Consider the following 54,918-nt stretch of genomic DNA (forward strand, 5'->3'; position numbering starts at 1 on the left):
CGCCGACCTGTGCGCAGGCGCGCGGCCGCTCCGTCTCCCGCGCGGCGCGACGATCTCGGGCGGCTCCGCCATCCCGGCCTCGCCGCGGGTCAGCAGCAGATAGGACACCTCCACCCCCGCGGCGGTCCAGGCGGCCACGGCGGCGGAGGCGCCGTACTCCATGTCGTCGGGATGCGCGACGACGCAGAGCACGCGGCGCAGGCCGTCCTCGGGCAGCGGAGGAAGGGCGGTGGGAGCATCCATGACGACACCCTAGGTGTTGCGGGTCATGACGTTGTGGACGCTGGCCGGGGATGAGGGAACGGGCCCCGTGACCGGCACGATGGGTGGTGTCTAAGCAACCATCTCGCAGGAGGGGACCCGTTCCGTGACCCACCGTAATGCCCCGCTGACGACGCTTGGAAGGCAGCGAGCCGTCGACCAGGTGATCGGGAGAGGCCGTCCGATCGCGCACGTCGCCGCGGAGTTCCACATCTCCCGTTCGACCCTGTCGAAGTGGGTCGGCCGCTACCGGGAGCATGGCGAGGTCGGTCTGCAGGACCGCTCCAGCGCACCGGCGAAGCGACCCACCCGGCTCCCGGTCTGGGTGCTCGAGCTGATCGAGTCCTGGCGACGGGAGAAGAAGTGGTCCGCCCGTCGGATCGCCCGCGAACTCACCGACGGCCACGGCTTCGCATCGCGCGTGCGGACGGTGACTCGTTGGCTGGACCGGCTCGGGTTGAACCGGGTCCGGGACATCACCCCGGACGGAGAGAACCTCCGCCGACCTGGGAAGATCCATGCCCGCTATCCCGGGCACATGGTCCACATGGACGTGAAGAAGATCGGCAAGCTCCGCGACGGCGGCGGGTGGTGGGCGCATGGGCGAGGTTCCGTGCAGGACAAGAAGAAGCACTCCCAGCGGATCGGTTACACCTACCTCCACTCGATCATCGACGGGTTCTCCCGCCTGGCCTACACCGAAGCACTCGAGGACGAGAAAGCCGCGACGACCATCGCGTTCTTCCACCGAGCCCGGGCGTTCTTCACCGCGCACGGCATCACGCGGATCTCCCGTCTGATCACCGACAACGGCAGCAACTACACCGCCAAGGCATTCCGACGGTCAACCAGGGCGTTCATCGGCCGGCACCAGCGCACCAGGATCTACACGCCCCGGCACAACGGGAAGGTCGAGCGCTACCAGCGGCTCATGACCGACGAATGCCTCTACGCCCGCGCCTACGACTCAGAGAACGAGCGGCGAGACGCGATCAGGATCTGGGTCCACCACTACGACTACCATCGCCCGCACACCGCCTGCAGCGATCAGCCCCCAGCCTCACGACTCCATACCGGCGTCGATAACGTCATGGCCAACTACACCTAGGCGCGCACGAGCTCCCGGTCGAGGGAGGCGCCGAGCCCGGCCTCGAGGTCGCGGACCAGGCGGTTCACGGCCGCGCGCCCGGCACGGTTCGCCCCGATGGTGGAGGCGCCCGGTCCGTGGCCGACGAGGTGGATGCGGGGATCGGCGGCAACGGCGGTGCCGTCCATCGCGATCCCGCCGAGCGGGCCGGTGAGGCCCAGCGGTCGCAGATGGCGCGGCTCGTGCCGGAACCCGGTGGCCCAGAGGATCGCGTCCACCGGGGTGCGCGTCCCGTCGGCCTCGATCACGCCGTCCGGCACGATCCGGGTGAACATCGGCCGACGGTCCAGGATCCCGCGGTGTGCGGCGCGGCGCGCCGCCGGGGTCCACAGCGACCCGGTGTGGGAGACGACAGCCGCCGACGGGGCGCCCCTCCCGCACCGCGTCCCACACCCCGGCGACGGCCTCGCGTCCGGTCTCCTCGGTGAACTCGTCCTCGCGGAAGATCGGCTCGCGACGCGTGTACCAGCGGGTTTCGCCCACCTCGGCGATCTCCTGGAGGTGGCCGAGCGCGCTGATCCCACCGCCGACCACCGCGACCCGCTGACCGGCGAACTCGTCGGCGGCGACGTACTCGGCGGTGTGCAGCCGCCGGCCGCGGAACCCCGCCGCCCCGGGAACCGCGGGCACGAAGGGCCGGGTCCAGGTGCCGGTCGCGTTCAGCACCGCACGGGTGCGCAAAGACGGGCGCGCCCGTCCGTCGGCCCCGACCGCGCGGACCAGGAGGGGCCCCTGCCGCTCCCCCGCACCTGCCGGATCGTCCTCGACGCGGGTGACGCGCACGGGCCGACGGATCTCGAGCCCCGTCCGCGCCTCGAACTCGGCGAAGTAGGCGGGCACCGCGATGTTCGCGGGGACGTCGCCGCTGATCTTCGGGGCCGGGGCGTCGGGCGACTCGCGGATCCCGTTGACGGTGGCCATGGTGAGGCTGTCCCAGCGGTGGCGCCATGCCCCGCCGGGGCCGTCCTCGGCGTCGAGCACGACGACGTCATCCATGCCGCGTCGGCGCAGGTGGTAGGCGGCGGAGAGGCCTGCCTGCCCGGCCCCGATCACGACGGCGTCGAGAAGGTCCATGTCCGGCGCAACCCGGCCGCGGCCTGCGGTGTTCCCGGAGGCGAGCAGGCTCACGCCGTGACGGCGCGCGTCTCGGGCAGGACGGCGCGGGCGGCCTCGAGCCCGCGGGAGAGGTCCGCCCAGAGGTCCTCGAGGTCCTCGAGGCCGACGCTGAGGCGCACGGTCCCCTCGCTCACCCCGCAGGCCTCCCGCTGGGCGGGGGTGAGATGGGAGTGGGTGGTGCTCGCCGGGTGGCAGACCAGCGACCGGGCATCGCCCAGATTCACGGCGAGGGACCACAGCTCCAGCGCGTCGCAGAAGGCCGCCGCCGCGTCCTCGCCGCCGTGCAGGTCGATCGAGAACACGCCCGAGGTGCCGCGGGGGAAGTCCCGAGCGACGAGATGCCGGTCGGGCCGGCCGGGGAGCGAGGGATGGTGCACCTCGGCCACCTCGCCGGCGGCGGCGAGACGTCCGGCGAGCGCGGTCGCATCGGTGCTGATCTTCCGCAGACGCAGGTCGAGCGTCTCGATGCCGACGAGGATCTGCTGGGCGCTGGTCGCAGGCAGGGTCGCCCCGAGATCGGTGACGAACTTGGCGCGGGCGTAGGCGAGCGACCCCGAGCCGCCGCGCGCGTACTCGTCGGCGAAGGTGACGCCGAAGCGGCGGTTGCGGGTGGTCAGGCGCTCCCACCGCTCGGGACATCGCCGCGGGTCGAAGCGTCCGGTGTCCACGATCAGGCCCGCGATCGTGGTGCCGTGGCCGCACAGGTACTTCGTGGCGGAGTGGACGACGACGTCGGCGCCGTGGTCGCCGGGACGGTAGAGAGCGGGGCTGGCGAGGGTCGAGTCGACGATCACCGGGACGTCATGGGCGTGCGCGATGGAGGTGAGGGCGTCCAGGTCCAGCGGCTGCGCTCCCGGGTTCGCGATCGACTCGACGATCGCGGCGCGGGTGCGCGGGGTGAACGCCGCCTCCCACGCCTCGAGGTCCCAGGGGTCCGCCACGGTGGTGGTCACGCCGAGATCGGCGAGGGTGTCGTCGAGCGGCTCGGTGGTGCCGCCGTACAGGCGCGAGGAGGCGACGACGTGCCCGCCGGGGGCTGCGAGGGCGCACAGCGCGATCGTCGTCGCGGCCTGTCCGGAGGCGACGGCGATCGCCCCGATCCCGCCCTCGAGCGCCGTGATCCGCCGCTCGAGGACCTCGGTGGTGGGGTTCCCGGAGCGGGAGTAGGCGAAGCCGTCGGCGCGTCGCTCGAACAGGGCGCGCAGGGACGAGTGGTTGGTCTGCGCATAGGCGCTCGAGGCGTAGATCGGTGGGGTCAGGGCGCGGTGCGTGTCTGCCCGCGTCCAACCCGCGTGGATGCCTGCGGTGCTCATGGCGCCTCCCTGCCGTGGTCGATGTCCGTCCTGCGCGGTCCATCGTGCGGCGGCGCGGGCGGGCGCGGCGAGAAACGTGACGAAGTGTGGCGCGGAGTCAGCCGCGCCGACTCAATCTCCGCTCACCTGACTGAGCTCCTACCACTCGTTCCTCGCAGTACGTCGCTCAGACCCCGTCCCTCTGACTGAGCTCCTACCGCTCGTTCCTCGCAGTACGTCGCTCAGACTCCGTCCCTCCTGACTGAGCTCCTACCGCTCGTTCCTCGCAGTACGTCGCTCAGACTCCGTCCCTCCTGACTGAGCTCCTACCGCTCGTTCCTCGCAGTACGTCGCTCAGTCGATAGCCCCGATGGGCTCGCGCTTCTCGGCCTGGAACTGGTCCTCGATGCGTCCCAGCGCCCAGTAGGCGGAGATCGAGATCTGCTCGCGGGCGATGCCGGCGTCCTTGACCAGGAGACGACGCAGTCGCTTCGTGATGCCGCGCTCGACGTGGCAGAAGACGTCCAGGCCCTCGTGGTCCGAGAGGTCCAGCGCCGCGACCTCGTCGAGCAGCTGCTCGCGCGCACCGAGCACCCAGCGCAGCTCGACGCCCTCGGGGTGCTGGAGCTCGAGGCGGTCGTCCTCGTGGTCCAGGTGGATCAGAGCGAGACCGCGGGCGTCCGGATCCATCGCCTCGAGGCCGGCGGCGATCGCGGGCGCTGGCGCGTGGTCGCCGATGAGCAGGTGGCTCGTCGCGTCGGCCGCGGGCGACCAGCCGCCGCCGGCGCCGTTCATGGCGATGAGGTCGCCGGGCTGGGCCTCGTCGGCCCAGCGGGCGGCGACGCCGTGGTCGTCCTCGCCGGAATCGCCGTGCAGGACCACGTCGATCTCGATCTGTCGCGCCGCATCGTCCCAGCGGCGCACGGTGTAGGTGCGGCGGGTCGGGAGCGACTCGGGGCTCTCCGCGCGCAGGGCGTCGAGGTCGTACGGGGTCGCAGACCGGAGCCGGGGGCGGGAAGGAGGAGCTTCACGTAGGCGTCGGTCTGGACGTTGCGGTGCAGGGTGGTGAAGCCCTCGCCGCCGAGGGTGAGGCGCGAGAGGCGCGGGGAGATGCGGGTCTTGCCCAGCACCTCGAGCACGGCCTGGGGGCGCGGCGCCCTGGGACGGCGCGCGGCGGGCGCCTCGGCGGACGGGGACTGGGCGGTGGTGGTCTGCATGCCCTCCACATTACGCTACTTCCGTATTACGTAAATCCGTGCCGGGCTCCCGTCGGCGCCTCGAGACGTGCGCCCTGCCCTGTCGCAGCGCGGCCCACTAGGCTGGCGCGCATGAGCACCTCGCCCGCCGCAGAGACGGACGTCGTCGTCGTGGGCTCCGGCCCTAACGGTCTCGCGGCCGCGGTCACCTTGGCCCGGGCCGGGCTCACGGTCCACGTCCTCGAGTCGCAGGAGACGATCGGGGGCGGGGCGCGGACCCTCGACCTGGGCCTCGCGCCCGGCATCGTCCACGACCTCTGCTCCGCGGTGCACCCCCTCGCGCTCGCCAGCCCCTTCTTCGCGGAGTTCGACCTCGCCGCGCGCGGCGTGCGCGCGATCGCCCCCGAGGCCTCCTACGCGCGACCTCTCGACGACGCCCCCGCCGCGATCGCCTGGCGGGATGTGGAGCGGACCGCCGACGGCCTCGGCGCCGACGGGCCGGCCTGGCGCGCGGCCGCTGGGCACGCTCTCCCGCGACCAGGACCTCGTCGTCGAGCTCGCCCTCGGCGACAAGCGCTCGGTGCCCTCCGCGCCGCTGACCGCGCGGACCCTGCGCGCCGCCCCGCTGTTCGGTGCGGCGCTCGCCCTCCAGGGGACCCCGGCCTGGGACCTCCCCTTCCGCACCGAGCGCGCCCGCGCCCTGCTCACCGGGGTGGCGGCGCACGCGATCGGACAGCTTCCCTCCCTCGCGCTCGGCGCCACCGCCTCGCTGCTGGGCACCATCGCGCACGGGGTGGGCTGGCCGATCCCCGTCGGCGGCTCCCAGGCGATCGTCGACGCGCTGGTGGCGGACCTGCGCGCCCACGGCGGGACCGTGACCGCCGGACACCATGTGCAGACCTGGCGGGACGTGCCCCCGGCCCGCGCCGTGTCGCTGGACATCCCCGCGCCCGCCGCCGCGGACGTCCTCGCCAACCGGCTCCCCCGCCCCCTCGAGGCGATGCTGCGGAAGGTGCCCCACGGGGACGGCGCCGCCAAGGTCGACTTCGTGCTGTCCGGGCCGGTGCCGTGGCACGACCCCGACGTCGGCCGTGCCGGGACCCAGCATCTCGGCGGCACCCGCGCCGAGATGGCCCGCACCGAGGCGGAGGTCGCCTCCGGGCGCTTCCCCGACCGTCCTCTCACCCTGGTCAGCGACCCGTCCGTCGTCGATCCCGCACGGATCCGTGGCGGGCTGCGACCGCTGTGGACCTATGCGCATGCACCGGCCGGGGACCGCACCGACCCGACCGAGCGCGTCACCGCGCAGATCGAGCGCTTCGCCCCCGGCTTCCGCGACCTCGTCGTCGCCTCCCGCGCCGTGCCCGCGGCGGAGATGATCCACCACAACCCCGCCCTCGTCGGCGGTGACATCTCCCAGGGCAGGGTGACGATGGCGCGGATGATCGCGCGACCCACCCCGCTTCCGGACCCCTACCGCCTGGGCCGCACGGGCTGGTACCTGTGCTCCTCGGCGACGCCTCCGGGGCCGGGCGTGCACGGGATGGCGGGGTCGCGCACGCGCCTCCCGCGTCTCGCGGACGGAGTTCGGTATCAGGGAGTCGCCGAGCCTCGCCCCCACCCCCGGGCGAGCACAGGAGCCATCAGTCTGAGGGATCGGATCCCGCATTCTGCTCAGCGGGATGGGATGGACTGCTCACATCGCCCGGTCGCCGCGTTGCACCGTGAACGGGTGAGGCGCAGGATGGCTCACCGTGAATTCTCCGACCCCTCCAGATCCCTCCGTCCAGCCCCCTGAGCGGACGCCCGGCGACGCCGCCGGGATCACCGTGGACCCCGCCGACACGCCTGAGGCGCACAACCCCAGCGGCCGCACCTTCATGGGCCAGCCCGGCCCGCTCGCGAACCTGTTCAGCGTCGAGCTGTGGGAGCGCTTCAGCTTCTACGGAATGCAGGGCATCCTCGCGATCTACATGTACTTCGCCGCGACCGACGGCGGTCTCGGCATCGACGAGGGCACCGCCCTCGGCATCGTCGGCGCCTACGGCGGCTCCGTCTACCTCTTCTCGATCCTCGGCGCGCTGGTCTCCGACCGCCTGCTCGGCCCGGAGAGGACCCTCTTCGGCTCCGCCGTGATGATCATGTTCGGCCATATCGCCCTGGCACTGGTCCCGGGCGTGGTCGGCCTCGGCCTCGGCCTGTTGCTGGTGGGCGTGGGCTCGGGCGGTCTGAAGTCCACCGCCGCCACGCTGGTCGGCGCGCTGTACACGCGCGACGACCCGCGCCGCGACGCCGGCTTCTCGATCTACTACATGGGCATCAACATCGGCGGCCTCCTCGGTCCGCTGGTGACGGGCATCGCCCAGCAGCAGTGGGGCTTCCACCTCGGCTTCGGCCTCGCCGCGGTCGGCATGGCGATCGGCCTTCTGCAGTACGTGCTGACCCGCAAGGGACTTCCTGCGAGCGTGCACACCGTCCCGGATCCGCGCCCCGCGCGCAGCGACCCCTGTGGGCCCTGATCGCCGTCGGCACCGTGGTCCTCGTGGCAGTGCTCGCCACGACCGGCGTGCTGAACGCCCAGAATCTCGCGACCGTCGTCGCGGCCCTCGCCGTCGTCGGCGCCGTCGTGATCTTCGCGATCCTGCTCGCCTCGAAGAAGCTCGACTCCGACGAGCGCTCCCGCGTGGTCTCCTTCATCCCGCTGTTCATCGGCACGGCCGCGTTCTTCGCGCTGTTCCAGCAAGCAGTTCACGGTCATCACCCTGTACTCGGACACCCGCCTGGACCGCGAGATCCTCGGCTGGGAGATGCCGATCTCGTGGGTGCAGTCCTTCAACCCGTTCTTCATCATCGTGCTCGCCCCGGTGATGGCGGCGCTGTGGACGAAGCTCGGCACCCGTCAGCCGATCACCCCGCGCAAGTTCGGTGTGGGCATCATCCTGATGGGCTCGGCCTTCCTGCTGTTCCTGCCGATGGCCGCCGTCGTCTCGGTGCCGGTGCTGTGGATCGCCATGATCATGCTGGTGGCGACCGTCGGCGAGCTGTGGCTCTCCCCCGTCGGCCTCTCGCTGGCCACGAAGCTCGCGCCGCGGTCGTACCCGGTGATGATGATGGCGCTGTACAACCTCTCCGTGGCGCTCGGCACCGCGCTCTCCGGCGCGCTCGCGGGCTTCTACTCCGCGGAGAACGAGGTGGGCTACTTCGGCGTGCTCGGCGCCGTGACCATCGCGATCGGCGTGCTCATGTCGCTGGTCGCGAAGCCCGTCGGTCGGGCCATGCGCGGGGTGCGCTGACCGACCCCGCCCTCGCGCGTAGCTCCGGGAGCCGCTCCACCTCTGGGTGGGGCGGCTCCTGTGCTGTCGGGGACGGTCCGCCCGGTCCTCAGCTGTCGAGGACCGGCGGAGGGCGTGCACCGGAGACGGCCAGGGAGTCGCCGACGAACGGCGGGAACCGGTCGACGAGGTCACGTGCCCTGGATCCTCCGGGCACCGCCCGACATCAGGGCCGGTCGGTCCGGTCCGCCTCCCCGTCGCGGCGCGGCGAGGCCGACGAGCGCGAGCATCAATGCCGGGCCGCCGCGGAACACGCCGTCCTCATGGGTGAGCACCCCGCAGTCGGCGAGGTCGCCGAGGTCGTGCATGACGTGCAGCGACCGCGCGAGGGCGCGGGGCTCGTGCTCCGGGGGCGGAAGCTCCGGCCCGGGCGGGAGGCGCGACCCTTCGTCCCCGCAGGCCACCAGGAGCGCCGCGATGGTGTCGGGCATGCCGCGGAACCCGCCGTCCTCGGCGCCGCGGGCCTGACGGCCCAGCGGCGCGGCGGTGATCAGGGCGTGCCCGAACTCGACGAAGCCCTCGGCGTCCTCCGGCAGCGCCGCCGGGACCGGGCCGACGGCGGCGCGGACCCGGCCGTCCGCGAGTTCGAGCCACCCGCCGTCCAGCGGCGTGGTCCACACCCCGGCCAGCTCCGGCCGGTCCCAGAGGCGCGGGCGCCGCCGTCGAGGCCGAGGTGCTCGAGCGGCTCCGCGGTGGTCTCCTCCCCGGTGCGCCGGTCGCGGTCGCGCGCCGTCCCTCGCCGATCACCTCCAGGACGCCCACGGCCCGCCGCACCAGGGGGCAGTCGAGATAGGGGCCGACGCCCTCCTGCTCGGCGAGCTCGCCGAGCGGCTCGCCGTCGTCCTCGAGCGCCGGCAGGAACCAGGGCCAGTCCCGCTCCTCCGCCTCGTCGCGGCGGCGCGCGCACGCTCGAGCAGCGGGTCGAAGGGCGTCGAGGGTCGCGCGAGCCGGCCGGTGCCGGAGACGGCCAGGCGCTCCGCGTCGGGCAGGGAGTGGAACCAGTGCAGGTAGTCCGCGAGCGCCTCCTCGTCCTCGAGGTCCACCCCGAGCGAGAGCCCGTGGCCCAGCACGTTGGTGGAGAAGGAGCGGCGGGTGGGATCGTCGGCGGCCTCGAGCGCGGCGAACTCGAGCTCGTGCAGCAGAGCCGGCGCCTCGGCCTCGCGCATCGAGCCGGGCGCCCATCGGCCGGTCTCGACGAGGAAGTCGACCAGGCGGCGCAAGACCGGCACCATGTCCATCAGGCCGCTCGCGCGGCTGGACGACGGTGCGGGGCACCACCTCGGTCAGCGACTCCCGGGTGAGTGCGGCGGTCCACAGCCCCACCTCCGGGCTCCCCAGCCGCTCGGCCTTCAGCCGCGAGCAGGGTCTCGAGGGTGCGCACCTCGTCGAGGGCGGGGGCGTCCTCGTCGGTCCGCAGGCGCCAGGCCCCGTACTCGGACAGCACGCGGTCCCGCTCCTCCCGTCCCTGCTCCTGCTGCGCCATTCCCCCAGCATGCCGTCCCACCGCCGGGGATTCCAGCGCTCACAGGCCGCCGCGCCGGAGCGACCCGCGTCCAGCGCCTTCTGCGTACAGGCGCGGCACGCGCTGTTCCTGCGCTGTGCAGGCGATCGTCACCCTCCCGTCGCGGGGGCTCGCGAGAATCCGATGGACCCGCCCGGCCCGGCGGGGGACGATGCATGTGCTCGGTCCGCGAGCTCCTCCTGTGCTCCCGGGCCGTCGCACTTCGACGACGACGGGAAGGAGGTGGCGCGATGCCCCAGGTCAGGGTCTACAACCTCGGCTACGACCCGAAGACCGGGATCGGCGAGTCGCTCCACACCACCACGGTGCGCCACGCTTTCGGGATGATCCGCCGCGAGGTCGCCAATCCCGTCGAGCTCACGATGGTCGACCAGCGGATCGTGCCCCTAGCCCTCGAGCTCACCCGCGAGCTGAGCGGCGCCTGGGTCGAGGGGGCGGGGCGCCGCTCCGTCGGCTTCAGCTATCGCGCGGTCCACCAGCGGGACCACTGGACCTGCGCGTACTGCGGCCGCGGCGTCTCGCGCGCGCCGGCGTGCGAGGCGCCGCTGGCCACCGTGGACCACATCCTGCCCGTCTCCCGCGGGGGTCGCTCCTCCTGGACGAACCTCGTCTCGGCGTGCAAGGGGTGCAACAACCGCAAGGCGGACCGCACCCCCGCGGAGGCCGGGATGCCGCTGCGCTTCGCGCCCTACGATCCGGCCGTCTCCTACCGGGTGGGAGGACACGTCGAGGACCTCCCGGTCTTTGCTCGGCGCCTGATCAGGGCGTGGCACGGGCCGACGTGACCAGGAACCCACCAGCCGCGACCTGCTGGTATCTCATCTATGAGTTACTGTCGGCGCATGACTGAGACCACGGAGTTCCTCCCCGGATCGGCGCTCTGGTGCGCGACGCGCGCCAGCAGTCCGGTCTCACGCAGGCCCAGCTCGCCACGACCCTCGGCACCAGCCAGAGCGCGATCAACCGCATCGAGAAGGGCCAGCAGAACCTCACCCTGGAGATGATCTCCCGGATCGGCAGGGCACTGGACTCGGAGATCGTGGGCATGGGCACCTCGGGCCCGAGCCATCTGCGCGTGCACGGCGAGACCACGCTCTCCGGCGCGATCGACGTCAAGAGCTCCAAGAACGCCGGCGTCGCGCCGCTGTGCGCCTCGCTGCTGAACACCGGCACCACTGTGCGCGCAAGGTCGCGCGCATCGAGGAGGTCAACCGACTGCTCGAGGTGCTGACCTCCATCGGCGTGAAGGCCACCTGGCTGAACGAGCTGGGCGACCTCGAGCCGCGCGTCCCCGCGACCCTCGACCTCAGCTCGATCGACGAGGGCGCCGCGCGCCGCACCCGCTCGATCATCATGTTCCTGGGCCCGCTGCTGCACCGCGCGGGGAAGTTCCAGCTCCCCTACGCCGGGGGCTGCGACCTCGGCACCCGCACCGTCGAGCCGCACATGACGGCGTCGCGCCACTTCGGCCTGGACGTCGTCGCGACCGACCACAACTACCAGGCGACCACCGCCGTCGGCACCGGCCCGACCCGCCCGATCGTGCTCACCGAGCGCGGCGACACCGTCACGGAGAACGCCCTGCTGGCCGCCGCCCTGTACGAGGGCGAGACGATCATCCGCAACGCGAGCCCGAACTACATGGTCCAGGACCTGTGCTTCTTCCTCGAGAAGCTCGGCGTGCGGATCCAGGGCATCGGCACCACCACCCTGGTCGTCCACGGCACCTCCTCGATCTCTACCGACGTCGACTACGCCCCGAGCGAGGACCCGATCGAGGCGATGAGCCTGATCTCCGCCGCGATCGTCACCCTCTCCTCGATCACCGTGCGCCGCGTGCCGATCGAGTTCATGGAGATCGAGCTCGCCCTGCTGGAGGAGATGGGCCTGCGCTACGACCGCTCCGAGGAGTACCTGGCGGAGAACGGCAAGACCCGCCTGGTGGACATCACCACCCATCCCAGCGACCTGCGCGCCCCGGCGGACAAGATCCACCCCATGCCCTTCCCGGGCCTGAACATCGACAACCTGCCCTTCTTCGCCGTGATCGGGGCGACCGCGCAGGGGCAGACGCCGCTGCACGACTGGGTGTACGAGAACCGCGCGATCTACCTCACCGAGCTCACCAAGCTCGGCGCGAACGTGAAGCTCATGGACCCGCATCGCGTCCTCCTCGAGGGACCCACCCGCTGGTCCGGCGCGGAGCTGGTGTGCCCGCCCGCGCGCGTCCGGCGGTCGTGATCCTGCTGGCGATGCTCGCCGCGAAGGGCACCTCCGTCGCGCGCAACGTCTACGTCATCAACCGCGGCTACGAGGACCTCGCCGAGCGCCTGAACAAGCTCGGCGCGCGCATCGAGACCTTCCGCGACATCTGAGCGGTCCCTCCCGCACCGCCGACTGCCCGGTGGGTCGCGCGGGAGCCCGGTCCCGCCCTGGATAGGATCGAGGGATGACCAGCGAGGAGAAGCGCGCCCGGCCCGTCATCGGCCGGGCCGGCTCGTACGAGAAGGGCGTCGCCCGCCGGCAGGAGATCCTCGAGCGGGCCGCCGAGGTGTTCCGCGAGCGGGGGGCCGACGGCACCTCGCTGCGCCGGATCGCGACGGCGATCGGGGTGTCCCACGCGGCGCCGCTGCACTACTTCGACTCCCGCGAACAGCCGCTGGTGGCGGTCTACGAGCACGCCGAGGCGAAGCGCGACACCTCGGGCGATGCCGCGGAGTCGGCGATGGACGTGCTGGTCAAGGCCGCGATGATCAACATCGGCGTGCCCGGCATGGTCGAGCTGTACACGACCCTGGTCGCCTCGGCGCTGGCCGCCGACGGCACGCCCTCGAACGAGTTCTTCACCGACCGCTTCGAGCGCATCCGCACGGAGCTGACCGAGCGCCTGGCCGCAGAGCAGGCCGCCGGAACGGTCCGCGACGACGTCGAGCCCGCCGACATGGCGGCCCTCCTCGTCGCGGCCTCCGACGGCCTGCAGATCCAGTGGTCGCTCGAGCCCTCGGTCGAGCTCGAGCGCACCCTGGCGACCTTCTCCGTGTCGCTGGCTCGCCCGGCTACGTCCTGAGGTCGCCGCGCAGATCGGGGACGTCGGAGAGCAGACGCCGGGTGTACTCGGCCTGCGGCGCGAAGATGACCTCCTCCGTCGACCCGCGCTCGACGACCCTGCCCCGCTCCATCACCGCGACCCGGTCCGCCAGATAGCAGGCCTGGCCGATGTCATGCGTGATGAACAGGACCGTCAGGCCCAGCTCGCTGCGCAGGTCGTGCGGCACGTTCAGCACGTTCACCCGCGGCGTCGCGTCCAGCATGCTGGTCGCCTCGTCGGCCAGCAAGCACCTTGGGCCGCATCATCAGCGCCCGCGCGATCATGATGCGCTGGCGCTGGCCGCCGGACATCTGGTGCGGGAACTTGTGGAGCACGTCGCGGGGGAGCATGTCCACGTAGCCCAGGCACTCCTCGATCAGCGCATCCGCCTCGTCGGAGGGGATCCTCGCGAGCGCGAGGCGCCGCCGCGAGAGGGAGCCGACGGTGAAGAACTGGTTGAAGGAGGCGAAGGGGTCCTGGAAGACCGCCTGCACCTCCGACCAGTAGTCCCGCGACCCCTTCCCGGACAGGGAGGTGACGTCCTGGCCGCGGAACGCGATGGTGCCCGAGGTGACGGGCATCAGACGCAGCGAGCATGCGGGCGAGGGTCGACTTGCCCGAGCCCGACTCCCCCACCACGGCGAGCACGCTCGCCTCGGGGAACTCGAGGCTGACGTCGTCGACCGCGACCACGGTGCCGCCGGCGACCGAGAACTCCTTGGTCACGTTCGTGCAGGACAGCAGCACCTCGCGCTCCGTGCGGGCGCGGGTGATCATCTCGGGGGTCTCGATCATCGGGCCCCCACCTCCTTCTCGGGCGCAGGGGCAAGCAGGAGCGGCGGGGCCGGCGGCGCCCGCGTCGAGACCGGCGCGTCGTCGGCCCCGCTCCCAGGTCTCCCGGCTGGGATCCAGCACCGAGGACAGCGGCGTCCTGGTGTAGTCGTGCTCCGGCCGCTCGACGAGCCGACGGGTGGGTCCGGTCTCGACGATCCGCCCGCCGCTCATGATGGCGAGCCGGTCCGAGACCTGCGAGAGCACCGGCAGGTCGTGCGTCACGAAGACGACGCCCGACATGATCCGCTGCTCCACCATCGCCAGCAAGCATCTCCACCAGCATCCGCTGGCTGGAGACGTCGAGCGCTGAGGTGGGCTCGTCCGCGATCAGCGCCGGGGGTTCTGCGGCGTGGAGATCACCGTGATCATGCGGCGCTTCATCCCGCCGGAGAGCTGGTGCGCGTAGGAGTCCAGCACCCGCACCGGCATCTCGAGCATCTTCAGGCGGTCCCGGGCGAGGTCGAGCGCCTCGTCCCGGCTCACCCGCGGGTCGTGGGCGCGCATCACGTCATGCACGAGGTCGCGGATCCGCAGGGTGGGGCTGATGGAGTTCATCGCCCCCTGCGGCGGCATCGACACGGTCCGCCCCCGGTAGGGGCGGTGCCGCTTGAGGTCCGCGACCGAGAGGGTGGAGAGGTCGATGCTCTCCCCGTCGATCTCGAGCGTGCCGGACAGGACGTACAGCGGCGGGGTCGCGATCATCGCCAGGGCGTTGCCCAGCGTCGTCTTCCCGCGACCGGACTCCCCGGCCAGTCCCAGGATCTCCCCCTCGCCGAGCTCGAGCGACACCCCGTCCACGGCGGTGAAGTCCTTCTCCCCACCGCCGTAGACGCAGCGGATGTCGTGCGCCCGGGCGAGGATCGCCCGGTCCGCGCGGGCGGGGGCGGCGTCGTCGTGGCTCATGCGAGCTCCTTCCCTCGTGGTGCGCCGGTGGGGTCCTGCACGGTGCGGGCCGTCTGCGCGGCGAGCAGGCGCGCCTCCTCGGCGCGCCGGGCCGCGGCCTGCTTCATCTGCTTGCGCTTGCCGCGACGCAGGCGCGGGTTGAACACCTCGTCGAGGCTGGACTGCAGGAGCAGGAAGCCGAACGAGACCAGGGTCAGCACGATCGTCGGAGGGAGGAAGGCCCACCAGGCGCCGCCGCCCACGGCCTGGAACGCAAGCGCCCAGTGCGGCTGGATGCCCAGCGAGTTCGCCCCCGACGGGCCGAGGCCCAGCATCGACAGGGAGGACTCGGCGAGGATCGCGCCGGCGACCTGCAGGACGAACGCCATCACCGCGTACGACAGGATGTACGGCAAAGACGTCCAGCAGGAGGATGCCGGGCAGTCGTGCCCCGGAGAGCCGGGCCACGTCGATGTGCTCCCTCGTCGCGACCGACGAGGCCTGGGCGCGGACGGCGCGGGCGGTCCAGGGCCACGAGGTGATGCCGATGACCACCGCGAGCGACCAGATCTTGCTCTGGGGCAGCGAGATCGAGATGAGGATCAGCACGATGATCGACGGGATCGCGAGGACCACGTTGGTGGCGCCCATGAGCGGCTCCTCGAACCAGCCGCCGATGTAGCCGGCGACGAGGCCGACGATCACCCCGATGACGGTGGCGACGATCCCCGCGACCAGGCCGATGATCAGCGAGGTGCGGGTGCCGGCCATGAGCACCGCGAGCACGTCGTGGCCGAAGTTGTCCGATCCGAGCGGGAGGCCCGCGCCGGGCGGGTCGTACAGCGAGGCCACCTTCTCCCCGGGCCCGGTGGGATAGACGTAGCCGGCCAGGCCCAGCAGGATCACACCGACGACGAGGACCAGCGCGATCCAGAAACGTCCCGAGAAGTTCAGGGAGCGTAGCGGGTTGCCGCGCGGGGCGGCTTTCTCGTCGGCGACGGGGGCGTTGGGTGTGCTCATGTCACTTCTCCCCTGCGCTCGCCGCGCGGATGCGCGGGTCGATGATGCCGTAGGCGATCTCCACCAGGAAGTTCGCCACGAGCACCGCGACGGTGATGATCAGCGTGACCGCCTGGATGACCGGGTAGTCGTTCTGCGTGATCGCGTTGAACAGCAGGGTCCCGACCCCCGGATAGCTGAAGACCAGCTCGGTGATCAACGCGCCCCCCACGAGGGTGCCGATCGCGAGCGCGAGCCCGGTGATCTGAGGGAGCATCGCGTTGCGGAAGATGTACTGGGTGATCCTGTTGTCGCGGATGCCCATGGCGCGGGCGTAGTTGACGTAGTCGCCGCCCAGCTCGTAGATCGCCATGGAGCGCATGCCCACCGCCTGCCCGCCGATGAACACGACCACCAGCGAGAGGAAGGGCGACCAGTAGTAGCTCACCGCGTCCCAGAGGAACGCGACGGAGAACTCCGGGGTGAGCCCCAGCGAATAGGCGCCGCCGACGGGGAAGATCCCCGCCACCACCGCGAAGCCGTACAGCAAAGAGGATGGACAGGCAGTAGTACGGCATCGCGGAGAGGAACAGGGCGCTGGTGAAGACGCGCGCGGTCCCAGTTCCCGCCGCGGAACGCCGCGATCGCGCCGACCAGGTTTCCAGCGATCCATCCGATCAGCACCGCGGGGGCAGCTGCACCGCGATCGACCAGGGCAGGGCCTGGCCGATCAGGTCGTTGACCGAGGCCGGGTAGTTGGCGAAGGACGTGCCGAGGTCACCGGTGAACACCTTGCCGAGGTAGGTCAGGAACTGCCGCCACAGCGGCGCGTCCAGACCGAACTCGGCGACGAAGCCTTCGTAGATCGCCTTCGCTTGCTCGCCGGTGACGGAGCCTCCGCGGGCGAGGTTCGAGACGATGACGTCGACGGGATTGCCCGGGACGAGCCGGGGCGACGAGGAAGTTGAGGCTCACTGTCGCCACCAGCGCGACCAGGTACCAGCCCGACTTGCGGGCGATGTATCGGCCGAGGGTCACGGGAGGCTCAGCCGCCGATCTTCTTCAGCTGGAAGATCCATTCGTTGCCGGCGCCGCGGAACATCGGCGGGGCGTAGTCGTTGTCCTCGGCGGGCCAGTTCGACCAGTTGCTCGCGTTGAACTCGAAGAACTCGTCGGGGCGGTACATCAGGGGGAAGGCGGGCACCTCGGCGCGGTAGATGTCGTCCAGCGCCGTGAGCGCCTCGAGCTTGGTCGCGTCGTCGGAGGCGGCGGCCGCCGCCTCGAGCAGGTCGTTCACCTCGCCGTTCTCCCAGCGCCCGAAGTTGCGGTAGGCCGTCTGCCCCAGCGGCGCCATCTCGACGTTGCTCATCACGTCGCTGAAGCGCCGCCACGGGGTGGAGGGTCCGGTGCCGGCGACGTACCAGCAGGCCATGTCGAAGTCGCCGTTCTGGATGGCGGTCTGGGTCTGCGCCTGCTGGGGGAAGTTCGTGCTGGCGTCCACACCGATGGCCTGGAGGTTCTTGGCGACGACCTCGAGGGCGGCGTTCCAGTCGGTCCAGCCCTGCGGGGTGATGAGCTTCCAGGGGCCGAGCTTCTGGCCGTCCTTGGTGTAGAAGCCGTCGGCGCCCTTGGCGTAGCCCGCCTCCTGGAGCAGGGACTCGGCCTTCGCGGCGTCGAAGGTCCAACCGTCGGCGGCGGCCTTGTCCCGGTCCAGCCACTGGTCCTCGGCGCCGTCGGGGATGATCAGCGAGGCGAGCACCTGGGAGGAGTAGCCGCTCATGGCGGTCTCCGCGATCGAGGCGTAGTCCACCGCATGCACGAGGGCCCGGCGCACGGTGGGATCGTCGAGGCCCGGCTTCGTGGTGTTGATCAGCAAGCATCGGCATCGAGCCCGGGGAGAAGTACGGCTTCTCGCGCAGGTAGGTGCCCACCGGCTTCCCGCTCTCCCACATCTTCCAGATCTGGGGGACGAACTGCTCGCATCACGTCGAGCTCGCCGTTCTGGAACTTCAGGTTGCCGTCCTCGTTGGACTTGAAGATCGGGTGGATGATCTTCGTCATCGCGGGCAGACCGCCGTAGAAGTCCTTGCCCCAGTACTCCTCGTGGCGGGCGAGGATGATCTGGGTCTGGTCCGCGAGCTCGAGGGTGAACGGCCCGGTGCCCATGGCCTCGGTGGTCTCCCAGCCGGCGATCTTGTTCCCGGTCTCCTGCGCGGCCTTCTCGAACACCGCCTTGGGGACGATGAACTGGGTGGCCAGGGAGTTCAGCACGGCGCCGACGTTCTTGCGCTCCTTGTTCACCGCGATCGAGATCGTCCGCCGTCGGCCGTCATCTCGTCGACCTCGGTCCAGAAGGCGGCGACGCCCAGAGAGGGGTCGATCTTGCCGAGCTCGAAGGTGTACAGCACGTCCTCGGCCGTGAACTCGCTGCCGTCGTGCCAGGTGATGCCCTCCTGGAGGGTCAGCGTGATCGACTCGCTGCCGGTGATCTCGTGCGAGGCGGCCAGTCCCGGCAGCGAGCTCGCCGGTGACGATGTGGAAGCGCAGCGGCGTCTCGTAGATGTACTGGGCGACGTTCGAGGACGCCGGCCAGGCCGGAGCGCCGGCGAAGGTGTTGAAGTTGGTGGGCGGGCTCCACTGGAAGCCGGCGATGAACAGCTGGTCGGCGCCGTCGCCGGCGCGGCCGGAGCCGGCCTGCCCTCCGTTGCCGACGCCGACGAGCTCCTCGCCCCCTCCCCCTCCTCCGCCGCCGGTCGCGCCGCCGCAGGCGGCCAGGGCCGCCGCGCCGCCGAGCACGCCGGTGCCGGCGAGGAATCGGCGGCGCGAGGCGCCGGGACGAGGGAAATCTGCAGACTCGGACATGGAAGACCTGCCTCTCGGGAATCGCTCCGCCGTTGGAGCGCCGGATCGCCGTCGATCCGTGCAGGAATTGAACCGCGCCCGACCCGAAAACCTCCACTGGTAGGCGTCACGGTCCTATAACGATCGTGACCTCGGTCACTGTTTGCTACGGTCGTACGCGCGCGACCTTCTCCCGAAACCGGTCCTCAGAGGCGCGCCGACATCTGTGCCCGGGCCATGATCTGTCGCGCCGCGACGTCCGCCCCCGCGAGCAGCGGCGAGGGCACCCCGGGGCCGCCCCGATCGCGGAGCCCGGCTGGGTGGACTGCGCGGGGATGCCGAGCACCACGACCGCGGGATCGACCTCACCGTCGGCGGAGACCAGGTTGTGCCCGCCCTCAGCCTCCTCGGCGACCTCCGCGCCGGTCGCCTCCATCGAGTGGGTCTCCACCCCGTCCACGGTGTGGATCCGGGCGCGGCCGGAGCCGAGCAGGGCACGCAGCAGCGGATCGTCCGTGTCCGGGACCTTCCCCTTGGACATCCGTGTCTCGAGCGGCACCTCGGAGGAGACCTCCCGACCGGTCACGGCGGAGGAGGCGCGGAAGAGCCCCGCGTCCTCGTCGGCCTCGACCGCGGTACCGGGTCCGAGGAGCTCGACCACCCCTGCCTCCAGCGGCCGCCAGCACCAGGCGCGCCCGCCCCGCCGGCGGGCCCGAGGCGAGGGCGAGCGAGTCGCCGTCGAACCATCCCAGCACGTCACGGGCCAGCGAGACGCCCGTGAAGGCGCCGCGGGCGGTGAGGAGACCGACCTGACGCCGCGCGCGCCCCCATCGCCCCGTTGACCGCGGCACGGGGGTGGCGCCAGGGATCGGACATGGAGCCGAGCTCGTCGCGGACCAGGCGGCGCACCAGGCGGGCCCAGCCGTCCGGGCCGACCTCCTCGCCGCGGGTGGGCCGATGCGGCTCCTCGAGGGCCCAGGCCCACTCCTCCTCACCGATCGAGGCCTCGAGCACCGCGTCGATCTCCTCGACGGTCGAGGCGGCCTCGAGCCCGGCGAGCCAGTCGCCGCCGACGGCCTGCGGGCGCGGCTCGCCCAGCGCCTCGAGGTAGACGCGGGCGAACTCGCGGCCGAGCACCGGCCACACCTCGTCGGCGAAGTCGATGCCGCCGCGGGCGGCGAGGGCTGCGAACCACTCCGGGCTCGCCCAGCGCGGCACGAAGGGGCGCACGGAGCGCCCGCCCTCGGGCTTGGAGCGGTAAGGGACGCCGCGCCGCGAGCCGACCAGCAGGCGCGGCTCTCGGCCGCTGGGCAGATAGCGCAGACGGCCGTGCGGATCGCCCTCGACGGCCTCGAACGCGCCGCCCCACTCCTCGGCCAGCCGCCCGAGGACGTCGAAGAGGTTCGCGCCGAGCCCGCGCACCAGCACGTCCTGCCCCGCGGGGAGGCCCGTGAAGTCCCGCTCCGCCGGCATGCCGGGCTCGACGTAGCGCAGGCCGTGACGTGCGGCGAAGCCCGCCAGCTCCTCCACCTCGCGGCTCCGCCGCCCCTGCACCATCCCTTGGGCGAGGACGACGGCGGGCGCGCTCAGCCGGCGACCGTCCTCGAGCACGACGGTGCGGCCGCGCGCCCGTGCCCTCGAGGGCGACGGCGCGGCCGAGGACCTCGGTGAGCTCGACGGCGCCCGTCCCCGCGGCGGCCTCGAGCTGGTCGCGGTAGTAGACGCCCTGCAGGCGCCGGGTGGGGAAGGTCGCGCCGGTCAGCGCCGACGCCTCCTCCACCACCCACTCCCCCGCCGGGTGCGTGCCCTCGGCCCGGACCCGCCGCGCCCAGTCCACGAGGTCGGGCCCGGGGGCGGGCGGGCCGCTCATGCGGGTCGAGTCGTCGGGATGGACGGTCGTGGCGTCGGCCTGGGTGTTGTTGAGGTACGCCGCCGGCTGGTCGAGGCGCCAGGTCGCGCCGGGTCCGATCGCGAGGGCGTCGAGGAGCGCGACGCGCGGCGGCGCGGCCCCTTCGGCGCGGACGCGCGCGACCAGGCGCGAGACGGTGGCGACGCCGCGGGGTCCGCCCCCGACGATCACCGCGTCGAAGTGCTCCGGGCTCATCGGGGCACGGCGGCGACGGCGTCGGCGCGGATCCTGCCGTGCTCGTCGAGCTCGGCGAGGCACGCGCCGGTGCGGGTGAACCCGGCCGCGTCGACCCGGGGGCGCTCGCGGGTGTGCTCGCGCACTGCGGGCCGGAGCACGTCCGCCGCCACCTCGCCCGTCGGGGCCAGGATCGCGTCGAGGAGGTCGTGGGCGGTGCGGGGCGCGGTCTCCGGAGGCATATGGAGAGCTTAAGGGTGCCCAAAGGGTCAGTTCTCGCCGTCGGGTTGTGCATCGGCTCACCCCGCCGGGTCGCTCAGCCCGCGAGCCACTGCGGCTCCACGAGCGCGGGCGCCCCGAAGAGCAGCGAGCCGGTTGCACTCCTCCTCGAGCGCCCGCTCGACGACCATCCGGCCGAGCTTCTCGAAGTCGAGGTCGACCGCGGAGCCCTGCGGAAACTCCTCGGGCTTGGCGATCGCGACGAAGGGAGCCCGGACTCGATCACGGGCGCGAGGCGCTCGTCGATGCGGTCCGGCTCCATCAGGATCAGGCCCTCGCGCACCCCGCTGCTCGTCACGCGGCGGATCCCGTCCATGACCTGCGACGAGACGCTCTCGTGCTCTCGCCCACCTGCCGTCTTCGGAAGACCCCCGGTGACGGTCCGCGTCGGGCCCCGCGGTGCTAGCGTGCCGGGGTGACCGCTTCGGAACCCCGCTCCCCTGCCTCGCCCACCGCCTCCTCCCCGGAGGATCCCGGCGCACGGATCGGGTTCGATCGCGAGAAGTACATCGAGCCGCAGTCCCGCCACATCCAGCGGCGCCGCGAGGAGATCGGCGGGAAGCTCTACCTCGAGATGGGTGGGAAGCTCTTCGACGACCACCACGCCTCACGGGTCCGCCCGGCTTCACGCCGGACAACAAGATCGCGATGCTCGAGCGGTCGCGGGACGAGCTCGAGATCCTCGTGTGCCTGAACGCGAAGGACCTCGAGCGCCAGAAGGTCCGCGCGGATCTGGGCATCACCTACGAGGACGACGTGCGCGGCTGATCGACGTCTTCCGCGAGCGGGGCTTCCTGGTCGAGAACGTGGTCCTCACCCAGCTCGAGGAGAAGAACCACATCGCCCATGCCTTCATCGAGCGCCTGCGCCGCCTGGGCCTCACCGTCGCACGCCACGGGGTGATCCCCGGCTATCCGCAGGACACGGCGCGGATCGTCTCGGAGCAGGGCTTCGGCGCGAACGAGTACACGATCACCAGCCGCGACCTCATCGTGGTCACCGCGCCCGGACCGGGCTCGGGCAAGCTCGCCACCTGCCTCTCGCAGATCTACCACGACCACCAGCGCGGCATCCCCTCGGGCTACGCGAAGTTCGAGACCTTCCCGATCTGGGACCTGCCGCTCGAGCACCCCGTGAACCTCGCCTACGAGTCGGCGACGGCGGATCTCGACGACCTGAACCTCATCGACCCCTTCCATCTCGCCGCCTACGGCACCCAGGTCACGAGCTACAACCGGGACGTCGAGGTCTTCCCGCTGCTGCGCACCCTGCTCGAGAAGCTCACGGGCTCCTCCCCCTACGCCTCCCCCACCGACATGGGCGTGAACCTCGCCGGGTCCTGCATCACGGGCGACGAGGTCTGCCGGGAGGCGGCGCGCCAGGAGATCATCCGCCGCTACTACAAGGCGCTGATGCACGAGCGGATCCAGGACGAGGACGACGTCGTCTCGCAGCGGATCGGGATGGTGATGTCGAAGGCGGGTCGCTCGCCGAGCGACCGCTCGGTCGTCGAGCCGGCGCTCGCGGTCGAGGCGCGCACCGGCGAGCCGGGTGCAGCGATCGAGCTGGCCGACGGCACGATCGTTTCCGGCAAGACCTCTGCCCTGCTCGGTCGCTCGGCGGCGATGCCGCTGAGCGCCCTGAAGCATCTGGCGGGGCTGGACGATGCGGTGCAGCTGCTCTCCCCTCCTCGATCGAGCCGATCCAGACCCTGAAGACCGAGCACCTCGGCTCGCGCAATCCCCGCCTGCACACCGATGAGGTGCTGATCGCCCTGTCGGTCTCCGCCTCGAGCGACGAGAACGCCCGGCAGGCCATCGACCAGCGCGCGGCCTGGCCGGCCGCGACGTGCACACGACGACGATCCTCGGGACGGTGGACGAGGACATCTTCCGCAACCTCGGCATCTCGGTGACCTCCGAGCCGCGCTTCCTGCGCAAGGCGCTCTACCACAAGCGCTGAGCGCCTTGCCGCCCCCTCTCGCCCCTTGCGCCGCATCGGGCGAATCGGTCCAATGGTGATCGGCCCCACTCGGACAGTCGTCCATCACGAGGGTGGGCACGGGGCGGGGCCGTGCACATCGATTCGAGGGGGATCACCATGCACGCCGTCCGTCGCACACTCGCCGCCGCCGCGGCGGCACCGCTGCTGGTCGCGGGCCTCGCCGCCTGCGGGAGCTCCGAGGAGCCGGCCGCCAGCGAGCAAGCCCCGACCGTCGAGGAGCAGAGCCAGGCCGAGGAGCCGGAGGATTCCGAGGCCCCCGAGGGTTCCGAGAGCCCCGAGGACCAGGGGTCCGACGGGCCCGAGCACTCGGAGGGCGAGGAGTCCGGGGACTCCGACGACGCCGGGGAGACGGAGGCGACCGGCTCCGGCACCACCTCCGTCGAGCACCTCTGGATCGACGACTCCTGGACGATCGAGGAGACCGACGACATCTGCGGCGAGATGGACCTCTCCCCCGCCAACTACTCCGACCAGGAGGGCTTCTTCAGCGCGCGGCCCGACGGCCGCGAGCGCCCTGGCCTGCCAGGTCGAGGCCGAGAACCTCGTCTACTGCATCACGAACGCCCCGGGCCGCAACGCGATCAGCTTCGCCTCGGACAAGGCCGCGGAGGATGCCGGGACGATGCCCGCGAACGAGGACGCCCTGCCTCTCCAGGTGACGCCGCCCGGAGGCGTGACCTGCCAGCCGATCTCCCACGATCACGACCAGCACTTCGAGGACATGTTCAGCTGGTACTCCTGCGACGACGGCTCCGAGCCGCTGACCGACGAGGACATCACCAACACCTTCGCCGTCGAGGGAGAGACCTGGACGGTGCAGCGGTCCGTCGACAAGGGCGCTCCCGAGGAGGTCGTCGCCGCGACGGTCACCTTCGCCGGGACCTGACCGTTCACCGCCGGCTCCGGGGAGGGTCTGCTGGCGTCCGCGCGTGCCCAGCCCGCCTATTCGGCGAGACTCTCCGGGCTGGTCACCGAGCTCGGCGTGACGGTCGTGATCGTCGATCCGCCGCTGAACCTCTCCACGTCGGAGGTGCCGGTGCTGAGCCTCTCCGGCAGCGAGGACGGACTGTCCACGCCGGAGAAGATCGCCGAGCACCGCGACGCCCTGCCGGGCAGAGCCGAGATGGTCGAGATCGCCGGGGCGAGCCATGCGAGCTTCGGGGACTACGGGCCGCAGAGCGGCGACGGCACGGCGACCATCGACGACGCCGAGATGGACGCCGCGGTCGAGGACGCCGTCGCGGAGCTCCTCGGCTCGATGCCCTGACCTCGGCGCACGCGCTCTCCGGTCAGGGCGCTCGATCAGAGCCTGGACCGGGGCGTGGTCGGAGGGGTAGGCACCGGACGCGTCGCGCCACACGTTGATCGCCGCCTTGGTGGTGACCAGGTCGTCGGTGGTGAGCACCCAGTCGATGCGGTCGCCGTCCTCGACCGGGTCCTCGTAGCCGGGGAAGGTCCCCCACGCCGGGGTGACGCGCCGCGCTGCGGAGTCCCAGGTGTCGACCGTCGGCCCGTCGGTGACCAGCGTCGTGTAGGCGCCGGAGTCGTGGGCATGGGAGTTGAAGTCGCCGGTGACGATGGTGGAGAGCCCGTCGAGCTCGCCGCCCTGGAAGAGATCGATCATCGCGTCGGCGCCGCGGATCCGAGCCGGCTCGCTCCGATGGTCGAAGTGGGTGTTGATCATCGCGAACTCGGCGCCGGAGGCGAGATCGCGCATCCGCGCCCAGACCACGATGCGGGTGACGGTGTTGCCCCAGGTGGCCGAGCCGATCACCTCGGGGGTGTCGGAGAGCCAGAACTGGTCCCACTGCGCAGACCTCGAGGCGGGTGCTGTCGTAGAAGATCGCGGAGTACTCGCCGGCGCGCCGCCCTCGCGGCCGTAGCCGATGCTGCGGTGGCGCGGCAGGGCGGACTCGATCGCGGTCAGCCGCCCGTACAGCGCCTCCTGGATGCCGAGCAGGGTGGGCTTCTCCCGCTCGAGCGGCTCGATCAGCGGCGGCCGACGGGTCGGCCAGTGGTCGGGGTCGCCCTCGACGGTGCCGCCGCCCGAGGAGCGGTCGTAGCGGATGTTGAAGCTCATCACGTGGAGCTCGTCGCGCTTTGCGCGGCCGATCAGCGCTCGGGAGGGGTTCTGCGCGGGTGCGGCGCCCGCCGGGGCGGCGGCCGCGGCGAGGGCGGCGCCCCCGGCGGCGCCGAGGCCGGTGAGGACGGTGCGACGGGCGGGGGCGACGGCCATGGGGCTCTCCTGGGCTCGGGGTCGGGACCGCGACCGACCGTAACGCCGAACTCAGAGGTGACCAGGGGGTTCGCCCGCTTCAGGGCAGAGCTTCACCGAGTCGATGCCCGACGGCCATGGTCGTCCTGGCACCGGCGCCGTGCGGCGGATGCGCGACGGGGCGCCCGCCGTGCGGCGGACGCCCCGTCATGGGTGTGCGGGCGGGTGCCCGCGGCCTCAGCCGTCGAGGTTCTCGACGGCGTAGTCGGCCTCCTCCTGGGTGAACTGGTCCCCGTACTCGGAGGAGAGCTGGTCGCGGATCGCCTCGGGCGACATGTCCATCGTGTCGCGGTAGGACTTGGCGGACTCCAGGGCGTTCTGGTTCCAGTCCGCGACGATGGTGTCGATCGCGTACTGGGCCTGCTCCTCGGTGAACTGCTCGCCGTACTCGGAGGTGAGCTGGTCGTAGATGCCCTGCTTGGACATGTGCGGCGTCTCGGAGTAGCTCTCCGCCGACTTCAGGGCGTTGTCGTTCCAGTCGGCCTCGAGGTTGTCGACCGCATACTGCGCCGCCTCCTCGGAGAACTGGTCGCCGTACTCGGAGGTGAGCTGGTCGAAGATGCCCTGCTGGGACATGTGCGGCGTCTCGGAGTAGGACTCCGCGCTGTTCAGCGCCGAGGTGTACTCCGCGGGGACGTCCCCCTCCGCAGGAGCCTCCTCGTCGGCGGGCACCTCCTCGTCGGTCGCCGCCTCCTCGGGCGCGGCCTCCTCGGCGGGCGACTCCTCCTCGACCGCGGCAGGAGCGGCCTCGGTGGTGGTCGAGGAGTCCTCGCCGTCGCCGGAGCTCGTCGCGACGATCGCGCTGCGACCGGCGATCGCGAGCGCGATGATCGCGAGGCGACCGCGGCCGCCGGCGATGAACCACTTGCCGCGCTTCTTCTTCTGCGGGGCCGGGGCGGGGGCGCCGGCGGGCATCCCGAAATGGGGCGCGGAGGAGGGATCGGGAGCGCCGGGCTCCGGGGACGGGGGGAGGGTGCTGTTCACAGCGGGTGTCCTCTCTGGACAGGATTCGGAGGCCCCCGGACGCGGGGGCGCCGAGGGGTACTGCTGGGAAGAGAGGCCTGCTGCGGTGTGCGGATGCTCCGTGACCGAGTGCGTCGATCGACCGCGCGGGGCCTGCACTGTGAACCTTGCACCACCGGTGGGACAGACGAAGTCCTGTACACCTGCAATGGAAGGCAGATCACAGGGTAACCACGATCCCCCAGGTCACAGAGAGGTCACGGCGCTTCGGTCACTTCGGCGACCCGGTCAGTCCGGGGCCGGGCCGTCCCACAGAGAACCGTAGCGCTCGGCGAGCAGCGGCCAGACCTGCCGGACGACGTCGGCCGTCGAGATGATGCCGTCCGCGCCCGCGCCGTCGAGCACGAGCTCGTGCGGGATCACTCGTCCAGCCTCATCGGCGCGGCCCTCGGGATCCCGCGACCGCACGGCGAGCGACCCGTCGGTCCTCCAGCGACCCTCGTCCTCGTCCTCGTGTCCGGAGAAGGCCCGTTCGTACAGCGGCGCGGATCCGCGTCGGCGCCGGTGCCGTCGACCGGCAGGAAGCGGAAGCCCCAGGTCCGGCCGCGGGTCGCCCAGAGCAGGATCATCGCCTGCTCCGACGCAAGACACCCTCGCGCTCGGCGCGCTCGAGATCGATCTTGAAGCCCGTGAGGATCGCGGCGAGGCTCTGCTTCTTCTCGAGCGCCCGGTCGTGGACGCCCCGGAGCTTCTCCCCCGCGAGCGAGGCGGCGTCCTGGACCATGTCCTTGCTGAGCAGCGGCACCACGGTCGCGAGCGCCGTGGAGATCAGACCGAGCCGTCCGGGCAGGCGGTGGCGGGCGCCGAACATCGCCAGCGCCATCGCCCCGGTGCCGATGGTGCCGGCGTTCTCGGCGAGCTCCCGGGCCACCTTCGCGGGGATCTCCTGCCGCCTGGCCCAGGTGACATGCCGCTCGAACGGCGCGATCGCGGCGAGCGGAAGGATCACGTCCACCCCGATCCTCTCGCGCACGGCGATGCGTCCCGGCGTGAACCGTGCCGAGGACAGCAGCAGCAGCGCGTCCTCCCCCACGGCGAGCGCCTCGTCGCCGACCACCATCGACTCGATCGCCTCGCGCGCCTGGCCGAGCTCGTCGGCGGCCTTCTCGAGCACGAGCGCCTTGAAGCGGTCCACGTCCATCTCCGGCAAGCAGGTCCGCCTTGGACAGGGCGAGCACCCAGATGCGGGGGAAGCGCACCAGTTCCTTCCCGCCGACGAGGATCTCGTCCCGCGCCCGCACCAGGCCCGTGCGCAGGGTGTGGAAGAGCGCCTTGAGGTAGCGCTCCTCCTCACCGCCCGCGTCCTTCAGCTTCTGCCCGTCGACCATCAGCGGCGCGACGTCGGAGACGAGCAGGGCGCGGAAGGCCTCGACGCGCCGTCGCTCCTCCTCCGGTCCGCTGACGGAGCGCTCGAACCACTCCCCGGGGTAGTCGTGCCACACCAGCCGCACGGCGTCGACGGGCATCGCCTTGCGCTCGGCGGCGCTGGGGGTCGCGCGCAGCGAGAGGGTGAAGCGATAGGGCTCGGCGCGGAAGCGGTTCCCGGCGGGGACCTCGGCGGAGTTCTCCATCCGGAAGTAGTTCTTCAGCGACCGGTCGCCCTGGGTGGTGTCGTCGGCGACGAGGTCGTAGAGTCGCCTACCGGTCCCGGGCCCGCGTCCGGTGGCGTCCTGGGCCGCGCCGTAGAAGGAGGACAGCGGCACCGTCTTACCGTCGCCGCTCTCCCCGAACACGGCGATGTCTTGCTCGAGCTTCCTGTCGCGGGGCGCGGGTCGTCGCGGGGTGCGCCGGATCGTCTTCTCGCGAGCCGCCATGCCCCGAGACTAGGGCACCGCCCTGCGAGTCGGCCCCTGCATGGACCGAGGTCGGTCGACGTCGATAGCCTGGTCCCACCAGCAAGGACGCCCACGCCGCACCGAGGAGCACCATGCCGCGCACCCTTCCCGAGCGACCGGACTTCGCCAGCGCGGCCGAGCAGGAGGTATGGGAGCACCTGACCGAGCAGCCGCCCGCCGAGGCGGTGCTGATCGCCGGGCGCGCGCGTCACCGCCCGCGGCGAGGAGGTCGAGGCGGATCTGCTGGTGCTCTGGCCGGGCGTCGGGATCGCGGTGATCGAGGTGAAGGGCGGGCGGATCTCCCTGGAGGACGGGACCTGGCGGCAGGCGGACCGCTCCGGCTCGCGGGAGCTCGTCCGTTCCCCGATCGATCAGGCCCAGCGCGCGAAGCACCACCTGCTGGAATACCTCAACGGCGTCTCCTCCCGTCCGGTCGGTCGTGCCGTGCACCTGGCGGTGCCGCCCTACACGCAGCCTGCCCGCGGACTGGGACCCGCCCGAGGCGCCGCGCACCCTCACGCTGGATGCGACCGACCTGTCCCGCCTCGCGGACCGGATCGTGCACGCCCTGAACTCGCAGACCCGGGACGCCTATGCCCCGCTGGACTCCGCGCAGTGCGAGCACGGCGTGAAGATGCCGCGCCGCACCCACCGCGCGATCGAGAACCACCAGCCGCTCGCGAAGGAGATCGCCGACGAGGGCAACCAGCTCACCCGCGAGCAGGAGCGCGCGATCGCCCTCTTTGCGCTTCCAGCACCGCGCGCAGATCATCGGCGGGGCCGGCTCCGGCAAGACGCACCTGGCGATGATCAAGGCCCGCACGCTCGCCCGGGACGGCTTCCGCACTGCGCTGCTGTGCTACTCCCGCGGCCTCGCCAGGCACTTCCAGCTCCTCTCCGCGACCTGGCCGGAGCAGGAGCGTCCCGCCTATGTGGGGCTCTTCCACGACCTGCCGGTGGGCTGGGGCGCTGAGACCGAGCAGGAGTTCGGCGGCTCCCCGGTCGAGTACTACGAGGAGCACCTCCCGGCCCGTCTCGCGCACCTCGCGGGCGAGACCGACGAGGAAGAGCTCTTCGACGCGATCGTCGTCGACGAGGCACAGGACTTCGCCGACGCCTGGTGGGAGGCGCTGCGCAGCCCTGCCTGCGCGACCCCGCGGAGGGTGTCCTGTTCGTGTTCGCCGACGAGCACCAGAGCGTCTTCGACCGCGAGGGTCGCGCCCCGATCACGCTGAACCCCTTCCCGCTGGACGACAACCTGCGCAAGCACCCGCACGATCGCGCACGCCTTCGCGCCGCTCACCCCGGTGGAGCAGACCCCGCGGTCGCCGGCCGGCGCGCCCGTGCGCTATCTCGCCTCCTCCGCCGAGGACGCGGTCGCGACCGCCGACGACACGGTCGAGAAGCTGATGGACGAGGGCTGGGAGCCGGGGCAGATCGCCCTGCTGACCACCGGCGACCGCCACCCCGAGCAGAGGACGCAGATCGAGCACGAGGGGTACGACGGCTACTGGGACGGGTTCTTCTCCGCGACCGATGTGTTCTACGGGCATGTGCTGGGCTTCAAGGGGCTCGAGCGGCCCGTCGTGGTGCTCGCGGTCAACGGCTTCGGCGCCGCGGAGCGGGCACGCCAGGCGCTCTACGTGGGCCTGTCCCGGGCCCGCTCGCTGCTGGTGGTGGTCGGGGACGGCGGGGAGATCTGGGACGCGGGCGGGCCCGTAGTGTGGGAGCGGATCAGCGGGAGCCGGTGAGCCGGCGCACCACCACCAGCGTGATCACGGTCGCGAGCGTCGGCAAGACGATCCCCAGCAAGACGAAGGCGGCCGCGCTCCCTGTCCGCTCCTGCATCCAGGCGAAGTTCATGCCGAAGAAACCGGTCGCGAGCGTGAGCGGCATGAAGATCGTCGCGACCAGGGTGAGCCGCTCGTTGACGACGGCGCCCTGTTCTGCCAGCAGATCGCCGAGCACCGTGTGAAGGCGTGCGGCGGCGGAGCTGTTCGCCTTGAACTCGACCGCGGCCCGACGCGCCGGTGGCGCGGCTCCTTCGGGAGCTCCTGGGAGAGTCGCTCCTCGGGGAGGCACAGCCGGTGCATCGCGGCCTGGGCCGCCTGGATGCGGAAGAGATCCGACCGCCTCCTGCCCAGCAGGCGCCGGCGCGCCGCGGCGGCGTAGCCGTCGGCGCGGTCCTCGAACTGCTCGCTCTCGTCCTCGAACCCGTCCAGCACCTCCTCGCCGCGGCGCGCGACGGCCAGCAAGCATCCCGACGACGGCCTCGCGGACGCCGTCGGCGGCCGTCGCCTCCGCGCGCACCGCCTCCAGCGCCTCCGGCGCCCCCATGACGAGCACCCCTGCGGCGGCGGCGTGGATCCGCACGGCCAGGTGCTGTGCACCGTAGTCCGGCAGGAGCAAGACGAGCTCGATCCGCCCTCCCGTCAGGTGCGCGAAGGGCCGACGGGCGAGCTCGTCGGTGCGCGGACCCTGGATGTCCCAGCTCCGGACGGCCGCCTCGACGACCGGGTCCTGGAGGTCACGGGCGAACGCGCACCCGGGCGCGTCGCCGAGCGCCTCGAGACCTTCGACGGAATCGACGACCTGCATGCGGGGTCCTCCTCGGGCTCAGAGCGAGACGATCAGCGGCGTCGCCCCGACGACGAGTCCGGAGGCGATCAGCGCGATCGTGGTGCACCCGAGGATGCCACGCATCGTCAGCCCGGCGATCGCCGGCCGCGGGAGCGTCCGGAAGAGCGGGATCATGGTGATCCGCTGGCCGCCGTCGGAGGGGACGCGGACCATCGCAGGCGCGCGAGCCGCCCGGAGTGTTCGTTTCCCCTGGCCCCGCCCGGCCCGTCGGGCGCGGCTCCTTCGCCAAGACCCTCGTCGGCACCGGCGTGGAGATGTTCGACTGGACGATCTACTCGACCCTCGCCTCCTTCTTCGCCACGTCCTTCTTCGGCGCGGATCTCCGACACCCGGCGGCGCCGCGCCTCGCTGCTCAGGCGGCACCGTCCCGGCCCTGCAGGCGTGGATCGGCGGGACCTGGGGGCCACAGTACTTCGCCCTCTACGTCACCGCCGCGGCGGTCGTCTCCATCGTGGTGGTGCTGGCCACGGTCCCGGAGACCCGGGCCAAGGACCTGCACGCGGAGACGACCACCGCGGACCTCGCGCGCTGAGGGGCGCTCAGTACCAGCTGTCCTTCTCGAGCGTGTAGCGGATGTCGGCGAGGTCCGCCTCCGCCACCTGCACGCGGTCACGGGTGATGGACTTCAGCGCCAGCTCTCGACGGGCGATCCGCCAGCCGTCCTCGCCGCGTACCAGGTCGTCGACGTAGATCCCGGTGCCGCGGATGAGCAGGAAGGTGCCCTCCTCCTCGGTGGTCTGCAGGGTCGTCCACAGCGCCTCGGTGACGGCGTGCGCGCTGTCGCCGTCGATCCGGTGACGGGTCTTGCCCACGAGGTCTTCGCCCGCCCAGGCGGGTCACGTCGTTGCGGGAGAGCGACTCGACGAGGGAGCGGGGGTCGAGCACCTTCTCGCGGTCGATCAGCACGATCTCGGCATCGGGCGTGAAGGCCTCGGGCAGGATCGACCAGTCGCGCTGGTCCAGCGCGTGGGAGTAGGCGTTGATCGCGTCGTCGATGCCGGCGCGGTCCAGCAGGTCCTGCACGGTGGTGGCGGTCATGAGGGATCCTCTCGGTGCAGCGGGTCAGGGGCGGGAGCCGGGATGGGGCCGACGCTCAGCCCCACTTGATGGTCGAGCCGGCGTCGATCGGCAGGTGAACGCCGGTGATGAAGCGGGCCTCGTCGGAGACGAGGAAGAGCACCGCGTTGGCGACGTCGATCGGGTCGATCCACGGCACGTCCAGCGGCTTGCCCTTCGAGAAGCCCTCGACGACGTCCGCGGGCCGCGGGTCCTCGAGGTCGGGACGGAACTTCCGCATGAAGTCCCGGTTCAGCACCAGCTCGGTGCCCACGGCGGTGGGGTGGGTGGTGTTGACCCGGCCGCCGAAGGGGCCGAGCTCGTGGGCCCAGGTCTCGGCGAGGCCGACGAGCGCCGTCTTGGCCGCGGTGTAGGCCGAGGAGTTCGCGCCGCCGCGGATCCCGGCGGTGGAGGAGGCGAGCACCACGGCCGAACCGTTCGGGTTCTGCTTCAGCACCGGGAAGACGGCGCGGGCGGTGTTCATCACGCCCGTCAGGTTCACGTCCAGGACGGTGCGCCAGGTGGAGTCCGGGAGGTCCTCGACCGGCGGCTCCTGGAGCAGCGACCCCGGCGTTGGCGAAGACGATGTCGATCCGCCCGAACTCCTCGACCCCGCGTGCCACGGCGGCGTCCAGCGAGGACCGGTCGGTGACGTCGGCGACGACCGGCAGGAGGGCGGAGGGGTCCGGCAGGGAGGCGCGGAGCGCCTCGAGGGTCTCCTGCTGGCGTTCGAGGTCGGCAGCGATCACGCGGGCCCCTTCCTCGATCAGTCGCTGCGCGGTCGCGGAGCCGATGCCGCCCGCGGCGCCGGTCACCAGGGCGATCCGGTCCTGGACGCGCCCGGCGGGGAGGCTCGGGGTGGTGGTGCTCTCGGTGCTGGTCACGGCTGTCCTCTCGCGCGGTGGATCGGTGCGGCGGGCTCCGTGCCGCTCCCCTGTTCTACAGCATCGGCCCGGGAGCGATCCGGCACGGTTCACACGACGACGCACAGGCCAGGAGCGCACCAGGCGTACTCTTCCTCTGCCTCGTCCCCTGCGCCCCCGCCGATGCGCCGCTCCCCTCCTGGAGGACATGCATGCCCGACGCCACGCGTCCCAGCCCCGCCCGCGACCCCCGCCTGGACCGTCCCTGGCCCGCGCTGTGGTCGATCGTGCTGGGCTTCTTCATGATCCTGGTCGACACCACGATCGTCACGGTCGCGGTCCCGCGGATGCAGGAGGACCTGGGGGCGGAGCTGACCGGCCTGCTGTGGGTGACCAGCGCCTATCTGCTCGCCTACGCGGTGCCGCCGCTGATCACGGGGCGGCTCGGGGACCGGCTGGGGCTGAAGTCGGTCTATCTCGTCGGGCTCCTCGTGTTCACCGCGTCGAGCCTGTGGTGCGGGCTCGCGGGGAGCGTGGAGATGCTGATCGTGGCGCGCGTGGTGCAGGGCCTCGGTGCGGGGACGATGACCCCGCAGACCATGTCGATGATCACCCGCATGTTCTCGCCGCGGCGGCGAGGTCAGGCGATGGCCGTGTGGGGCGCGACGGCAGGGGTCGCGAGCCTCGTCGGCCCCGTCCTCGGCGGGTCGCTGGTGGACGGGCCGGGCTGGGAGTGGATCTTCTTCGTCAACGTGCCCGTCGGGGTGCTCGCGATCGCGCTGGTGCTCCGCAACGTGCCGCGCTTCCCGCGCCGCTCGCACTCCTTCGACTGGCTCGGCGTGGCGCTCTCGGCGACGGGCCTGTTCCTGCTGGTGTTCGGGATCCAGGAGGGCGACAGCTACGACTGGGGCACGATCACGGACTCCCTGGTGATCGGCCCCGTGGACACGGGCGTGCCCGTGACGGTGCCCGGGATGATCCTCGCCGGGGTGCTGGTGCTGGCGGTGTTCGTCCTCTGGCAGGCGGTGATGCGGCGCGAACCGCTGGTGCCGCTGTCGCTCTTCCGCGACCGCAACTTCTCGGTCGCGAACGTGGCGATCGCGATGATGGGCGCGACCGTGCTCAGCTTCGCGATCCCCACCACGCTGTTCTTCCAGCAGGTGCTCGGCATGTCGCCGACGCAGGCGGCGCTGATGACGGCACCCTCCGCGGTGCTCTCGCTGGTCCTCGCGCCGCTGGTCGGCCGCTGGATGACGAGCCACGACCCGCGACCGCTGGCGCTGATCGGCTTCGCCTCGCTGGCGGGCGGGTCGCTGTGGCTCTCCCTGCTGATGGACCCGGACGCCTCCGTGCTGGTCCTTCTGTCGCCGTTCGTGCTGATCGGGATCGGGAACGCCTGCATCTGGGGGCCGCTGTCCCTGACCGCGACCCGCAATCTCCCGCCCTCGCAGGCCGGCGCCGGATCCGGCGTCTACAACGAGATGAGGCAGGTCGGCTCGGTGCTCGGCTCGGCCGGCATCGCGACGCTCATGGCCGACCGGATCGCGGCCCGCCTCGGTGAGGCGACCAGGGGCCAGGGCGGCGCGCCTGCGGGCGCGGAGTCCGGAGCAGGCTCCCTGCCCCCGTTCCTGCACGCCCCGTACGCCGCGGCGATGGCCGACGCCATGTGGCTTCCCGTCGGCCTCGCCGCGGTCGGCCTCCTCGCCGCGCTCGCCATCGGCCGACCGATCGACACCGGGGTGTGGGCGAAGGACGAGTGAGAGCTCAGCGGTGGCCGTCCGGCGGCCAGGCGCCCGGGATCTGGGCGACCGCGTCCTCGCGCCGCCCCGTGACGGGGATGGGCCGCAGTCCTTCGTGCGGGGCGAACCCCGGCGGGATCGCCCCGAAGCGGCCGATCGCGTGGAGGATCTCCTCGGCGATCTTCGTCGCGCTCCGGTGGGAGAACAGGAACAGCGACTTGCGCACCGGGCCGCGGTGACGCGGCTGTCGGGGCGCCTCGATGTCGGCTCCCCACGGCCCGTTGAACACGACGGCGTGCACCCCGAGCGCGCCGGGGAACGTCTTGTACTGGAAGAAGAAGAACGGCATGCCGAGCTCGCGGGCGGTCTTGGCCCCGTCGGTGACCACAGCGACCGTGCGGGGGTCGATCTCACGGCCCCCGATCACGTAGGTGGGGCTGAACGGGAGTCCGGGAACGAGCCTGCCCAGGAGGATCCCGCGCTCGCACACGACCAGTCGCGCGTCGATGGTGAACAGATAGATGCCGAGCATGAGCAGCGCCATGAAGAAGGTGAACCCGATGGTCAGGGCGGGACTCTCCCCGGACTGAGCACCAGCATCAGCCAGATCAGGACCACGATGCCCGCCAGGAAGAGGGGCAGCAGCGGACCGGCGCCGACCCGCCGGGACCGCGGCGGCTTCCCGACGAGCTCCCGGTGGCGCCGGGCGATGAATCGTGCTCGCAGCGGGATCATCCCGTCCTCCCCTTCCAGGGTCCGTGTCACCGCCGGCTAACCGCGGAGGCGTCCCGGAGCGATGGGGAGCACTCCCCACCGCCGTCCACAGCCGGGCCCTCCCGCTCGCGGCCCGTCGACCCCGCGGCCTAGAGTGGCGGGCATGAGCACCCCTCCTCCCGCCGACACCGTCTCCGCGCTGCGAGAAGGGGATGCCGGACGGACGGAGGAGGCGCTCGCGATACTCTCGCGGGTCTTCGGCTACGACTCCTTCCGGGGCGAGCAGGCCGCGATCATCGACCAGGTCGCCGGCGGCGGGGACGCAGTGGTGCTGATGCCCACCGGCGGCGGCAAGTCGCTGTGCTACCAGATCCCGGCCCTGCTGCGGGAGGGCACCGGAATCGTCGTCTCGCCGCTGATCGCGCTGATGGCGGACCAGGTCGCGGCGCTCGAGGCGGTCGGCATCCGCGCCGCGTACCTCAACTCCACCCTCGAGATGCACGAGGCGCAGGCCGTCGAGCAGCGAGCCGCTCGCCGGAGAGTTGGACCTGCTGTACATGGCGCCGGAGCGCCTGGTCCTCCCCCGCACCGTCCAGTCGCTGCGGCGCGCGCGCTCGCGCTGTTCGCGATCGACGAGGCGCACTGCGTCTCCCAGTGGGGCCACGACTTCCGCCCCGATTACCTGGGCCTGTCGATGCTCGCCGACGCCTTCCCCGGCGTGCCCCGCATCGCGCTGACCGCGACCGCGACCGAGGCGACCCACCGCGAGCTCACCGAGCGCCTGCAGATGCAAAGCAGGCCCGACACTTCGTCTCGAGCTTCGACCGACCCAACATCCAGTACCGCATCGAGCCGAAGGCCTCCCCGCGCGAGCAGCTCGCTGCGCCTGATCACCGCCGAGCACGAAGGCGACTCCGGGATCGTCTACTGCCTCTCCCGCAAGTCGGTGGAGACCACCGCGCAGTGGCTCGCCGACCGCGGCATCCCCGCGCTCCCGTATCACGCGGGCCTGCCGCCGGAGGTGCGCCAGGACCACCAGGAGCGGTTCCTGCGCGCCGACGGGCTGATCATGGTCGCGACGATCGCCTTCGGCATGGGGATCGACAAGCCCGACGTGCGCTTCGTGGCCCATCTCGACCTGCCCAAGTCCATCGAGGGCTACTACCAGGAGACGGGCCGCGCGGGCCGCGACGGCCTGCCCTCGACCGCGTGGATGGCCTACGGCCTCGGCGACGTGGTCAGCCAGCGGAAGTTCATCGAGGGCGGCGAGGGCTCCGAGCAGTTCAAGCGCAACGCCCGCTCGCACCTCGACGCGATGCTCGCCCTGTGCGAGACGGTCGACTGCCGGCGCGTGCAGCTCGCTGCGCTACTTCGGCCAGGACTCCTCCCCGTGCGGGAACTGCGACACCTGCTTGAACCCTCCGCAGACCTGGGACGCGACGGTCGCGGCGCAGAAGCTCCTCTCCGCCGTGATCCGCCTGGACAGGGAGCGCGGCCAGCGCTTCGGCTCCGGCCAGGTGGTGGACGTGCCGCTGGGCCGCGAGTCCGAGCGCTCCCTGGGCTCCCGCCACCACGAGCTGAGCGTGTGGGGCATCGGCGAGGAGCTCTCGGAGAAGGAGTGGCGCACCGCGATCCGGCGCCTGCTCGCACGGGGGATCCTCGAGGCGGAGGGCGACTACGGCGTGCTCGTCCCCGGCCCGCAGGCCGGCCCCGTGCTCCGCTCCCAGGAGACCGTGCGGCTCGCCGTCGACCGCGCCCCGCGGCGCGGTGCGCGCGGCGGCGGCCGACGCGCCGGCGGCGCCTCCCGCGCCGCCGAGACCCTCGAACCCGCCCAGCGGGAGCGCTTCGAGGCGCGCGCGCCTGGCGCACCTCGGTCGCGAAGGAGAAGCAGATCCCGCCCTACATGGTCTTCTCCGACGCGACCCTGGTCGGGATCGTGGAGACGGCGCCGCAGTCCGTCCAGCGGCTCGGCGCGGTCAGCGGGGTGGGCGCGAAGAAGCTCGCCGAGTACGGGGAGGACGTGCTCGAGGCGCTCTCGGGCGCCGACGCCGGCTGAGCACCTCCCCGACTACCCTGTGGACACACGTCCACGAACGACTCCGGGGAAACCACCATGACCGCACCGACGCCGCCCCAGGGCCCTGCCCAGGGAGGGCCGCAGGGCCCTCAGCACTTCACCCCGCCGCCGGCGGAGCCGGTCTCGCAGTCCTCCGCCCGCAAGAACCTGGTCATCGCCGGCGTGCTCGCCGGGGGCGGTCGCCTGCTGGTGATCCTGGTCGTGATCGCGCTGATCATCTACTTCGCAGTGCGCGGCGGCGACTCCGGGGGCGGCGGCGGGGAGACCGGCGCGGCGGACCTCCCCCGGAGGAGCAGGCCACAGCGCTGGTGGCGGACTACTTCGACGCCCTGGCCGCAGGAGACGCGGCGACCGCCCTGGAGCTGAACCCGGTGAACGAGGACATGGGCGCCGCGCCGGCGCCCGTCGAGGCGTACACGGCCGCCCTCGAGGCCGCGCCGATCACCGGGGTCGAGCTCGGCACCCCGGTCATCGACGACGGCGGCCTCGCCGAGGGCGAGGTGCCGGTGACCTTCACGGTGGGTGACGAGACCGTCTCCGACACGTATCGCGTGCACGACTACGACGACGACGGCGTGATGGAGCTGACCGGCGGCCACACGATGACCCAGGTCCCGGACGGCCTCGACGGCCTGGGACTGACGGTCAACGGCGCCGAGGTGACCGCGGGCGAGCCCATCGCCCTGATGCCCGGCGGCTACGAGGTCGCCCTCGGGGCCGAGCACTTCGCGCTGACCTCGACCGATCCGCTGCTCGTCGGGGAGCTGGCCAGTTCCCTCGAGTGGCCGGAGGCGACGCTCACCGAGGAGGGGCTGACGGCCTTCCGCGGCGCGGTCGACGACGCGGTGCAGGCCTGCCTGGAGCAGACCACCCTCGAGGCCGGTCGCGGGATGACCCCGGTGCCGACGACGAGCGATGACGGCTGGACCATGGTGGAGAACACCGTGGAGCGCTCCATCTCCGAGGACACGCGCGCACGATCGACACCATGGAGGCGACTCCCTCCTCCGACGAGCCGACCTACGTCGAGGGCACCTCGGTCGGCTCGGTCACGACCACGATCGAGTGCACCAAGGACGGCCAGAAGGGCCGGTGCGAGATGTGGCTGGGCGGCGGCATGGGCATCCCGAACGTGGACATGGCCGATCCGGAGTCGCCCGTCACCTGGAGCTGAAGGTCAGCTCACCCCGCCCGGGAACTCGGCCGGCTCGCCCGGCTGGGTGCCGGCGGTGAGATCGATGCCGTAGCCCGAGGCGTGGCGGCGGCTCGGTCCCGGCGTAGAGCCCCTCGACGCTCTCGTCGAGGCGGAACACGCGGGCGCCGCGCAGGCGGTGGTCCTCGGCGCCGCCGAGGCCGTAGGTGCCGAAGCCGGTGCCCGGCGCGTAGCCGAGCTGGATGCCGTAGTAGTCGGCGACATAGGTGTTGATGTGGTCGTGGCCGACGAACAGGCCCTTCACGTCTCCGCGCTGCAGCATCGCGGCGAACATGCCGGAGTTGAACGGGCCGGGGCACTCGTCCTCGTTGCGCTCCCCGACGATCGAGTGCTTCTGGACCGCGCGGGCGTGATCGGCCTCGGTGCGGGCGTCGACGCTCGCGAACCACGCGAAGCGGTGCTCCCACAGGGCGATGTGCTGGAAGACCAGCCCCGGGACGAGGCCGCGATTGCGCCGCTCGAGCGCGGCGGAGGTGGAGAGATACCACTGCACCTGGTCGGGGCGCGGCCAGTCCCAGTCGGGGTAGCCCTCGAAATCCTGCCCGGCGATCTGCTCGGGGGCATAGCGGCCGGAGTCCAGCGACCACAGCGCGAAGGCCTCGCCCCTGTCGCGGCGGGGCCGGATCGTGAGGACCCGGTTGCCGGTGCCGGTGACGGCGGCGCCGGGGGTGTTGAGGTTGTGGGGGTACTGGCGCACGAAGTCGATGTACGCGCTCTCGTCGAGCCCCGTGACGGGGGTGGAGTCCTCGTCGTGGTTGCCGAATGTCAGCGCCCACGGGATGCCGCGGTCCTCCATCGGCCGCACCACGTTGTTGATCGCCTGCTTCGCCTCGAGGGCGCTGGTGGGCGAGCCGTTGATGACGTCGCCGTTGATGAGGGCGAAGTCCGGTCGCACGTCGTCGAGCACCGCCTCCTGCGGCTGGATCGTGCGGCGGTCGGTGCGGGGGCCGTCCTGGGTGTCGTTGAACTGGACGACGGTGAAGGTGCCGTCCTCGCGGAAGCGGAGCCGGTTGCGCACGATGCCGTCCTTCCCTGCGGGCGCCGAGGGCGCGGCGCTCGCGGCGCCGGCCGCGCCGGCGGTGGCGAGTCCGGCCATCGCCGCGGCGGTGGAGGTGCGCAGCAGGCCGCGCCGGGACGGGGACAGGGAGGAGGGGGTCATGGGGTGCCTTGTCTCGGGGAGGGATGAGGGCTCTCCTACCGAACCCCTCCGGCATGACGTCCTTCCCCCGGCTCCGGGACGCGGGCCTGAACGTCGGGTGAACTTGCCCGGCCCTCCTCCTCAGCCCTCCGCGCGCCCGCTCCCCCACTCCTGCGCGTACGCCTCGCGCCGCCGCGCCTGCTCGGCCGGGTCGGGAACGGGCAGGGAGGCGATGAGGCGGCGTGTGTACGGGTGCTGGGGCCGCTGCAAGCACGTCCGGTCCGTGCCCCTCCTCGACGAGCTCACCGCGGTAGAGCACCCCGATGCGGTGGGCGAGGGAGTCGACCACGGCGAGGTCGTGGCTGATGAACAGCGCCGCGAAGCCGAGCCGCCGCTGCGGCTCGCGGAACAGCGCCAGCACCGTCGCCTGCACGGAGACGTCCAGGGCGCTGGTCGGCTCGTCGGCGACGAGCGGCTCGGGGCCGAGGACGAGCGCGCGGGCGAGGGAGACCCGCTGGCGCCGCCCGCCGGAGAGCTCGTGGGGGTAGCGCCGTGCGTAGACGCCCGGCGGCTCGACCGCCTCGAGCGGCTCGCGCACGCGCCGGCCACGCTCGGCGGCGTCGAGCTCGCTGCTCATGGACGACGAGCGGCTCGGCGATGCACTGCTCGATCGTCAGGTGCGGGTTGAAGGAGGTGGCCGGGTCCTGGAAGACGAAGCCGATCCGCCGCCGCAGCGGGGTGAAGCTCCGCTCCCGCATCCCGCGCATCTCGTGCCCGAGCACGGCGAGGCTCCCGCCGGTGGTGCGCTCGAGCCCCGCGAAGGCGCGGCCGATGGTGGTCTTTCCGGAGCCGGACTCCCCCACCAGGCCGTACACCTCGCCGCGGCGGATGGTCAGGTCCACCCCCTTGACGGCGCGGAAGGGGGCGCGGCCCAGCCGGCCCGGATACTCGACGATCAGGTCGCGGGCGACGACGAGCGGCTCCGCCTCCTCGAGCGCCTCGCTGCGCGGCGGGCTCGAGGGCGTTCCAGGCGGAGTCCCGGCCCAGGTGGGGCACGGCGGCGAGCGGCTTCTGCGTGTACTCCTCGCGGGGGTCCGCGAAGAGCTCCGTCGCCGTGGCCCGCTCGACGATGCGGCCGTGATGCATGACCGCGACGGAGTCGGCGAGGTCCGCGACCACGCCCATGTTGTGCGTGATCAGGATGATCGAGGTGCCGAAATGGTCGCGCACATCGCGCAGCGAGGTCGAGGATCTCGGCCTGGACGGTGACGTCGAGGGCGGTGGTGGGCTCGTCGGCGACGATCAGCTCGGCGCCGAGCGCGAGCGCCATCGCGATCATGATGCGCCGCTTCTGCCCGCCGGAGAACTCGTGCGGGTAGCGGTCGATGCGCTCGGCCGCGTCGGGGATCCCCACCGACTCGAGCGCCCGGACGGCCTCGGCCCGGATCTCCCTGCGGGAGATCCGCCCGCGATGGGCGCGCGGCCCTCCCCGATCTGCCACCAGATCGGGAAGACGGGGTTCAGGGCGCTGGAGGGCTCCTGGAAGATCATCGAGACGTCCTCGCCGCGCAGGCGGCGCATCTGCGCGGCGGTCAGGCGCACGACGTCGGTGCCGGAGACCAGCACGGTCCCGGTGGCCTCCGCCGTCTCCGGCAGCAGCCCCAGCACCGAGCGGGCGGTGACGGACTTGCCGGAGCCGGACTCGCCGACGACCGCGAGGATCTCTCCGGGAGCGACCTCGAGGCTGACCCCGTCCACGGCGTGGACCTCGCCGCCGTCGGTCGCGAAGCGGATGTCGAGGTCCCGGATCTCGAGACGTGCTGGGGCCTGGCTCATGCGGCCACCGTCCTCTCGCTGCGTCGGCGTCGGCGCCGGGTGCGCGCCGCGGGTCGTTGAGGTCGTTCACGGATTCGCCCACAAGCGTCACCCCGAGCACGGCCAGCACGATCGCGAGGCCCGGGAACAGCCCCGTCCACCAGATGCCGCTGGTCGCGTCGGACATGGCGCGGTTGAGGTCGTAGCCCCATTCGGAGGCGCTGGTCGGCTCGATGCCGAAGCCGAGGAAGCCCAGCGCCGCGAGGGTCAGGATCGACTCGGAGGCGTTCAGGGTGAAGATCAGCGGGAGGGTGCGGGTGGCGTTGCGCAGCGAGGTGGGTGCCCATGATGCGGCGGTGCCCGGTGCCCACCACCTTCGCGGCCTCGACGAAGGGCTCGGCCTTCAGCCGCACCACCTCGGCGCGGATCACGCGAAAGTACTGCGGCACGAACACCACCGTGATCGACAGCGCGGCGGCGAGGATGCCGCCCCAGGCGTCGGACTGCCCGCCGGAGATCACGATCGACATCACGATCGCGAGCAAGAGGGAGGGGAAGGCGTAGATCGCATCGGCCAGCATCACCAGCACCCGGTCCAGCCAGCCGCCCATGTAGCCGGAGAGCAGTCCGAGCGCGACGCCGAGGAACAGGGAGGCCGCGACCGCGCAGACCATCACGGCGACCGCGGTGCGGGTCCCCCAGATCACGCGGGAGAGCACGTCGAAGCCGGTGACGGTGGTGCCCAGCGGGTGGGCGGCCGACGGGGGCCGCTGGGTGCCGAAGGCCTCTCCGTCCGCGGCGGTGTCGGCGAAGCCGTAGGGGGCCAGCGGCGGGGCGAGCGGCGCGGTCAGCAGCAAGCAGGCCCACCAGCACCACGCCGGCCACCAGCATCCCGCGCCGCAGGCCGACGCCGCGGCGCAGGTGGCTGACCACGGGCAGGCGCAGGTACCAGGGCGCTCGGGCGGTCGCGGCGACGACCGCGGTCTCGGCGGCGAGGTCGGTGCCGGCGGCGTCGCCCTCGTCGACGGGCTCGGGGTTCGACAGCGTCATCTCAGTACCTCACCCTCGGGTCGATCAGCGCGGCGATCACGTCGACGACGAAGTTCGAGATCGCGACGATCACGGCGAGCATCATCACGATGCCCTGCACGGCGACGTAGTCGCGGGCCTTCATGTACTCGGCGAGCATGTATCCCAGGCCGTTCCATTCGAAGGTGGTCTCGGTGAGCACGGCCCCGCCGAGCATCATCGCGATCTGCATGCCCATCACGGTGATGATCGGGATCAGCGCCGGGCGCAGGGCGTGGCGGGTGGTCAGGCGCGACTCGGCCACGCCGCGGGAGCGGGCGGACTCGATGTACTGCATCTCGAGTGTTCCGATCATGTTGGTGCGCACCAGGCGCAGGAAGATCCCCCCGGTGAGGATCCCCAGCGCGACCGCGGGGAGGATCGCGTGGGAGACCACGTCGCGCAGCGACTCCAGATCCCCGAGCCGCGCCGCGTCCAGGAGGAAGAACGGGCTGGGGTTCAGGATGGTGCTCATCGTGATCTCGCCGCGGGTGGAGATCCGCCCGGCGACCGGCGACCAGCCGAGCCCGACGGAGAACACGAGCTTCAGCAAGCAGGCCGACGAAGAACACCGGGGTGGCGTAGCCGAGGATCGCCACGATCCGCGCGCACCGCATCGGGCCAGCGGTCGCGGGTGCGGGCCGCGATCATCCCCAGCGGCACCCCGATCACGAGCGCGACGACGACCGAGTAGACGACCAGCTCGAAGGTCGCCGCCCCGTAGGTGGTGAGGATCTCGGTGACGGGGGTGCGGTCGGTGTAGGTGGTGCCGAAGTCGCCGCGCAAGACCCCGCCGAGGTAGTCGAAGTACTGGATGATCAGCGGCCGGTCGTAGCCCGCCTCGGCGCGGCGGGCGGCGAGCTCGCTCGGGGTGAGCCGGCCGCCGAGCGCGGCGGTGATCGGGTCGCCTGTGATCCGCATCAGGAAGAACACCACCGTCATCAGGATGAAGACGGTCGGGATGATCAGCAGGAAGCGCAAAGCAGGATGTAGCGGCCGAGGCCGCCCCCGAGGCCCGGCGGCGCGGGCGTCGGGGGGCGTGCTCGACCTCGGTCTCGGGGGCGGCGGTCACTTGGACAGCGGCGAGATGCGGAACTTGAAGGAGGAGTCGAGCGTGACGCCCTGGACCTCCGCCGTGGAGACCGCGATCTGCGCGCCCTGCAGCAGCGGCAGGGTCGAGATGTCCTCGGCGACGACGTCCTGGATCTGCACGAACAGCGCCTCGCGCTCGGCGGGGTCCGAGGTGCCGCGCCGCTTCTGGATCAGCTCGTCGACCTCGGGGTTCGAGTAGTGGTTGGCCAGGAAGTTCTCGGTGACGAAGAAGGGCGAGAGGTAGTTGTCGGCGTCGGAGTAGTCCGGGAACCAGCCCAGCTGGTAGGCGGGATAGACGTCGGCGACGCGGTCGTCGCTGTACTGCACCCATTCGGTGGACTTCAGGTCCACCGCGAACAGCCCGTCGGCCTCGAGCTGGCCCTTGACCGCCGCGTACTCGTCGCCGGAGGAGTTGCCGTAGTGGTCAGGGTTGTACTGCAGGCTCAGCTGCACCGGGATCTCCACGCCCGCGTCCTCGAGCCGGCCGCGAGCGCGTTCGGCGTCGGGGCCGCCGGAGCCGTCGCCGTACATGTCCTTGAACTGGGTGCCGGCGCCGGGCAGGCCCTCGGGGATGTAGGAGAACAGCGGCGTGTAGGTGTCGTTGTAGACGGAGCTGGCGATGGCCTGGCGGTCGATGAGGTCGGCGACCGCCTGGCGGACGGCGTGGGCCTTGTCGGGGTCCGGGTCCTCGGTCTTCTCGCCGTAGGGGTTGGTGTGGAAGTTGAAGACGATGTAGCGGATCTCGCCGCCGGGGCCCTCGTGGACCGTCACCGCGTCGTCGCCCTGCAGGTCGGCGATGTCGGTCGCGGAGAGGGAGCGCCACACGCAGTCGATGTTGCCCTGCTGGATGTCGAGCTTCATGTTGTTCTGGTCGGCGTAGTACGACATCGACACGCTCGCGGTCGCCGGCGCGCCGAACAGCCCCTGGTAGCCGTCGAAGGCCTCGAAGGTGACCAGCTCGTTGATCTTCCAGCTGGTGATCGCGTAAGGGCCGCAGAAGGCGTTCCCGTCCACGATCTCGGCGTCGGAGAGCACGGCGTCGGCCGGGAACACCTCGGCGTCGACGATCGGGCCGGCCGGGGAGCACAGCACGTAGGGGAAGGTCTGGTCGCCGGGCTCCTTGAGGTGGAACTCGACGGTGAGCTCGTCGACCGCCTCGACCTTCTCGAGGTTGCCCAGCAGGCTCGAGGGGCCGTTGGGGTCGGCGATCGCGAGCCGCCGGTCGAAGGTGTGCTTGACGTCCTCGCTGGTGAGCTCGTTGCCGTTCGCGAAGGTCAGCCCCTCCTTGAGGGTGACGGTGTACACGTTGTCGCTGGTGAACTCCGCGGTCTCGGCGAGGTCCGGCTCGGGGACGCCGTCCTCGGAGCCGACGGAGGTGTTCATCAGGTACGCGTAGCACTGGGTCCACACCGTCGAGGAGCCGTTGTCGTAGGCGGCGGCGGGGTCGAGCGCGGTGACCTTGTCGGTGGTGCCGATGGTGAGGGCGCCGCCGCCCCCGCCGCCGGATCCGCCGTCGGATCCCCCGTCCTCGGTGGTCTGGGCGCAGGCGGTCACCAGCACGGGGACCCCGGCCATCGTCAGCGACATGGTGCGTCGCGTGGGGGTCATGGCGGCGTCGAACATCGGGGTCCTCCAGGAGGCCGGTCGGCATCAGGGGTGGTGATGCCGTGCAGGGGACGGGCGGGGATGTGATCCAGCGCACCCGCACAGGGGTGGCCAGCACAGTACCCCTCCCCCAGGGGCGGCCGCGGCGGGTTCGCCCGCAGAGCGCTCACGGTGATCGAACTGTGATCTGCGACGCCGCCCGATCGGGCGGTCGGTTCAGCCCTCGCCCCACCAGCGCAAGACCCGCGCGGCGCCTGCAGGGTCAGCCACGGCGAGGGCTCCCCCACCGGGACGTCGACCTCGAACCAGACCGCACCGGGCAGGCGGTGCCGCTGGAGCCAGGTGCCGTCCTCCTGCGCGCGTCGAGGACGGACCGGGCGGCGTCGGCCATCCGCGGATCGCGCAGATCCCGCTCGCGGAAGTGGTCGAGCGCCCGCGGCCGCGGAGTAGATGTGCCGCGGCGGGTACAGGAAGTGCTCCACCCAGGGGCCGACGATCTCCCCGGTGCTCGCCCGGCGCATGAGACGCCGCCGCAGGAGGTACTCCTCCGCCTCGCCCCTCGCGGCGCGCGCGACGGGCGAGCCGCCGGTGGCCTGCTCGTGCACGTGCAGGGCCCGCAAGACGTTCAGGGTCGAGTGGAAGCTCGCGCGCGTCGAGCCGTCCTCCCACTCGCAGTTCCAGCCGCCCTCGTCCATGCGGTGGGCGAGGAACCAGCGGGGCAGGGCGGAGACGTCGGCTCCGAGCCAGAGGCCGTTGGCCAGCGTCATCGCGTTGATGCAGCAGTCCACCTCGCCGCCCCAGTAGGGCAGGGAGGGGTCGTGCTCCCAGTGCGCGTGCTCGGCGAGCTTCGCGGCGGTATCGCGCTCGACGAGCGGAGCGGGGTCCATGCCCCATTCGCGCGGCGTGGTGAGGGACCAGGTGGTCGCGGTCCAGGGCTGGCCGGGCGGCTCGAGGTTCTCGGGGGCGTCGAAGAACCCGGCGGGGAAGAACGCGCCCCCGGCCCACAGCCCGGTCTCCGGGTCCTGGTGGTCCAGCGACCTCGCCCCGAAGCCCTCGTGGGGGATGCGCGCGCGGGTCGCCTCCCACACCTCGGCCGGCTGGTCCAGCAGATCGCGCTCGACCTGCCAGCGCAGGGAGGGGTCGGTGTCGAGGAGCCAGGAGACGACGTCGGTGGGAGCCACCCTGGGATCCTCCCCGCGAACCGCGGCGCGGGCAACCCCGCCCGCCGCCTAGTCTGCGCTCATGTCGCGCCCCGTCTCGGCCGGGATCATCTCCGGTCTCGTCGCGTTCACGAGCTCCTTCGTCGTCGTCCTCGCGGGTCTCGAGGGGGTCGGCGCCTCGCCCGCGCAGGCGGCGAGCGGACTGCTCGCGGTGAGCGTGCTGATGGGGCTGTGCTCGATGTCGCTCTCTCTGCGCACCCGTCTGCCGATCACGGTGGCCTGGTCCACCCCGGGCGCCGCGCCGCTCGCGGCGACGGGCGCCGTGGACGGCGGCTGGCCCGCCGCGGTCGGCGCGTTCGTGCTGGTCGGGGTGCTGATCGTGCTGACGGGGCTGGTGCCCGCGCTCGGCGCCCTGATGGCCCGGATCCCGACCCCGATCGCGCAGGCGATGCTCGCCGGGGTGCTGTTCCAGCTGTGCCTGGGCCCGGTGCTCGGCGTGGCGGCGAATCCGCTCGCGGTGGCGCCGGTGATCGTGGTGTGGGCGCTCGCGCGCCGGCTCGCACCGCGCTGGGCCTCCCCGCTCGCGTTCCTCGCCGCGAGCGTCGTGATCGTCGTGTCCCTGACGGCGGCGCCCTCCCCGTCGGCCGCTCCCCCGCCGCTCCCGGCGGTGGAGCTCACCGTCCCGACGCTGACCGTCGGCGCGGTCGTGGGGGTCGCGCTCCCGCTGTACCTGGTGACGATGGCGTCGCAGAACGTGCCGGGCGTGGCGGTGATGCGGAGCCTCGGATACGAGGTGCCGTGGCGGGCGTCGATGGTGACCACCGGTCTCGGCACGATGATCGGCGCGCCGCTCGGCGGGCACGGCGTGAACCTCGCGGCGATCACGGCCGCTCTCGCGGCCGGGCCGGAGGCCGGGGAGGATCGGCGGCGGCGCTGGATCGCCTCGACCGCCTCGGGCGTGGTGCTGGTGCTGTGCGGTCTCGGCGCGACCGCATTCGCGCGCCTGATCGCGCTCGCCCCGGAGGGTGTGATCCCGGCGGTGGCGGGGCTCGCGCCGCTGGGCACCTTCGTGGCCTCGCTGCGCTCCGCGCTCGCGGAGCCCGAGGAGCGACTCCCCGCCGGGGTGACGGTGCTGATCGCCGCCTCGGGCATCGCGGTGGCGGGGATCAGCGCGGCGTTCTGGGCGCCGCTGGTCGGGCTCGCGCCGCGGGCGCTACTGCGGGCGTGGCGCCGGACGGGCTCAGCTCACAGCGGGTAGGGGCTCACAGCGGGTAGGGGCTCACAGCGGGTAGGGGCCGAAGCGGGACCAGGCCACCACCACCGAACCGAGCGCCAGGAGCATCGAGGGGAGCATGGCGCGGAACGGGTCGCCGCGCCGGGCGTGCACGAGCGCGGCGAAGACCATGGTGATCGCGAGGCCCGCGGCCGCCAGCGGCACCAGGATCGTGGCGATGCCGGTGAGGGCCGGGACGACGAGGCCGAACGCGCCGAGGATCTCCAGGGCGCCGATCCCCCGGATGACGCTGTGGGGGAAGTCCTCGGCGTAGGGGGTCTTCTCGATCTCTTCGCTCGCGCGGTGCGAGGAGCTTCATCGCGCCGCTGGCCACGAAGACCGCGGCGAGAGCGACGGCGAGGATCCACAGGAACGTGTTCATCGAACGACCTCCTTGTCCCGGGCGCCCCAGTATCCCCCTCCCCGCCTCCCGCTGTCAGGAGAACGCGGCGAAGTGCCGCACGACGGTGCGCACGAGGGAGCCCATTCTCGCCCGCTCCGCCTCGAGGACAGGCAGGTCGCGGGCGGTCAGCGCCGCGGAGGTCACGGGGCCGACGCTCGCGAGCACCAGCGCCCCCGCCTGGGCGCGCTCCCGCACCGCCTCCAGGGTCCCGGCCCGTGCGGCGGCGTCGAGCCAGCCGGTCGCGCCGGGCGCGGAGGTGAACAGCACGGCGTCGGCCCCTCCGGCGCCGGCGAGCCGGGCCGCGCGGGTGAGCGCGGCGGGATCCGACGGCGGCCCCCAGCGGTAGACGGTCAGGCTGACCACCTCGGCGCCGTGCGCGGTGAGCGACTCGTCGAGCCCGTCGTCGCCGGAGCCGTGGTGCTGGACGGCGATCCGCAGACCGTCCACCCCCGTGCGCAGCGAGCTCCTCGCCGAGCTCGGCCGCGGTTTCGGAGGCCGCGACGAAGACGCTGTCCAGCCCCGCCCCGCGCACCGCGCCGTGGGCCTTGGTGCCGCGCGAGTGGATGCGGGAGGCGCCGAGGGCGGCGCGGACGTCCTCGCCGAGCCCGGCGGCGTCGGCCGCCTCGAGCCAGCCGCGCATCCCGACGCCGGTGAGGACGACGGTCGCGTCCGGCGGCGCGGCGACCAGAGCTCGGGTGCGCTCGAGCGGCGTCTCGTCGTCGACGTGAGGGATCGTGGACATCGCGGCGGCGGGCACGACGCGGGCGCCGTGCCGTTCGAGGGCGGCGGCGAGCTCCTCGGAGCGCCGGTCCACTGCGGTGATGACGGTGCGTCCGGCCAGGGCGTCGGAGAGCAGGGTCGTCATGGCGCGCCGGCCCCGGTCAGTCCTTGGCGCGCACGAGGCGCTCGTGCCCGGTCTCCTCGAGCACGGCGATGTCGGAGTTCGCCTTGAGGAACTCGGAGAAGGAGCGGTAGCCGAGGGCCTTCTCGCTGAAGGAGGGGTCCATGCGGCGCATGTGGGACTTCACGGCCGAGCTGTGCGACCATTCGCTGTCGCCGCGGCCGCCGAGCTGGAGGGCGCGCTCGAGCAGGCGGGTGGCCGACTCGCGGGGGTCCTCCTCGCCCTCGTCCTCGAGCGTGTCGTCGAGGCGGTCCTCGATCTCCTGCGAGGCGGTGTTCGCGCCGCTGTCGACGCCGCTGTGCCGGCCGCGGCCGCCGCGGCGCGAGCCGGAGCCGCCGCTGTTCTCGGTGCTCTCGGTGCTGGTGGAGCTCTCGGTGCTCTCTGCGCCCTCGGTGCCGTCCGTGCTGTCGGCGCCGCCCTGGCCGCGCCGGGCGCGGGAGCGCGAGGTCCCCCGTCCCTCCTCGTCCCCTCCGCCCAGGCGCCGGGAGCGGGAGCGTGCGGCGGCGGAGGGCCGCTCGACACCGGGGAGGTTCTCGTAGGACTCGAACTCGTCGCAGGCGGCGGCGAGGGACTTCGCGGTGGAGCCGGCGACGCCGAGCGCGATCACGTAGCGGCCGAGGCGGCGGCGCTGCTGGGCGAGGGGGACGTAGTCGGAGTCCCCGGCGACGATCACGACATGGGTGAGGTCGGGCAGGAGGTAGAGGTCCTCGACGGTGTCGACGGCGAGGCGGATGTCGGCGCCGTTCTTGGCGTAGGCCGCGCGGGGAACAGCTGGACGAGGTCGACGGCACGGGCCACGAGCTGGTCGCGGTAGACGGCGTTGACCGGCGAGGACCAGTCCGCGTAGGCGCGGGTGAGGGTGAGGGACCCGAAGGAGGCGGCGAAGTCGATCACGGCGCCGACGTCGACGGTCGCCTTCGCGAGCCGCTCGGCGATCTCGGGCTCGGTGGGGTCCTCCGCGATGCGCTGGCGGTCGCGGCTGTACGCCTGCCGTCCGTGCACCCGGTCGTACCAGGACATGACGATGTTGTCGAAATCGAGATAGACCGCGACGCGGGGATCCTGTGGGTCAGCCATGCCCCCAGTCTGCCTGGTCGCGGGGAGGACGCGCGAACTGTCGGGGAGGACGCGCGAACTGTGGGGTGCGGTGTGGGTGCGCCGCGGCGGGTGGACGACGGGAGTACACGAGAACGGAGGGCGGGAGGATGCGCGAGCGGGGGCCGTTGCACGCGTCCCGACGAGGGGCCGCGCAATATCGCGTGGCACCTTCCCGCGCTACTCGACAACTATTCCCCGAAAGAATTCGAGTGCATTTTACAATGGGACCTCGAGAGCGATTCCGCCTAATACACGCTGAAGGAACAACAAGAAGACTCGATCCACACCCCCACACGACACGCCCTACACCCCACCCCCGACGGACGACGCACTCCCAGCTCAGAATATGGATAATGCCCCCGATCCCGCTCCCCCGCGCGCGACCTCCCCTCCCCACACCTCACTTGTCCACACCCCGCACACACTATTCTGTGGATACCCCCGGGAAACATCCGAAACCCATCCACACACCTTTCTTCTGTCACACCGACGCCGTAGTCTCGAGGTATTCCAGGCGGCGGAGGAGGTGGGGACATGAGCGGCCGCGACGAGCACACCGGCGAGCGCCGGCGACGACGACATCCACCGCGCCGATGTCGACCGCTCCGCCCTCGACCCGGCCGCCCTCGCCTTCCTCGACTCCCTCCCCTCACGTCTGCGCGTCGTCCGTGCCCGCGCGCCGCGCACGCGGGAGGACCTCCCCGCACGCTCCGGCCGCGAGGAGGACACGGTGCTCGGCGAGGCGGCCCAGCGGGTCTGGGACGCCGAGACGGCGAGCGCCCGCGCCCTGGCCGCGCGCCTCCGCGCCCTCGCCGCGCTGACCGAGTCCGAGGGCGGGGACTGCGCGGACGACGTGGACACCCTCCGCGCCGCGATGGCGCCGCGGGTGACTAACGGCGCCGCGCACCGAGAGCTCCTGGCGGCGCACCGCGCGGTGGACCAGCCGCCGCGCACGCTCGCACGCCTGGAGGCGGGTGCGCCGCCCAGCTGGTGGTTCCAGAAGGTGCGCGCGAGTCGGAGGATCTCGGCGACGAGTCCCGGAGGTCGCTGGATGCGGCGCTCACCGCCTGGCCCGCCGACATCCCCGTCGAGCGCTTCCTCACTCTGCTGCGCGCCCTGGTGAGGCCGCTCGCCGAGCGCGAGCAGGACCCGTCAGCTCCGGAGGAGGCTCTGCCGCGCGAGGTCGAGCTCGCCCCTGACGGGCGCGCCGGGACCGGAGCGGCGTCGCTGCGCGGCCCGATCCCCGAGGTCCTCGCGTTCTGGAAGCGCCTGGACGAGACCGCGCACGCGATCCAGGCCGCACAGCGTCACGCCCTGCGGGAGGGGACCGAGATCCCCTATGACCTCGACGGCATCGCGAGCGCGACCCAGCGCCCCGTGCCGCTCGACCGGCTCCGCTACGACCTGATGCTGAACGCCGAGTTCGACACCGACGGCGTGCGCGTGCCCGCACCGCGCTTCCGCCTGAACGTCACCGTGCCGGTGTTCACCCTGCTGGGCCTCTCCGACGCCCCCGGCATGCTCGAGGGCACGATCCCGCTCCCTCCTGCGGTCGCGCGCGAGATCGCGGGCGGCGAGAGCGTCTGGTATCGGATCCTCACCGATGCGTGCACGGGCGCCTTCCTGCCAGCGCCCCCGGACCGCTATCTGCCGACGCAGGCCATGCTCGAGCATCTCCGCCTGCGCAGCTCGACCTGTGCGGTCCCCGGTCGCACGCGACCGGTCTCCTGGGCCTCCGAGGCCGACCACATCGAGGAGTTCGTCCACACCGACCCCGCCCGAGGTGGTCGCACCGAGCTCGAGAACCTCCACCTGCTGTGCTGGCGGCACCATCAGGCGAAGACCGCCGGCGATCTCGACCCGACCAGGCTCCCCGTCCCGGCCAGCGGGCCGGAGCCCGGTGAGGGACTCGGCCCGGGACGCACCCGGTGGCGGATCGGCACCCGCGGCGAGCAGGTCATCGCGGCCGACGACATCGACCTCGGCACACGACTCGCCGTCGAGGACCTCGAACGTGCCTGGCGGGCCTTCGTCGAACGACGAACGGCGCCACCACCACCGCCGACGTCACCGCCGCCGTCACCACCGAGATCGCCGATCCCGAAGGGGCCTCCCGCTCTGGGCGAGCCGGATGCACGAGGTGAGGAGCCCGGCAGTTCTCCCTACAAGGATCCGCCACCCTTCTGACCTGCTCCGTCACGTCGAGGGGATACGTCGCGGCGCTTCGCCGCGCCTCAGCCACGCGACTGACGCACCCGCTCAGTCTCGTGCCCCCTTGATCGTCAGCGACCGGCGGCGTCGGTGCACGGTGAGGTACTCCAGTCCGTCCTCCCCCGCCCGGAACCCGCGCACCGTGCGGCGGGGCAGCGCAGCGCGACGTCCCCGGCACGCGGCGGCTCCTCGCCGTCCTCCGTCGTGAGCACGCCCTCGCCGCGCACCACGTGCACGAGCGTGTCCACCTCGGCGCCGATGTGGGCGGGGATCTCCTCCCCGGCGGGCAGTCGGATCAGGTTGGAGTCCAGATCGCGCTCGGGCACCGCGATGGACCAGACGGCGCCCCGGCGCGGTCGCTCGGGCCGCTCCGCGGTGTTGGTGAGGATCGGCACGTCGCACCCTCCCTGCTCTCGATGTCGCCTCCGAACGTACCCCGGCCGCGCCCTCGGGGCCGGCGACGGGCGCGCCGCTCGGCGCGATCACCGGGGCGGCCGCGTGGTCGCTGTCGCGACGGCGACGAGATCCGCCGCCGGGCCGCTGAGCCGGCGGGGCCCGTTCCACACCGCGGTCAGCGGGCGGCGCAGACGGGAGCCTGCCAGCGGCACCCGCAGCAGCTGCCCGCTCTCGAGCCCGGAGCGGACGGCGAGCATGCTGAGCACCGCGGGCCCTGCGCCGGAGGCGACGGCGATGCGGACGGCGGCGTTGCTGCCGAGCTCCTGGACGGGCGGGGTCCCGCCCGCCGCGGGGACGAGCTCCTCGAAGGCCTCGCGCGTGCCGGACCCGCCCTCGCGCACCACGAGCGGGGTCGAGGCGAGCTCGTCGAGTTCGAGCGGCCCCTCGCGCGGCGCCCAGGGATGCTCCGGGGCGACGACCACCACGAGCTCGTCCTCACGCGGCGTCAGCGTGTGCACGTCCCGCCGGAGGCGGGGCGTCTCGACGAAGCCGAGCCGCAGGTGCCCGTCGTGCACCCCGGCGAGGACCTGGGTGGAGTTGAGCACCTCGAGGTCGACCCGGGTGCGCGGGCCGCGGCGGCGCGGCTCGGCCAGCCAGGCGGGCATCAGGTGCTCCGCGATCGTCATCGACGCCCCCACGCGCGCTCGTGCGCGCCCTCCTCGCGGCTGTGCCGCGGCCAGTCGGAGAACTGCTCGGCCGCGTCGAGCAGCCGCCGCGCCTGCGCCGCGTACAGCAGGCCGGCGGAGGTGGGGCGGGAGCCTCGCGGGTCGCGCTCGAGCAGGGCGGTGCCCGCCTGCGCCTCGAGCTGGGCGATCATCCGGCTCGCATTGGGCTGATGGATCCCGGCGCGCCGGGCGCCGGCGCCGAGCCCGCCCTCGTCCACCACGGCCACGAACAGGGCGAGGGCCGACAGGTTCGGTAGAGAGGCTGGCATATCAGAACTATATGCCCTGCTGGTGAACTGCCGACTACCGGCAGGTCAGAGGCGATGGAACCGTGGACGTCATGCCCGCCGCCCCCTCGACATCGACGCCCTCGACGCCCCCGGCCCCCTCGATCCTGCCGGGCCTCGCGCTCGCCCTCGGCGTCGCGGTCGTCTCGATGCTCGTCGCACCGCTGTCGCCGGGGATCAGCGCCCTGGTCCTCGCGATCGTCGTCGGCGTGGTGCTCGCGAACCTCGTCCCGCTCCCCCGGGCCGCGGCGCCGGGTCTCGCGATCGCCTCGAAGAAGCCGCTGCGCGCCGGGATCGTGCCGCTGGGACTGCAGGTCGCGCTCGGCGATCTGGCCTCCCTCGGCATCGGGATGCCGCTGGTCGTGGTCGTGGTGGTGGGGGTCGGGATCCTCGGGACCGTGCCGCTGGGCCGGCTCGTCGGCGTCGGCCGTCACCTCACCCTGCTGATCGCCTGCGGGTTCTCGATCTGCGGCGCGGCGGCCGTCGCAGCGGTCGCCGGCGTCACGGACCCGGACGACGAGCGCGAGGAGGACACGGTCACGGCCGTGGCGCTGGTGGTGCTCTGCGGGTCCCTGATGATCGCGCTGGTGCCTGCGGCCGCCGCGCTGATGGGCCTGGACGGCGAGACCGCCGGCCTCTGGGCGGGCGCGTCGATCCACGAGGTCGCCCAGGTCGTCGCCGCGGGCGGCGCGATCGGCGGGGGCGCGGCGCTCACCGTCGCCGTGATCGTGAAGCTCGCCCGCGTGCTGATGCTCGCGCCGGTGATGGCGGTGATGTCGATGCAGCGGCGCCGGCACGGCGCGAAGGACGGGAAGCGACCGCCGCTGGTGCCGCTGTTCGTGGTCGGCTTCCTCGTCATGGTGCTCGTGCGCTCCTTCGTGCCGCTCCCGGAGCCGGTGCTCGAGGCGGGGTCGCTGCTGCAGACCCTCCTGCTCGCCGCGGCGATGTTCGCGCTCGGCACCGGGGTGAGGATCTCGCTGCTGAAGCAGGTGGGTCCGCGTCCCTTCCTTCTCGCCGCGCTCTCGACCGTGCTCGTCGCCTCGGTCGCGCTCGGCGGGGTGTCGCTCGTCGCCTGAGGACCTCCGTCCCATGCACCCGCATCTGCGCCGCTATGGTGGTCCTCATGACGCAGATGCGGGTACGCGATGCCGCCACCTTCCTCGGGGTGAGCGAGGACACCGTGCGACGGTGGATCGAGAAGGGGACCCTCGAGGCGTCCCACGACACGAGCGGCCGGAAGGTGCTCGAGGGGGTCGAGGTCGCGCGTCTCGCTCGGGAGCTGGCGGTGACGCCCGAGCCGCACGGCGCGACCGCCTCCTCCGCCCGGAACCGCTTCACGGGCCTGGTCACCCACATCGTGATGGACACCGTGATGGCGCAGGTCGAGCCGCAGTGCGGTCCCTTCCGCGTCGTCTCGCTGATGAGCAGCGAGGCC

General features: G+C 72.3%; 51 protein-coding genes and 18 pseudogenes (2 of these 69 running past the window's edge). 23 read left to right on the forward strand and 46 right to left on the reverse strand.

Translation table 11 applies throughout. From position 1 onward, the window contains the following. A protein-coding gene (locus tag WKH84_RS02785) for a hypothetical protein (RefSeq protein WP_341857064.1) crosses the window boundary here: on the forward strand, nucleotides 1-103 show its 3' portion. 47 nt of this gene lie to the left of the window's left edge; 103 of the gene's 150 nt are visible here — the last part of the coding sequence; the start codon falls outside the window, past its left edge; the stop codon is at nucleotides 101-103. Nucleotides 104-123: 20 nt separating this feature from the next. On the opposite strand, the pseudogene WKH84_RS02790 reads toward WKH84_RS02785, so the two are convergent. After that, nucleotides 124-243, reverse strand: a pseudogene (locus WKH84_RS02790) (PIG-L family deacetylase); the annotation flags it as partial. A gap of 124 nt (nucleotides 244-367) precedes the next feature. Between WKH84_RS02790 and WKH84_RS02795 the strand changes: the two are divergent. Beyond that, complete coding sequence (locus WKH84_RS02795; RefSeq protein WP_341855552.1) at nucleotides 368-1,369, forward strand: IS481 family transposase; 1,002 nt, start codon at nucleotides 368-370, stop codon at nucleotides 1,367-1,369. Here the strand turns inward: WKH84_RS02795 and WKH84_RS02800 are convergent. From WKH84_RS02800 to WKH84_RS02815, 4 genes and pseudogenes are all read right to left on the reverse strand, one after another. Beyond that, entirely contained in the window at nucleotides 1,322-2,536 is a 1,215-nt protein-coding gene (locus tag WKH84_RS02800) for an FAD-dependent oxidoreductase (RefSeq protein WP_341855553.1), read from the reverse strand. The genes WKH84_RS02795 and WKH84_RS02800 overlap by 48 nt on opposite strands. After that, the gene (locus WKH84_RS02805; RefSeq protein ID WP_341855554.1) at nucleotides 2,533-3,837 is read right to left on the reverse strand and encodes a PLP-dependent transferase; all 1,305 of its coding nucleotides are present in this window, start codon (nucleotides 3,835-3,837) and stop codon (nucleotides 2,533-2,535) included. The genes WKH84_RS02800 and WKH84_RS02805 overlap by 4 nt, the downstream gene beginning before the upstream one ends. A 333-nt stretch (nucleotides 3,838-4,170) precedes the next feature. After that, the gene (locus WKH84_RS02810) at nucleotides 4,171-4,740 is read right to left on the reverse strand and encodes a siderophore-interacting protein (protein WP_341855555.1); all 570 of its coding nucleotides are present in this window, start codon (nucleotides 4,738-4,740) and stop codon (nucleotides 4,171-4,173) included. Between the two features lie 74 nt (nucleotides 4,741-4,814). Beyond that, nucleotides 4,815-5,033, reverse strand: a pseudogene (locus WKH84_RS02815) (siderophore-interacting protein); the annotation flags it as partial. A 111-nt stretch (nucleotides 5,034-5,144) separates the two neighbouring features. Here WKH84_RS02815 and WKH84_RS02820 point away from each other — a divergent pair. Together WKH84_RS02820 and WKH84_RS02825 are read left to right on the forward strand one after the other, a co-directional pair. Further along, nucleotides 5,145-6,664, forward strand: a pseudogene (locus WKH84_RS02820) (NAD(P)/FAD-dependent oxidoreductase). 228 nt (nucleotides 6,665-6,892) lie between these two features. Continuing rightward, nucleotides 6,893-8,305, forward strand: a pseudogene (locus WKH84_RS02825) (oligopeptide:H+ symporter). 170 nt (nucleotides 8,306-8,475) lie between these two features. Here the strand turns inward: WKH84_RS02825 and WKH84_RS02830 are convergent. The 3 genes from WKH84_RS02830 to WKH84_RS02840 all read right to left on the reverse strand — a co-directional run bounded on the left by WKH84_RS02830 (nucleotide 8,476) and on the right by WKH84_RS02840 (nucleotide 9,827). Continuing rightward, the gene (locus tag WKH84_RS02830; protein ID WP_341855556.1) at nucleotides 8,476-8,964 is read right to left on the reverse strand and encodes a hypothetical protein; all 489 of its coding nucleotides are present in this window, start codon (nucleotides 8,962-8,964) and stop codon (nucleotides 8,476-8,478) included. Nucleotides 8,965-9,087: 123 nt separating this feature from the next. Further along, on the reverse strand, nucleotides 9,088-9,582 hold the full coding sequence (locus WKH84_RS02835) for a hypothetical protein (RefSeq protein WP_341855557.1): 495 nt from the start codon (nucleotides 9,580-9,582) through the stop codon (nucleotides 9,088-9,090). After that, complete coding sequence (locus tag WKH84_RS02840) at nucleotides 9,582-9,827, reverse strand: hypothetical protein (protein WP_341855558.1); 246 nt, start codon at nucleotides 9,825-9,827, stop codon at nucleotides 9,582-9,584. Before WKH84_RS02840 ends, WKH84_RS02835 begins: the two co-directional genes overlap by 1 nt. A gap of 269 nt (nucleotides 9,828-10,096) precedes the next feature. Between WKH84_RS02840 and WKH84_RS02845 the strand changes: the two genes are divergently transcribed. The 3 genes and pseudogenes from WKH84_RS02845 to WKH84_RS02855 all read left to right on the forward strand — a co-directional run bounded on the left by WKH84_RS02845 (nucleotide 10,097) and on the right by WKH84_RS02855 (nucleotide 12,933). Next, entirely contained in the window at nucleotides 10,097-10,651 is a 555-nt protein-coding gene (locus WKH84_RS02845) for an HNH endonuclease (RefSeq protein WP_341855559.1), read from the forward strand. A gap of 98 nt (nucleotides 10,652-10,749) precedes the next feature. Beyond that, nucleotides 10,750-12,241: pseudogene (locus WKH84_RS02850) on the forward strand (UDP-N-acetylglucosamine 1-carboxyvinyltransferase). A 74-nt stretch (nucleotides 12,242-12,315) separates the two neighbouring features. Continuing rightward, nucleotides 12,316-12,933, forward strand: a complete 618-nt coding sequence (locus tag WKH84_RS02855) for a TetR/AcrR family transcriptional regulator (RefSeq protein WP_341855560.1) — start codon at nucleotides 12,316-12,318, stop codon at nucleotides 12,931-12,933. Here the strand turns inward: WKH84_RS02855 and WKH84_RS02860 are convergent. The 14 genes and pseudogenes from WKH84_RS02860 to WKH84_RS02925 form a co-directional block, all read right to left on the reverse strand. Continuing rightward, complete coding sequence (locus tag WKH84_RS02860; protein WP_341855561.1) at nucleotides 12,923-13,177, reverse strand: hypothetical protein; 255 nt, start codon at nucleotides 13,175-13,177, stop codon at nucleotides 12,923-12,925. The two genes, WKH84_RS02855 and WKH84_RS02860, sit on opposite strands and share 11 nt — an antisense overlap. Continuing rightward, nucleotides 13,086-13,535, reverse strand: coding sequence for an ATP-binding cassette domain-containing protein (locus tag WKH84_RS02865; RefSeq protein WP_341856753.1), 450 nt, complete (start codon nucleotides 13,533-13,535; stop codon nucleotides 13,086-13,088). The genes WKH84_RS02860 and WKH84_RS02865 overlap by 92 nt, the downstream gene beginning before the upstream one ends. A gap of 49 nt (nucleotides 13,536-13,584) precedes the next feature. Continuing rightward, a pseudogene (locus tag WKH84_RS02870) lies at nucleotides 13,585-14,046 on the reverse strand (hypothetical protein); the annotation flags it as partial. 69 nt (nucleotides 14,047-14,115) lie between these two features. Continuing rightward, a complete protein-coding gene (locus WKH84_RS02875; protein WP_341855562.1) occupies nucleotides 14,116-15,690 on the reverse strand; it encodes an ATP-binding cassette domain-containing protein in 1,575 nt (524 codons plus the stop codon). A 1-nt stretch (nucleotide 15,691) separates the two neighbouring features. Continuing rightward, the gene (locus tag WKH84_RS02880; protein ID WP_341855563.1) at nucleotides 15,692-16,219 is read right to left on the reverse strand and encodes an ABC transporter permease; all 528 of its coding nucleotides are present in this window, start codon (nucleotides 16,217-16,219) and stop codon (nucleotides 15,692-15,694) included. A 227-nt stretch (nucleotides 16,220-16,446) separates the two neighbouring features. Beyond that, nucleotides 16,447-16,707: a hypothetical protein gene (locus WKH84_RS02885; protein WP_341855564.1), complete on the reverse strand. Its 261-nt coding sequence runs from the start codon at nucleotides 16,705-16,707 to the stop codon at nucleotides 16,447-16,449. Nucleotides 16,708-16,714: 7 nt separating this feature from the next. Continuing rightward, nucleotides 16,715-17,545 (reverse strand): ABC transporter substrate-binding protein, encoded by an 831-nt coding sequence (locus WKH84_RS02890; RefSeq protein WP_341855565.1) that lies wholly within the window; start codon nucleotides 17,543-17,545, stop codon nucleotides 16,715-16,717. After that, nucleotides 17,539-17,970 carry an ABC transporter substrate-binding protein gene (locus WKH84_RS02895; protein ID WP_341855566.1) on the reverse strand — a complete coding sequence of 144 codons (432 nt, stop codon included), beginning with the start codon at nucleotides 17,968-17,970 and terminating at the stop codon, nucleotides 17,539-17,541. Before WKH84_RS02895 ends, WKH84_RS02890 begins: the two co-directional genes overlap by 7 nt. Then, complete coding sequence (locus WKH84_RS02900) at nucleotides 17,967-18,641, reverse strand: ABC transporter substrate-binding protein (RefSeq protein WP_341855567.1); 675 nt, start codon at nucleotides 18,639-18,641, stop codon at nucleotides 17,967-17,969. Before WKH84_RS02900 ends, WKH84_RS02895 begins: the two co-directional genes overlap by 4 nt. Before the next feature lie 35 nt (nucleotides 18,642-18,676). Further along, a complete protein-coding gene (locus tag WKH84_RS02905; protein ID WP_341855568.1) occupies nucleotides 18,677-19,171 on the reverse strand; it encodes a hypothetical protein in 495 nt (164 codons plus the stop codon). Between the two features lie 95 nt (nucleotides 19,172-19,266). Beyond that, complete coding sequence (locus tag WKH84_RS02910) at nucleotides 19,267-20,121, reverse strand: hypothetical protein (RefSeq protein WP_341857065.1); 855 nt, start codon at nucleotides 20,119-20,121, stop codon at nucleotides 19,267-19,269. Nucleotides 20,122-20,191: 70 nt separating this feature from the next. After that, nucleotides 20,192-20,614: pseudogene (locus WKH84_RS02915) on the reverse strand (FAD/NAD(P)-binding protein); the annotation flags it as partial. Then, nucleotides 20,611-20,835: a hypothetical protein gene (locus tag WKH84_RS02920; protein WP_341855569.1), complete on the reverse strand. Its 225-nt coding sequence runs from the start codon at nucleotides 20,833-20,835 to the stop codon at nucleotides 20,611-20,613. The pseudogene WKH84_RS02915 and the gene WKH84_RS02920, both read right to left, overlap by 4 nt. Before the next feature lie 74 nt (nucleotides 20,836-20,909). Next, complete coding sequence (locus tag WKH84_RS02925; protein ID WP_341855570.1) at nucleotides 20,910-21,188, reverse strand: hypothetical protein; 279 nt, start codon at nucleotides 21,186-21,188, stop codon at nucleotides 20,910-20,912. Nucleotides 21,189-21,287: 99 nt separating this feature from the next. On the opposite strand from WKH84_RS02925, the pseudogene WKH84_RS02930 reads away from it, so the two are divergent. Together WKH84_RS02930 and WKH84_RS02935 are read left to right on the forward strand one after the other, a co-directional pair. Beyond that, nucleotides 21,288-22,834, forward strand: a pseudogene (locus tag WKH84_RS02930) (DUF1846 domain-containing protein). A gap of 967 nt (nucleotides 22,835-23,801) precedes the next feature. Then, nucleotides 23,802-24,143, forward strand: a pseudogene (locus WKH84_RS02935) (alpha/beta hydrolase); the annotation flags it as partial. Nucleotides 24,144-24,209: 66 nt separating this feature from the next. On the opposite strand, the pseudogene WKH84_RS02940 reads toward WKH84_RS02935, so the two are convergent. The 4 genes and pseudogenes from WKH84_RS02940 to WKH84_RS02955 all read right to left on the reverse strand — a co-directional run. Next, a pseudogene (locus tag WKH84_RS02940) lies at nucleotides 24,210-25,112 on the reverse strand (endonuclease/exonuclease/phosphatase family protein); the annotation flags it as partial. A 216-nt stretch (nucleotides 25,113-25,328) separates the two neighbouring features. Beyond that, nucleotides 25,329-26,135: an Ltp family lipoprotein gene (locus WKH84_RS02945; RefSeq protein WP_341855571.1), complete on the reverse strand. Its 807-nt coding sequence runs from the start codon at nucleotides 26,133-26,135 to the stop codon at nucleotides 25,329-25,331. 267 nt (nucleotides 26,136-26,402) lie between these two features. After that, nucleotides 26,403-26,765, reverse strand: coding sequence for a hypothetical protein (locus WKH84_RS02950; RefSeq protein ID WP_341855572.1), 363 nt, complete (start codon nucleotides 26,763-26,765; stop codon nucleotides 26,403-26,405). Beyond that, nucleotides 26,740-27,324, reverse strand: coding sequence for a hypothetical protein (locus tag WKH84_RS02955; RefSeq protein ID WP_341855573.1), 585 nt, complete (start codon nucleotides 27,322-27,324; stop codon nucleotides 26,740-26,742). Before WKH84_RS02955 ends, WKH84_RS02950 begins: the two co-directional genes overlap by 26 nt. A 931-nt stretch (nucleotides 27,325-28,255) precedes the next feature. Between WKH84_RS02955 and WKH84_RS02960 the strand changes: the two genes are divergently transcribed. The 3 genes from WKH84_RS02960 (at nucleotide 28,256) to WKH84_RS02970 (ending at nucleotide 29,760) form a co-directional block, all read left to right on the forward strand. Next, nucleotides 28,256-28,819: an NERD domain-containing protein gene (locus tag WKH84_RS02960; RefSeq protein ID WP_341855574.1), complete on the forward strand. Its 564-nt coding sequence runs from the start codon at nucleotides 28,256-28,258 to the stop codon at nucleotides 28,817-28,819. After that, the gene (locus WKH84_RS02965; RefSeq protein ID WP_341855575.1) at nucleotides 28,816-29,244 is read left to right on the forward strand and encodes a hypothetical protein; all 429 of its coding nucleotides are present in this window, start codon (nucleotides 28,816-28,818) and stop codon (nucleotides 29,242-29,244) included. Before WKH84_RS02960 ends, WKH84_RS02965 begins: the two co-directional genes overlap by 4 nt. 72 nt (nucleotides 29,245-29,316) lie before the next feature. Further along, nucleotides 29,317-29,760, forward strand: coding sequence for an ATP-binding domain-containing protein (locus WKH84_RS02970; RefSeq protein ID WP_341855576.1), 444 nt, complete (start codon nucleotides 29,317-29,319; stop codon nucleotides 29,758-29,760). Here the strand turns inward: WKH84_RS02970 and WKH84_RS02975 are convergent. Together WKH84_RS02975 and WKH84_RS02980 are read right to left on the reverse strand one after the other, a co-directional pair. Further along, a complete protein-coding gene (locus tag WKH84_RS02975) occupies nucleotides 29,744-30,607 on the reverse strand; it encodes a CorA family divalent cation transporter (protein ID WP_341855577.1) in 864 nt (287 codons plus the stop codon). The two genes, WKH84_RS02970 and WKH84_RS02975, sit on opposite strands and share 17 nt — an antisense overlap. Nucleotides 30,608-30,625: 18 nt before the next feature. Beyond that, nucleotides 30,626-30,763, reverse strand: coding sequence for a hypothetical protein (locus WKH84_RS02980; protein ID WP_341855578.1), 138 nt, complete (start codon nucleotides 30,761-30,763; stop codon nucleotides 30,626-30,628). Between WKH84_RS02980 and WKH84_RS02985 the strand changes: the two genes are divergently transcribed. Next, nucleotides 30,762-31,181 (forward strand): hypothetical protein, encoded by a 420-nt coding sequence (locus tag WKH84_RS02985; protein ID WP_341855579.1) that lies wholly within the window; start codon nucleotides 30,762-30,764, stop codon nucleotides 31,179-31,181. The genes WKH84_RS02980 and WKH84_RS02985 overlap by 2 nt on opposite strands. Nucleotides 31,182-31,258: 77 nt before the next feature. Here the strand turns inward: WKH84_RS02985 and WKH84_RS02990 are convergent, their stop codons facing one another. Together WKH84_RS02990 and WKH84_RS02995 are read right to left on the reverse strand one after the other, a co-directional pair. Further along, complete coding sequence (locus WKH84_RS02990) at nucleotides 31,259-31,687, reverse strand: nuclear transport factor 2 family protein (protein ID WP_341855580.1); 429 nt, start codon at nucleotides 31,685-31,687, stop codon at nucleotides 31,259-31,261. Nucleotides 31,688-31,742: 55 nt separating this feature from the next. Beyond that, the gene (locus WKH84_RS02995; RefSeq protein WP_341855581.1) at nucleotides 31,743-32,207 is read right to left on the reverse strand and encodes an SDR family oxidoreductase; all 465 of its coding nucleotides are present in this window, start codon (nucleotides 32,205-32,207) and stop codon (nucleotides 31,743-31,745) included. Between the two features lie 573 nt (nucleotides 32,208-32,780). Between WKH84_RS02995 and WKH84_RS03000 the strand changes: the two genes are divergently transcribed. Next, on the forward strand, nucleotides 32,781-34,328 hold the full coding sequence (locus WKH84_RS03000) for a DHA2 family efflux MFS transporter permease subunit (RefSeq protein WP_341855582.1): 1,548 nt from the start codon (nucleotides 32,781-32,783) through the stop codon (nucleotides 34,326-34,328). Nucleotides 34,329-34,332: 4 nt separating this feature from the next. On the opposite strand, the gene WKH84_RS03005 is transcribed toward WKH84_RS03000, so the two are convergent. After that, a complete protein-coding gene (locus tag WKH84_RS03005; protein WP_341855583.1) occupies nucleotides 34,333-34,851 on the reverse strand; it encodes a hypothetical protein in 519 nt (172 codons plus the stop codon). Between the two features lie 20 nt (nucleotides 34,852-34,871). After that, complete coding sequence (locus WKH84_RS03010; protein WP_341855584.1) at nucleotides 34,872-35,042, reverse strand: hypothetical protein; 171 nt, start codon at nucleotides 35,040-35,042, stop codon at nucleotides 34,872-34,874. A 142-nt stretch (nucleotides 35,043-35,184) separates the two neighbouring features. Between WKH84_RS03010 and WKH84_RS03015 the strand changes: the two are divergent. From WKH84_RS03015 to WKH84_RS03035, 5 genes and pseudogenes are all read left to right on the forward strand, one after another. Further along, nucleotides 35,185-36,375, forward strand: a pseudogene (locus tag WKH84_RS03015) (RecQ family ATP-dependent DNA helicase); the annotation flags it as partial. Nucleotides 36,376-36,490: 115 nt separating this feature from the next. Next, nucleotides 36,491-36,724, forward strand: a pseudogene (locus WKH84_RS03020) (RQC domain-containing protein); the annotation flags it as partial. A 164-nt stretch (nucleotides 36,725-36,888) separates the two neighbouring features. Beyond that, nucleotides 36,889-37,077: pseudogene (locus WKH84_RS03025) on the forward strand (HRDC domain-containing protein); the annotation flags it as partial. A gap of 57 nt (nucleotides 37,078-37,134) precedes the next feature. Beyond that, on the forward strand, nucleotides 37,135-37,464 hold the full coding sequence (locus WKH84_RS03030; protein ID WP_341855585.1) for a hypothetical protein: 330 nt from the start codon (nucleotides 37,135-37,137) through the stop codon (nucleotides 37,462-37,464). Then, entirely contained in the window at nucleotides 37,407-38,345 is a 939-nt protein-coding gene (locus WKH84_RS03035) for a hypothetical protein (RefSeq protein ID WP_341855586.1), read from the forward strand. Before WKH84_RS03030 ends, WKH84_RS03035 begins: the two co-directional genes overlap by 58 nt. Here the strand turns inward: WKH84_RS03035 and WKH84_RS03040 are convergent. From WKH84_RS03040 to WKH84_RS03065, 6 genes and pseudogenes are all read right to left on the reverse strand, one after another. Next, entirely contained in the window at nucleotides 38,259-39,470 is a 1,212-nt protein-coding gene (locus WKH84_RS03040; RefSeq protein WP_341855587.1) for a metallophosphoesterase family protein, read from the reverse strand. The two genes, WKH84_RS03035 and WKH84_RS03040, sit on opposite strands and share 87 nt — an antisense overlap. Nucleotides 39,471-39,590: 120 nt before the next feature. Then, nucleotides 39,591-41,285 (reverse strand): annotated as a pseudogene (locus WKH84_RS03045) (ABC transporter ATP-binding protein). Beyond that, nucleotides 41,282-42,314 (reverse strand): annotated as a pseudogene (locus tag WKH84_RS03050) (ABC transporter permease). Before WKH84_RS03050 ends, WKH84_RS03045 begins: the two co-directional pseudogenes overlap by 4 nt. 1 nt (nucleotide 42,315) lies before the next feature. Next, nucleotides 42,316-43,321, reverse strand: a pseudogene (locus tag WKH84_RS03055) (ABC transporter permease). A gap of 79 nt (nucleotides 43,322-43,400) precedes the next feature. Beyond that, nucleotides 43,401-45,047 (reverse strand): ABC transporter substrate-binding protein, encoded by a 1,647-nt coding sequence (locus WKH84_RS03060; RefSeq protein WP_341855588.1) that lies wholly within the window; start codon nucleotides 45,045-45,047, stop codon nucleotides 43,401-43,403. Continuing rightward, nucleotides 45,029-46,210 (reverse strand): squalene cyclase, encoded by a 1,182-nt coding sequence (locus tag WKH84_RS03065; RefSeq protein WP_341855589.1) that lies wholly within the window; start codon nucleotides 46,208-46,210, stop codon nucleotides 45,029-45,031. Before WKH84_RS03065 ends, WKH84_RS03060 begins: the two co-directional genes overlap by 19 nt. A 61-nt stretch (nucleotides 46,211-46,271) precedes the next feature. On the opposite strand from WKH84_RS03065, the gene WKH84_RS03070 reads away from it, so the two are divergent. Next, nucleotides 46,272-47,447, forward strand: coding sequence for a benzoate/H(+) symporter BenE family transporter (locus tag WKH84_RS03070; protein ID WP_341855590.1), 1,176 nt, complete (start codon nucleotides 46,272-46,274; stop codon nucleotides 47,445-47,447). A gap of 21 nt (nucleotides 47,448-47,468) precedes the next feature. Here the strand turns inward: WKH84_RS03070 and WKH84_RS03075 are convergent, their stop codons facing one another. The 5 genes and pseudogenes from WKH84_RS03075 to WKH84_RS03095 form a co-directional block, all read right to left on the reverse strand. Next, a complete protein-coding gene (locus WKH84_RS03075; protein ID WP_341856754.1) occupies nucleotides 47,469-47,750 on the reverse strand; it encodes a DoxX family protein in 282 nt (93 codons plus the stop codon). Between the two features lie 148 nt (nucleotides 47,751-47,898). Continuing rightward, nucleotides 47,899-48,312, reverse strand: a complete 414-nt coding sequence (locus WKH84_RS03080; protein WP_341855591.1) for a uroporphyrinogen-III synthase — start codon at nucleotides 48,310-48,312, stop codon at nucleotides 47,899-47,901. A gap of 55 nt (nucleotides 48,313-48,367) precedes the next feature. Further along, nucleotides 48,368-48,730: pseudogene (locus WKH84_RS03085) on the reverse strand (uroporphyrinogen-III synthase); the annotation flags it as partial. Nucleotides 48,731-48,746: 16 nt separating this feature from the next. After that, nucleotides 48,747-49,843, reverse strand: a pseudogene (locus tag WKH84_RS03090) (NYN domain-containing protein). Nucleotides 49,844-50,513: 670 nt separating this feature from the next. After that, on the reverse strand, nucleotides 50,514-50,792 hold the full coding sequence (locus WKH84_RS03095) for a hypothetical protein (RefSeq protein WP_341855592.1): 279 nt from the start codon (nucleotides 50,790-50,792) through the stop codon (nucleotides 50,514-50,516). A gap of 62 nt (nucleotides 50,793-50,854) precedes the next feature. Here WKH84_RS03095 and WKH84_RS03100 point away from each other — a divergent pair, with 62 nt between their 5' ends. Continuing rightward, nucleotides 50,855-52,051, forward strand: coding sequence for an HNH endonuclease signature motif containing protein (locus tag WKH84_RS03100; protein ID WP_341855593.1), 1,197 nt, complete (start codon nucleotides 50,855-50,857; stop codon nucleotides 52,049-52,051). A 95-nt stretch (nucleotides 52,052-52,146) separates the two neighbouring features. Here the strand turns inward: WKH84_RS03100 and WKH84_RS03105 are convergent, their stop codons facing one another. From WKH84_RS03105 to WKH84_RS03115, 3 genes are all read right to left on the reverse strand, one after another. Then, nucleotides 52,147-52,470 (reverse strand): cupin domain-containing protein, encoded by a 324-nt coding sequence (locus WKH84_RS03105; protein ID WP_341855594.1) that lies wholly within the window; start codon nucleotides 52,468-52,470, stop codon nucleotides 52,147-52,149. An 87-nt stretch (nucleotides 52,471-52,557) separates the two neighbouring features. Continuing rightward, complete coding sequence (locus WKH84_RS03110; RefSeq protein ID WP_341855595.1) at nucleotides 52,558-53,136, reverse strand: LysR substrate-binding domain-containing protein; 579 nt, start codon at nucleotides 53,134-53,136, stop codon at nucleotides 52,558-52,560. A gap of 17 nt (nucleotides 53,137-53,153) precedes the next feature. Further along, a complete protein-coding gene (locus WKH84_RS03115; RefSeq protein ID WP_341855596.1) occupies nucleotides 53,154-53,465 on the reverse strand; it encodes a LysR family transcriptional regulator in 312 nt (103 codons plus the stop codon). A 71-nt stretch (nucleotides 53,466-53,536) separates the two neighbouring features. On the opposite strand from WKH84_RS03115, the gene WKH84_RS03120 reads away from it, so the two are divergent. After that, complete coding sequence (locus tag WKH84_RS03120; RefSeq protein WP_341856755.1) at nucleotides 53,537-54,559, forward strand: putative sulfate exporter family transporter; 1,023 nt, start codon at nucleotides 53,537-53,539, stop codon at nucleotides 54,557-54,559. A gap of 47 nt (nucleotides 54,560-54,606) precedes the next feature. Continuing rightward, a protein-coding gene (locus WKH84_RS03125) for a TOBE domain-containing protein (protein ID WP_341855597.1) crosses the window boundary here: on the forward strand, nucleotides 54,607-54,918 show its 5' portion. Its footprint extends 87 nt past the window's final position; the window shows 312 of its 399 coding nt (coding positions 1-312); its start codon is at nucleotides 54,607-54,609; its stop codon lies beyond the right edge, outside the window.

The organism is Brachybacterium sp. GPGPB12 (genome assembly GCF_038396325.1).
In the GTDB taxonomy this organism is placed as follows: Bacteria; Actinomycetota; Actinomycetes; order Actinomycetales; family Dermabacteraceae; genus Brachybacterium; species Brachybacterium conglomeratum.

Coding starts and splice junctions, on each gene's coding strand:
- WKH84_RS02920 (WP_341855569.1), bottom strand. CDS start 20,835: ATGCCTCCGGAGACCGCGCCCCGCACCGCCCACGACCTCCTCGACGCG.
- WKH84_RS03110 (WP_341855595.1), bottom strand. CDS start 53,136: ATGCCCGCCTGGCTGGCCGAGCCGCGCCGCCGCGGCCCGCGCACCCGG.
- WKH84_RS02925 (WP_341855570.1), bottom strand. CDS start 21,188: ATGGACGGGATCCGCCGCGTGACGAGCAGCGGGGTGCGCGAGGGCCTG.
- WKH84_RS03010 (WP_341855584.1), bottom strand. CDS start 35,042: ATGATCCCGCTGCGAGCACGATTCATCGCCCGGCGCCACCGGGAGCTC.
- WKH84_RS03060 (WP_341855588.1), bottom strand. CDS start 45,047: ATGTTCGACGCCGCCATGACCCCCACGCGACGCACCATGTCGCTGACG.
- WKH84_RS02865 (WP_341856753.1), bottom strand. CDS start 13,535: ATGCCCGTCACCTCGGGCACCATCGCGTTCCGCGGCCAGGACGTCACC.
- WKH84_RS03115 (WP_341855596.1), bottom strand. CDS start 53,465: ATGCCAGCCTCTCTACCGAACCTGTCGGCCCTCGCCCTGTTCGTGGCC.
- WKH84_RS03030 (WP_341855585.1), top strand. CDS start 37,135: ATGACCGCACCGACGCCGCCCCAGGGCCCTGCCCAGGGAGGGCCGCAG.
- WKH84_RS02980 (WP_341855578.1), bottom strand. CDS start 30,763: ATGATCCCGCTCTTCCGGACGCTCCCGCGGCCGGCGATCGCCGGGCTG.
- WKH84_RS03005 (WP_341855583.1), bottom strand. CDS start 34,851: ATGGCGCTGCTCATGCTCGGCATCTATCTGTTCACCATCGACGCGCGA.
- WKH84_RS02875 (WP_341855562.1), bottom strand. CDS start 15,690: ATGAGCACACCCAACGCCCCCGTCGCCGACGAGAAAGCCGCCCCGCGC.
- WKH84_RS03040 (WP_341855587.1), bottom strand. CDS start 39,470: ATGACCCCCTCCTCCCTGTCCCCGTCCCGGCGCGGCCTGCTGCGCACC.
- WKH84_RS02840 (WP_341855558.1), bottom strand. CDS start 9,827: ATGGCGCAGCAGGAGCAGGGACGGGAGGAGCGGGACCGCGTGCTGTCC.
- WKH84_RS03070 (WP_341855590.1), top strand. CDS start 46,272: ATGTCGCGCCCCGTCTCGGCCGGGATCATCTCCGGTCTCGTCGCGTTC.
- WKH84_RS02860 (WP_341855561.1), bottom strand. CDS start 13,177: ATGCTGGACGCGACGCCGCGGGTGAACGTGCTGAACGTGCCGCACGAC.
- WKH84_RS02845 (WP_341855559.1), top strand. CDS start 10,097: ATGCCCCAGGTCAGGGTCTACAACCTCGGCTACGACCCGAAGACCGGG.
- WKH84_RS02835 (WP_341855557.1), bottom strand. CDS start 9,582: ATGGACATGGTGCCGGTCTTGCGCCGCCTGGTCGACTTCCTCGTCGAG.
- WKH84_RS02985 (WP_341855579.1), top strand. CDS start 30,762: ATGGTGATCCGCTGGCCGCCGTCGGAGGGGACGCGGACCATCGCAGGC.
- WKH84_RS03120 (WP_341856755.1), top strand. CDS start 53,537: ATGCCCGCCGCCCCCTCGACATCGACGCCCTCGACGCCCCCGGCCCCC.
- WKH84_RS03000 (WP_341855582.1), top strand. CDS start 32,781: ATGCCCGACGCCACGCGTCCCAGCCCCGCCCGCGACCCCCGCCTGGAC.
- WKH84_RS02805 (WP_341855554.1), bottom strand. CDS start 3,837: ATGAGCACCGCAGGCATCCACGCGGGTTGGACGCGGGCAGACACGCAC.
- WKH84_RS02975 (WP_341855577.1), bottom strand. CDS start 30,607: ATGCAGGTCGTCGATTCCGTCGAAGGTCTCGAGGCGCTCGGCGACGCG.
- WKH84_RS02990 (WP_341855580.1), bottom strand. CDS start 31,687: ATGACCGCCACCACCGTGCAGGACCTGCTGGACCGCGCCGGCATCGAC.
- WKH84_RS02855 (WP_341855560.1), top strand. CDS start 12,316: ATGACCAGCGAGGAGAAGCGCGCCCGGCCCGTCATCGGCCGGGCCGGC.
- WKH84_RS02965 (WP_341855575.1), top strand. CDS start 28,816: ATGATCAAGGCCCGCACGCTCGCCCGGGACGGCTTCCGCACTGCGCTG.